Here is a 57,671-nt window from a genome sequence, read left to right as displayed (position 1 = left end):
ATGATGAGGCTGCAAATTGTGAGAGGCAGACACAAATGACTAACCAAATAGAACCAAGTAATATTGCGCATAATACTAAAACTGAATCGACTTTACGTGGTGTAGACCTCAACTTGCTAACCGTGTTTGATGCGGTGATGCAAGAGCAGAATATTACCCGTGCGGCTCATTTTTTAGGTATGTCTCAGCCAGCAGTAAGTAATGCCGTTTCACGTTTAAAAGCGACATTTAATGATGAACTTTTTATGCGTCATGGCCGTGGTATTCAGCCGACGCAACGTGCTCGTCAATTGTTTGGTCCAATCCGCCAAGCACTTCAATTAGTTCGTAATGAGTTACCTAAGCAATATTCTTTATGTAGTTGGTCAATCGGAGCTACTTACTGTGGTTCCTCGCTGGTTGGTGAATATAATTCCAAACCGTGATAACTATAAAGTATTACCGTATCCACTAGAAAATAAGAAGGTAGCAGGCTATTTAAGTTGGCATGAATCAAGTGAAAAAGATAAAGGTCATATTTGGATGCGTGATCAGTTAATGCTGATTTGTGGCGAAACATTAGCCGATATGATGTAAGCCAAAAGCGAATCTAATCGAATCAGCGCACACCACATGGTGTGCGTTTTTTTGTTTTGTGATGAGAGCTAGATCTAAAAGTGAGAAATATTATTGACTTATTTTTTATTTTAAAATGGGTAAGTAGGTAGGTTATTTGGTATTTTGTTGGTTGTTTACACTTTAAATGTGGGAGATGAAAGAAATTTGGTGCTTTTACGCTCAGCGATGGCGTAGACAGATGTGACTATATAGCGTTAAAGTGAAGCGTTCGAAGTCGTTCTTCGAATTGCACGCTGAATTGTAGTTATGACTATAAGACAGGTACATAGGCATCGTATATTCTCATCAAAATGAGGTTATGAACCCGTCATATTGAACGGGTATTTGGGTGCTATCTTAGGCTAAAAATAAGCCCTAATTATGTAACACTTACTTCGCTTTACGGTACATTTTTGTGCAAAAGTGTGAGTAAGTAAAAGGAGGCAACATGGAAATGTTATCTGGCGCGGATATGATCGTCCGCTCTCTAATTGATGAAGGAGTAGAGCATATCTACGGTTATCCAGGCGGTTCCGTTTTGGATATTTATGATGCTTTACATGAAAAAAGCGACATAGAACATGTGTTGGTTCGTCATGAGCAAGCTGCGGTTCACATGGCGGATGGTTATTCACGCGCAACAGGTAAAGTAGGGGTTGTTTTAGTCACCTCGGGGCCTGGGGCCACCAACGCGATTACCGGCATTGCCACTGCTTATATGGATTCTATACCAATGGTGGTGTTATCCGGTCAGGTACCGAATAATTTAATTGGTAACGACGCCTTCCAAGAATGTGACATGGTTGGGATCTCACGCCCAATTGTAAAGCACAGCTTCCTTGTTACTAAAGCAGCAGACATTCCTGACACCATCAAAAAGGCCTTCTATCTTGCATCAACGGGTCGCCCAGGTCCCGTCGTCGTCGATCTGCCTAAAAATGTATTAAATCCGCTTGAAACTTTCCCGTATCAATATCCGAAAGAAGTATCGATGCGCTCTTACAATCCCACCACTACCGGTCATAAAGGTCAGATTAAAAAAGGCTTGAAAACCTTGATTGAAGCCAAAAAACCAGTGCTTTATGTGGGGGGCGGGGCGATTATGGCTAATGCCAGTGAGCAACTGCTTAAATTGGCAGAAGTGCTCAATCTTCCAGTGATCAGCACGTTGATGGGGTTAGGTGCATTTCCTGCTACGCACAAAAATTCTTTGGGCATGCTTGGTATGCACGGTACTTATGAAGCCAATATGGCGATGCACAATGCTGATTTGATCTTTGGTGTTGGCGTTCGTTTTGATGATCGGACAACCAACAATGTTGAGAAATATTGTCCAAATGCCAAGATCATGCATATTGATATAGACCCTTCGTCAATCTCGAAAATCATTCAAGCGGATCTACCTATTGTTGGATCGGCGGATGAAGTACTCGACAGCATGTTGAAGCAATTATCAGAAAAAGAAATCAAGCAAGATAAAGAAGCTATCGATACTTGGTGGCAAGAACTGCAAAGTTGGAAAAATCGTAAGTGTCTTGAATTTGATCGTACAACCGATCGCATTAAGCCACAACAAGTCATTGAAACATTGTATAAACTTACTAATGGGAATGCTTATGTGGCATCGGATGTTGGACAGCACCAAATGTTTGCAGCACTTTATTACCCGTTCGATAAACCGCGTCGCTGGATCAATTCTGGTGGTTTAGGCACCATGGGCTTTGGCTTGCCAGCAGCAATGGGCGTGAAGTATGCATTACCACAAGAAGAAGTGGTTTGTGTGACAGGGGATGGTAGTATTCAAATGAATATTCAAGAGCTATCGACCTGCTTGCAATATGATATTCCAGTTAAGATTATTAATTTGAATAATCGTTTCTTAGGCATGGTAAAACAATGGCAAGATATGATTTATCAAGGTCGTCACTCCCATTCTTATATGGATTCTGTGCCTGACTTTGCCGCAATTGCAGAGGCGTATGGTCATGTAGGCATTCGTATTGATAAGCCAGAAGATCTTGAAGCTGGCTTGAAAAAAGCACTCGATATGAAAGATCGCTTGGTGTTTGTTGATATCAATGTCGATGAAACCGAACATGTATACCCAATGCAAATTAAAGGGGAAAGCATGGATAAGATGTGGTTAAGCAAGACGGAGAGAACCTAGTATGAGACATATTCTTTCATTATTATTAGAAAACCAGCCGGGTTCTTTGTCTCGTGTTGTTGGCTTATTTTCTCAGCGTGGTTATAACATTGAATCATTAACGGTATCACCAACTGATGATGAGACGTTATCTCGAATCAATATCACCACTGCCACCGATGCGTTGCAGTTGGAGCAAATAGAGAAAAACTTACATAAGCTGGTGGATGTCCTTAAAGTTCAAGAAGTGACAGAATACGATTATGTTGAACGTGAATTAATGTTGGTTAAAGTGAAAGCCAGTGGCTTTTCTCGCGCTGAAGTTCACCGTTTAGCTGATGTATTTCGCGGGCAAATTGTGGATGTAACAGCGTCGTTGTTTACCATTCAATTAGCTGGCGATAGTGCGAAATTAGATGCCTTTATCAAAGCGGTATCTGAAATGACCGATGTGATTGAAGTGGCGCGTAGTGGGGTGGTGGGTATTGCCCGTGGAGAGCGTGCTTTAAAAGCATAACGCCTGCTATTTTATTTTATACCTCATAACGAAATAACGGATAACGCAGCCTACGGGTTGCGTTTTTTATACTCCAATCTTTTATGCAGAAAAAATCTAAGACTTTAGTCTAATAAATTGGCAAAACTTCACTAAACTTATTGAATGGATATTTATCAATTTCGGTGAGTGGCTTATGTCTAATGTCGTGGTTGTGAGAGTAACGATTGCTAGTTTGTTAGTACTTGCTATCAATATTAGTGCTTTATATTTCTTATTGCTGGTGGTGTTGCTGAACACTCATCATCAAGAATTCTTTGGTTGGTAATGGCGCAGGAAAGGCCGTATCTAATGTAGGGAAGATATTGCGGTGAGTTGTACAACTAAAGGTGGATTGTGTTTTGTAGGAGTAAGGAAAGTATAAAAAAGGAGGCCAATTGGCCTCCTTTTGGTATTTCTATCGGTTCGTTTTAATTAAAGAACGTGAACAGAAGAAGTGTTAGTTGTGCCTGATGGTACTAGAGCACCAGAAACCATAACGGTTACATCGCCTTTCTCGCCGTAGCCTGTTTCTAAAGCTAGAGCCATACCTTGACGGTAAAAATCTTCAGTATCATTGATAGACTCAACAACGATTGGCGTTACACCTTTAGACAAGCAAAGCTGTGCTGCAGTCTTAGTGTTGGTCGTAACGGCAATGATTTTCGCTGTTGGGAAGTATTTACGAACTGAACGAGCAGATTTACCTGCTTCTGTTGCTACAACAATAACAGGAGCGGCTAGTTTTTCAGCGGTTTCAACTGCTGATTTACATACTGCTTCTGTGATACGTAAACGCGGACTGTCTAGGCGTGAGCTTAACTCAGCTTTCAATGCACGATCAGTACGAGCACAGATTTGCGCCATGATAGTGACGGCTTCAACAGGGTATTTACCTTTCGCAGACTCACCAGAAAGCATTACTGCATCAGTACCATCCATGATTGCGTTAGCAACATCACCCGCTTCAGCGCGAGTTGGACGTGGGTTTTTGATCATAGAATCAAGCATTTGAGTTGCAGTGATAACCACTTTACGTGCGCGGTTACACTTCTCGATCATCATTTTTTGAGCGAAGATTACTTCTTCAACTGGGATCTCAACACCTAGGTCACCACGAGCAACCATGATGCCGTCAGAAGCTTCAAGAATTTCGTCAAAGTTATCAACGCCTTCTTGGTTCTCAATTTTAGAGATGATTTGGATGTCAGCGCCCCCGTTCGCCACAAGAAGCTCACGGATTTCTTTTACATCGTCTGCTTTACGGATGAAAGATGCGGCAACGAAATCAACACCTTGCTCACAACCAAATTTAAGATCAGCTTTATCTTTTTCTGCCAGTGCTGGAAGTTTTACTGAAACACCAGGAAGGTTAACACCTTTATTTTCGCCTAGATCACCGTTGTTAAGCACTTTGCACTTAACTTCAGTTTCGGTAGTTGCAACAACAACCATCTCAATTAGGCCATCATCGACTAAGATTGTGTCACCAGCAGCAAGATCTTGAGCAAAGCCAGGGTAAGTAACCGCAACAGTATTAATGTTGCCAACAACAGAGGTATCGGTTGTGAAAGTGAATTCTTGACCAGCAACTAAAGCGACATCGTCACCATTTTCTAATTTGATAGTACGAATTTCTGGACCTTTGGTATCAAGTAGAATAGCCAGTTGTTTTCCTGTGTTCTTCATTACTTGGCGAAGATTGTTGATTCGGTTGCCATGCTCTTGGAAATCACCGTGTGAGAAGTTCAAACGCATTACATTCATACCAGCGTTTGCAAGTTCAGTTAGTTTTTCAACAGATTCAGTTTTCGGGCCAATCGTACATACGATTTTGGTCTTTTTCATGAGTAGATACTCTCCGGTAAGTAATATTATAAATTTCAATTTTTATACGTTTTAATGGCTAGCAATGATTTGCTGTTGAGCATTAAAACAGAAATTCTTTCATACAGTTTGGTACGTGTTTTACAGTGTAGTTGTTATTCCCACTCTCGCATCGCCACATGTCATTCTCTTTGCAGCGTTATTTCTTATTTTCAATCGGCGAGTCGATTGCTTTGTAATTTTGTTTCTTTAATGGGGTAAGAATTTTACCAGTCTTTGTGGGTAAGATCACGATACTTACTTGTCTTAGAACAATCTTTCGATAAAAAATATTTATTTTTTGATCTAAAAAAAATAGACAAATAAGTTTCGTTTTGGTTGAATGTGTTTCGATTCGAAATTATATTGGTTCTGTTTATGTCTAAACGAAACACTCAACAACGCCGGCACTTGATCGTTCAGCAAGTAAATGAACATGGTGAGGTCAGTGTAGATGAGTTAACAAAGCAATTTATTATTTCTGAAGTGACTATTAGAAAAGACCTTTCTGCATTAGAAGCAAGTGGATTATTACTTCGTCGCTATGGTGGAGCAATCGCTTTGCCCAAAGAGATCATTAATGAAGTTTTTTCTGAAGAAGTTTCGAAACGAAAGGTTAGTCTAGCAAAGGCGGCAGCATCGCTAATTAAAGACCACCATCGAATTATTATTGATAGTGGAAGTACAACCGCGGCATTGATTGATCAACTTAATGATAAAAGAGGGCTGGTTGTGATGACTAATTCTCTTAATGTTGCCAATGCGCTAAATGCGTTGGAAAGTGAACCGACTCTCTTGATGACTGGGGGCACTTGGGATAACCATTCGGAATCTTTCCAAGGCCAAGTGGCTGAGCAAGTCTTACGTTCATACGATTTTGATCAGTTATTTATCGGTGCTGATGGCATTGATTTACAACGTGGTACGACAACATTTAATGAATTATTAGGATTAAGCCAAGTGATGGCAACATCAGCAAGACGCGTTGTCGTGATGGTTGAATCCGACAAAATTGGTCGAAAAATTCCAAATTTAGAATTGGCATGGCAAAACATTGACGTGCTCGTTACCGATAAAAGCATCAGTACTGAACAAAAAGCGCAAATTGAACAACATAATGTGCAAATACTGATCGCTTAATACTTACAATTGAATACTTTATCGCCTTCGCTTGCTGCTGATAAAGGAATAACTAAAGGATAGGAATTATGTGTGGAATCGTCGGTGCTGTGGCACAACGAGATGTGGCTGAAATTTTGGTCGAAGGGTTACGTCGTTTAGAATACCGTGGTTACGACTCTGCCGGTGTGGCAGTGGTTGACGCTCAGTCGAACATGACGCGTGTACGCCGCCTTGGTAAGGTACAAGAACTAGCCGATGCGGTTGAAGCTACGGAAGTCTTTGGTGGTACTGGTATTGCACATACCCGTTGGGCTACGCATGGTGAACCTTCAGAAATTAATGCTCATCCTCATGTGTCAGGTGATATTTCAGTTGTGCATAACGGTATTATTGAAAACCACGAAGCGTTGCGCAGTGTGTTGCGTGAACGTGGATATGTATTTGAGTCGCAAACTGATACCGAAGTGATTGCACATTTAGTTGAATGGGAACGTCGTACCTCTGAAACGTTAGTGGACGCTTTACAAAAAGCGGTTAAGCAATTAGATGGTGCTTATGGCACAGTGGTCGTTGATCGTAAAGATCCAAGTCGTGTAGTGGTTGCGCGTTCTGGTAGCCCAATTGTGATTGGTTTTGGTGTAGGTGAAAACTTTATTGCTTCTGATCAGTTGGCATTGCTAAGTGTGACTCGCCGTTTTATGTATCTTGAAGAAGGTGATGTTGCAGAAGTGACTCGTCGCGATGTGACGGTATTTGATTCACATGGAGAACGCATTGAACGAACAATTTCCGAGTCGAATGCTGAGCATGACGCAGGGGATAAAGGTCAATATCGTCACTTTATGCAAAAAGAAATCTTTGAACAGCCAACGGCATTAATTAATACCATGGAAGCTCGTTTAACGAATAACACAGTGATCACTGAAAGTATCGGCGTGAATGCTGCTGAAATTTTATCCAAAGTAGAGCATGTACAAATTATTGCTTGTGGAACGTCTTATAATGCAGGAATGACCGCACGTTACTGGTTTGAGTCATTAGCGGGTGTGAGTTGTGATGTGGAAATTGCCTCTGAGTTCCGTTACCGCAAGTTTGTTACTCGTCCAAATAGCCTATTGATCACATTATCTCAGTCGGGTGAAACGGCAGATACCTTGGCAGCACTTCGCTTAGCGAAAGAAAAAGGTTACATGTCAGCAATGACGATTTGTAATGTAGCAGGTTCATCGCTGGTACGTGAGTCGGATTTTGCCTTTATGACACGCGCAGGCACTGAAATCGGCGTGGCTTCAACGAAAGCTTTTACGACTCAGTTAGCGGCGCTATTAATGCTGGTTACCGCTATGGGTAAGCAGCAGCAACGTATCGATAGCACAAAAGAAGCAGAAATTGTGGAAGCCTTGCATCTGCTGCCTTCTCAAATTGAAAAAGCACTCGCTTATGATAAGGAGATTGAAGCCTTAGCCGAAGATTTTGCTGATAAACATCACACGCTATTCTTAGGTCGTGGTGAGTATTACCCAATCGCACTAGAAGCATCTTTAAAGCTAAAGGAAATCTCTTATATTCACGCGGAAGCCTATGCTGCCGGTGAGCTAAAGCATGGCCCGCTAGCGTTAATTGATGCGGATATGCCAGTAGTGGTCGTTGCGCCAAATAATGACTTACTTGAAAAGCTTAAATCAAATATTGAAGAAGTTCGTGCCCGAGGCGGTTTACTGTATGTTTTTGCTGATGTTGGCGCAGGTTTTGAAGCTGACAATAGCATGAAGATCATCAACTTGCCTCATGTGAGTGAAATTACAGCGCCGATTTACTATACAATTCCAATGCAATTATTGTCGTATCATGTTGCTTTAATTAAAGGTACGGATGTCGATCAACCACGTAACCTAGCAAAAGCGGTAACGGTGGAGTAAATTTATATTTGTTATTATAAACAGTTGTATGAGTAGAATAAAGTTTCATACCAAGTATTAAAGTATCATACTAAAATGGCAGCGATCTCATCGGTACGCTGCCATTTCTAACCCGGAAATACCACTAACCAATCTAACGGCAGTTACTCTATAAAAAGCACACAGGAATTGACCCCTAATTTAAGTAACCCGAGTTTGCTTTAAACTTAGTCCTCCTTCAATAATCAGCACAATGACAGCCAACCAAATTGCTATGTATGTTAGCCATTCAGTCGGAGCTATAGTTTCTCCAAGCAAAATAGCAACCAAAACTAGCAATACAGGTTCAACGTACACAAGCAAACCAAATAGACTCAAATTAAGGTGCGGTGCAGATAGAGACTGAAATCCGAGGGCCAAGGCACTGATCAGTCCTAACCCTAAAACAAGCCATAAAAAATGGAAATCGGTACTAAGTGTTTGAGTAACATGACCACCTTGGATAATAAAGTACAGACTAAACGGTAAACTCAACATCATGTCAAACCACATTCCACCGATGTGATTGGTGTTAGTTTTATGCCTAAGCCAAAAATAGATCGGGTAACCTAAACAAACAACAAGCGTTGGCCAACTAAGTGTTTGTGATATTACGAGCTGATTTAAAATACCACATAGAGCAAATATACACGCTAGTTTTTGAAAGCGTGACATTCGATCTTTAAAGGCAAACCAACCCACTATGACCATTGTAATTGGCATAATGAAATAGCCAAGTGACACTGCCAAGCCATATCCATTTCCTGGCGCCCACATAAAAAGCCAAAGTTGAATACCGATTAACAATGCCGATATAAAGCGAGTGATAATGAAATAGCGTTCATTTAGAATACGATTGAACAAGCTTTTTACTTGCGGCCAATAGCCATTACAAAGGACAAAGATGGTCAGTAATGGAAAAGTTAAAGCGATACGCCATCCATAAATTTCTGCTCCACTTAAATCCCCTAACAGCGATGTGTAAGCAAACATTAGGGCAAAGAGGGCTGATGCAATAACATTCAGAGTAACGCCGAGAAACGTATTAGGTTGTGTGTGCATTGTTTATACCTTGGTAACTTGAAGTGGTGATATTATATTGTTTCGTTCTTGATAAAAGTGCTCATATTTCGCAGCTTAAGTGAGAAAATTTCTCACCGGATACCATTATGCCTTTAGATAAATTCGACCATGCTTTACTTAAATCTTTGCAGTGCAACTGTCAAACTCCACTGCGTGAGTTAGCTGAAGTGGTACACCTTTCTACGGCTTCTGTTCAAAGGCGAGTTCAGAAGTTAAAAGACGAAGGTTATATAAAATCCAACGTTGCTATTCTGGAACCTAATAAATTGGATCAAGTGATCACAATGGTTGTTGAAGTTCAAGCTGATAAAACTCAAGCAATAGATCTACACTTATTGAAAGAGAGTTTTTCTGGGCCGGAAATTCAGCAATGCTACTACGTGACGGGAGAAGTGGATTTTTTGTTGGTACTTTTGGTGCCAAATATGGAACGTTTTCAGGAAATCTGTGGCAGACTTTTCGACAATAATGCGAATGTAAAAAGCTTTCGGACTATGGTGGCGTTGGATCGAGTGAAAGTCACTTTAGACGTATTATGATGAATGAGTCTGAAGTACTGGTGATGACGTTTTGAATGACGAAAATGATGATACTCACCTATGTATCCAGGCAAGTTTGAGATCTTCTTTTAGGTTATTGAGCGTTTGAGTACTGACCACGGATGTAAAATTTACCGCTATCTGCTGAGAAAATGCCCCAAATTGACACGCTGTACCAAACATATGGGAGCGGAACGATGTTAATCAGAGATGTATGGTTTTCACTGATCATGGCTAGGTGTGCAATTTTGTTGAAGTGGATACATCTGATGCGAAAAATTCGATATCGCCCATGGTATTAAAGTGAAAGACCAAGTTGTTTGGCTTAAATTATCCAGAGTTCCGGTTTTATTATTGTCCAACGGCCCGATTTCATTGTTTCAGGCCGTTTTTATTTGCTTTCTAGCTGACGAAGATCTGATTATTTCAGGTATTTATCTTGCTTAATTACTTACATCGCTTTCATCGATTAATGTATTTGGCTCTTCTATTATTAGGCCGGAATTATCTGTGGCCATCGGTGAGTCATCCACGATGTTATCTGGATTGTTTTGTGTTGTGCTACTGTCATTAAGATTTGTGGCCGGTGTGCTGTTGACGCTGCTTGAGTCTGATGTTTTATTCGTAAAAGCTTTAACAACTTTATTTACACCTGCAACATGGCGAGCAATATTGGCTGCAATTTCCGCTTCTTCTGGTGGTGCGGAACCAATTAAAAAGACTTCTTTATTTTCGGTGACGACTTTGATGGTGTAATTGTCGAGTTTATCTTCCGATAAAATGGCACTTTTCACTTTGGTGGTTAACCAAACATCGTTACTAATTTGATCGAAAGAAATCAGCGGCCTAACACGAATTTGATTGTAGGTTTTCTTTACGCCTGGCAACGTTTGTACGTAGCTCTCAACGTTTTTTTTAGTCTCTTCATCCGTGGCTTGACCAATTAAGATCACCGCGCCTTCATTAACTTCTGATGTGACCCTAATTTTCCCCGAGAACTGTGGAGAATGATTTATAGCATCAACATTTGAGTTAATGCTTTTTTCTTGCCATTGCCGTTGATTCACTTTATCACTTTGAAATTGAGCACAACCATTTAATATAAATAAAAAAGTAACGAGAATTAGAATATTTTTTTTCACTGAATTACCCCTCGTGAGATGGAAATATGACTTGGTCAATTAGGTCACACAGACAATGTAAAGTAAGAAGGTGCACTTCGTGTATTCTAGGCGTTCGATGAGATGGAATTCTAATTTCCACATCCGATTCGCCTAATAGTCCGGCAAGTTCACCGCCATCTTTACCTGTAAATGCAATGATGGTCATATCTCGAGTCACGGCGGCTTCTACTGCTTTTATAATGTTATTACTATTACCGCTGGTAGTGATTGCGACTAATACATCACCAGCTTGCCCGAACGCTCGCACTTGTTTTGAGAATACTTCATCATAACTGTAATCATTAGCGATGGCGGTTAAGGTTGAATTATCAGCCGTTAATGCCATGGCAGGAAAACTGGGCCTTTCTGTCTCAAAGCGATTAACAAGGCAAGAGACAAACTGCTGAGCGTTTGCAGCCGATCCACCATTACCACAGCAAAGAATCTTATTGCCATTAAGTAGGCTACTTACCATTGCTTGAGAAGCGTGAGTTATCGCATCCGGTAAGGATTCTGCTGCAGCAATCTGGATTTGAATACTTTCTTTAAAACTGTCATTAATGCTTTCTAGCATCATTTATCCTTGAGTTATCGCGTTTTTTATCCATTCGACGTCATGACCTTGCTGGTGTATGGCGATAACATCGAATCTAAATGCAGTATTATCAATCGTATGGCCTTGTTGCTTTAACCAGACCATAGCGGTTTTTATCAATTTTTGACTTTTTTGATAAGTAACCATTTCCGCTGCATGACCATATTTTTGACTTTTTCGGTATTTGACTTCAACAAAGACGAAAGTATTCGCCTGCTTCATGATCAAGTCAATCTCACCGAATCGAGAGAGATAATTGCTACTAATAAACGTAAGGCCTTGGCGAATTAAATATTCTTTCGCCAAGGTTTCGTATTGAGAACCTATCTCTCTTTTATTCTTGAGAGTGAAAGGCTTCATGTTCAGCCCAGCTTAGTTCTCTTTGGACAACACATTGGTCATTGATGCTTAGTAAGCCTGTTTGACCTTGTGATTTATAGTTTGGAACCGCTTTCATTGTTGACAATTTATCAAGAAGGCTATAGGAGTCCATGCCGAGAGCATGAAGTCGTTTTTCGGTATTGTTGCTGTTTGGCCAGAGTGAATCGTATTCATTTGCAGCAGAATCGTTTTGGTCGAGCAGCATAGGAATGTCGCTAAATATTATGCCTTCCACATCTTGGTATTGCCTAGCTTTGCCATTGTTACTGCGGGAGTTTGAGAACAATTTTGGCGGCTTGGCATCCGGATTAATCGCGACTTCAATAAATGGTTTAAGTAATGTCAGTTCTGAACGTGTTGCGATGATGTAGACAGAATCAATATCACGGCGACTACGAGCTTCTGTTTCCATATTCATATTGGTAATTTGGCGAATTTGATTGATGCGAGTTTGGCTATCCGTTAAACCAAAAGCATCTTTAACATTCTTTTGTAGCTCTGCACGATTTCCAAAACCACTAGTGGAAACAGGAGTGTTGCTTAATTTTTCCCATTCAGTACTAAATGCTTCAGTAATACGTTGGCCAAGTTTGTCTTTAGGGGCAAGTACTAATGGGTATTTGAAACCTGTTTTAAATAAATGTTTTGCTGCTTGTGTTCCTTCTTGCTCTGGGGACAGCGTTAAATAACAAATTTGGTTCCCTTTCTCGATATTATCTGGGAAGTTCAAGGCAAGAACGGGAATGGTGTTATCGTTAATCTCTTGAAGTCTCTCGATGTTATCTTTTGTTAATGGGCCAACAATAAAATCAACATTAGAGGCTTTAAGCTGTGTATATATATCGTCCAAGCTTTGTGTCGATGTGTCATATATTGTCATCTTAAAAGTAGGATTCTTATCTTTATCGTTTGTCATGGCATGAATAAAACCATCTCGGATAAGTTTTGCTGGTTTCTCGTACTTACCATTGAGTGGTAGCAAGACGGCAATGTTCTGAGGATTTGTGATATCAAGATCCAGCAGTTTTTGCACATCTTCTGGTGTGTTTGTGACAATTGGATGACTGATATTCTGAGCAAACCATTGCTGTAGCTCTTCTTGCAGCTTGATTGGGTCATTTAATTTGGTTTTCATTGCCGTTGCAACGTATAGCCAGCCTTTTAATTCGACCTCATTTGGTTGAGGTTTTAGTTGTACGATTTCGTCGGCAGAATAGAGGCTCAGGTTTGTCCAAATATGTTGGTTGATATCAGCGGAATCTGATTGGGGTTGAAACTCTTTATATTCAATCCAGTCACGATCAGCATTGAAGTAATCTTTCATCTCTTCAAATAATTGAGCGCGCAGTTGGTGGTAATTTGCCCATTGAATATCGGCTAGTTGCCATTGATCTTGGAAGTTCAAACCTTTGAGTGAGGTTTCAGCATCCGAAGTAGCGGCGGTTATCTTTGCTCGTGCTAGTAACCATTCAGCTTGCTGCATATTAGATAATGGCAATTTTGCGAGTGTTTTCAGTAAAGCTTCCGCTTGAGGGTGATCGTTTTCAACTACAGAAGCTTTCAGTGCCATGATTAACCAGTCGGTTTTCATTGCAGGTTCGCTCTCTGCCGCCATACTGGCATAAGCTTGTGAGCTTTGTGTTGGCTGGGCTGTAATGTCAGCTTGATTCGGCTGAGATGAAAGTGAAGAACACGCTGAGACTAACAACATCAATACAATTGAAGTTAATAAGCGTGATACACTGAGGCTCTTGTGATTCATAATTTTCATGCGTTCTTATTCTTCGTTAGTAAGAGAGTCATGTGAAAGATTGTCTCTATATTAATCGCTCAAGTGATGGTAAACAAATGATAGATAACAAAACCGCTCTTTTAGAGCTTCCTGCCTTGTATATTGTTCCCACGCCTATTGGTAATTTAGGTGATATTACTCAACGATCACTCGATATACTACATCAAGTTGACCTGATCGCTGCTGAGGATACAAGGCATACAGGGAGACTGTTATCTCATTTTGGCATAGCAACTAAAACATATGCGTTACATGATCATAATGAACAGCAAAAAGCTCAGGTTCTCGTTGAAAAAGTATTATCAGGAGAATCCATCGCATTGGTTTCTGATGCTGGAACACCATTAATTAGTGATCCAGGGTATCACTTAGTGACAAAATGTCGTCAAGCGGGAGTCAAAGTTGTTCCTCTTCCTGGTGCCTGTGCGGTAATTACGGCGTTAAGTGCCTCAGGTTTGCCGTCAGATCGCTTTAGTTTTGAGGGCTTTTTCCCTGCCAAAAGTAAAGGTCGTAAAGATAAACTGCTTGAGATCATTAAAGTAGAACGAACTTGTATTTTTTATGAATCTCCCCACCGAATTACCGATTCTTTAGCAGATATGCTAGAAATTTTAGGGCCGGATCGCGAAGTGGTATTAGCGCGAGAGCTAACTAAAACCTTTGAAACCATTCATGGCGCACCATTAGGTGAGCTAATTGAATGGATTGAACAAGACTCAAATCGTAAACGTGGTGAAATGGTGCTACTTATTCATGGTTATCGTGAAGATAAAAAAGAAGATGCACTTCCTGATGATGCTTTAAGAACTTTATCTATTTTAGTTAAAGAGCTGCCACTTAAAAAAGCAGCGGCCTTAGTGGCTGAAATTCATAACCTTAAAAAGAATGCCTTGTATAAATGGGGTCTTGAACATTTAGAGTAAATGCATTTTTTATAAAGCGTGCGTTTTATAAATCAAAGGAGTCTGTGGTTGTGAATGTGGTGTATGTGTCTTGCCCGAATAGTTGTCAGTTGCATGTTTTACGCATGGGAATTGATGGTGTATTTGACGTTCTGCAAATAGTGGAAACTCCGGGCGAAGTTCAGCCCATAACGATCAGCCATGATCAGAGTTTTCTATACGCCACCGTTCGACCTGAGTTCGCTTTACTGAGCTACAAAATTGAAAGCGATGGCAAGCTTACAGAAATCGGACGCTCTTCTATGCCTGTGAGTGCATCGTCATCATGTATTGATATTACTGGGCAATATTTATTATTGAGTTCGTATGCGCAAAATGCGCTATCTGTCAGCCACATTAATTCTCATGGTATCGCGCAATCACCGCATCAAGTGCTTGAGCATTTAACGAAAGCGCATTCAGTGATGGCGGTTGCCGACCAATACCCCATTAAATCAAATTCAATTTTAGAGCAGCAAACCATTTTTTGTGCTTGTTTAGGCGATGATAAAATCAATCTTTATCGTTTTAATCATAATGGTTATTTGATTAAAGGAGCTCAGTCTAAACTCATGACCAAAATGGGGTCTGGACCAAGGCATATGACTCAGGATGCTTCCGGTAAAAATATCTACGCGATTAATGAGCTAGATGGTGATGTGTTACATTTTGTTCAAGATGAGAAGCCTCGCTGGCAATTAACACAAACACTCAGTTATATGCCCGTAGATTTTGCTGGGCCTTTTTGGGCTGCAGATATTCATATTACTAAAGATGCGCGCTTTCTTTATGTCAGTGAAAGGACATCGAGCACGCTAGCTTTATTTTCCATTGATTCGTTGTCTGGTGAATTAACGCTAATTGAACTCCTTGATACTGAGTTAGCGCCTCGTGGATTTGCGTTATCTCCGGATAATATATGGTTGGTGTGCGCCGGCCAGCATTCAAATCATGTGGCGAGTTATCAAGTGGATAATGAGTCCGGAAAGTTGACAATAGCTCATCGACACTCTGTTGGTGATGAACCGATGTGGGTAAGAATTATCACTCGATAAGCTCGAGAAGGCTTGTCTTCTAAGTCGGTTTGCGTATAATCCGCCGCGGAGTTGACTGGATAGTCGCTGCTTCGTTGATGTCCTTTTGGTAGCAATATCAGGGAGACTGTCGGAGGGGAGGAAAGTCCGGGCTTCATAGAGCAGGGTGCCAGGTAACGCCTGGGGAGCGTGAGCTTACGACAAGTGCAGCAGAGAGAAAACCGCCGATGGCTTAATTCCGATCCTTTCGGGGAAAAGATAAGCACAGGTAAGGGTGAAAGGGTGCGGTAAGAGCGCACCGTGCGTCTGGCAACAGTTCGTAGCAAGGTAAACTCCACCCGAAGCAAGACCAAATAGGCCCTCACATTGCGTTGCTCGCGTATGGGGGCGGGTAGGTTGCTCGAGCCAGTGAGCGATTGCTGGCCTAGACGAATGGCTATCACCGCTTTTTCTTTCTAGGAAGAGAGGCGGAACAGAACCCGGCTTATGATGTCAACTCCACCATTTCGAACCCATCACAGTTATACTGTGGTGGGTTTTTTATTGATCTATTTTTATATTATCGACATCAATTTTCACTTTAGTGATGGGGATTTGTTTGCCTTTTTACTTGCAATTAACTCAATCCGTTCGATTTATCATAAACTAGACAGAAATAACCGTATAAAATCCGCTGTTTTCTTGCGTTGGGCGGCTTACATGAATATCCTAAGTTCTAACATTTAATTGAGTTACTGAACCTTATGACTGACACTTTTCAACACGTCTCTGTACTCCTCAATGAATCTATTGATGGGTTGAATATTAAACCGGATGGCATTTATATCGATGGTACATTTGGCCGTGGTGGTCATAGCCGTACTATTTTATCTCAACTCGGGCCTCAAGGGCGTTTGTACAGTATCGATCGCGATCCTCAAGCAATCGCTGAAGCGGCTAAAATACAAGACTCACGTTTTACCATTATTCATGGTCCATTTTCTGGTATTGAACGTTATGCGGAACAATATGAATTAGTGGGTAAAGTTGATGGGGTGTTGTTTGATTTAGGGGTGTCGTCACCTCAATTAGATGACGGAGAGCGCGGCTTTAGTTTTATGAAAGATGGCCCACTGGATATGCGAATGGATCCAACTAGTGGGCAATCGGCAGCGCAATGGTTATCGGAAGCTGAGCTTGATGATATCACTTGGGTACTTCGCGAATTTGGTGAAGAAAAGCATGCTCGCCGTATTGCAAAAGGTATCGTTGCTTATCAACAAGAGTGCCTTGAAAATCCTGAAAAAGAGCCATTAACACGTACCGGTCAACTTGCTAAGTTGATTTCCGACGTGGCGCCTAAGAACTTTAAAGAAAAGAAACATCCTGCGACACGCAGTTTTCAAGCGATCCGAATCTATATTAATAGTGAGCTGGAAGAGATTGATTTTGCCCTCAAAGGTGCCATGAATATTTTAGCACCAGAAGGACGTTTATCGGTGATAAGCTTCCATTCCCTAGAAGACCGTATGGTAAAGCGCTTTATGCGCCGAGAAAGCCAAGGCCCACAAGTCCCGCACGGCATTCCGATGACTGAAGATCAAATCAGAGCATTAGGGTCACCGAATATGAAAACCGTAGGTAAAGCCATTAAACCTTCTCAGTCAGAAGTTGAGTTGAACACTCGTTCACGCAGTTCTGTATTACGAATTGCAGAGAAATTATGACTGAAGCGCATTCTCCTAGTTTAATTCGCAGTATTTGGAATGACTTAACCTCTATAGGTCGTCTGCCTTTATTCTTATTAGTATTGATTTTTTCTAGTTCCATCGCGGTGGTGTTAACTACTTATAATACTCGTCATCAAATAACGTTGCGTGATGAGTTATTAGAGAATAGAGAGAAGCTTGATAGCGAATGGCGAAATTTAATTTTGGAAGAGAATGCGTTAGCAGAACATACCCGTGTGCAAAAAATCGCAATTAATGATCTTGATATGAAGCGTCCAGATTCAGACAAAGAAGTGGTTGTGAATCTTAAATGAAGAAGCCAATAAATAAGAAAGTGGTTAAAAATAGGAAGCCAACCAATAAAAAGGTCGCGGCAAAAGAGACCTCAGTATTGATACCTTGGCGTTATAATCTAATCCTTGGGTTCATTGTTCTCGCTTTAGTGACCTTGGTGGCGAGAACCGCTTATATTCAGATAATAGAGCCAGATCAACTGATTCAACAAGCAGATATGCGCTCGGTTCGTGTGAAATCTATTCCTACGGCGCGTGGTATTATTTCTGATCGCAATGGCGAGCCTCTTGCGGTGAGTGTTCCTGTTCAGGCTGTCTGGGCGGATCCCGCCACCATAATTAAAGAGAATGGCCTCGATGAACTTGATCGCTGGTATGCTCTTGCCAATGTTTTGGGGCTAGATCAAAAAGGCTTGGTTCGTAAGCTTCAAAATAATAAGAAGAAACGCTTTATTTATTTACAACGCCAAGTTAGCCCTGCGATGTCTAAATATGTTCGTGAGTTAAAATTACCAGGTATTGGACTAAAAGATGAATCTCGCCGTTTTTACCCTTCTGGTGAAGTGAGCGCACATGTTATCGGCGTGACGGGCATTGATGGCCATGGTCTGGAAGGTTTAGAAAGCAGTTTTGATAATTGGTTAACTGGCGAGGCAGGTAAGCGAACGATTCGAAAAGATAGGTATGGACGAGTAGTCGAAAATATTTCCCTTAAGACACAAGAGCCTGGAAAACCTTTACAACTTACTATTGACCAACGTTTACAAGCCATTTCTTATCGAGCGATTAAACAAGCGGTAGCCGATTTTCGCGCGACATCAGGTACCGCCGTGCTGATTGATGTCAAAAGTGGTGATATTTTGGCAATGGTGAATGCGCCGTCTTATAACCCGAATAACCGTGCACAACTACAAAGCTTTAGAATGCGTAACCGAGCGATTACCGATTCTATTGAACCAGGCTCAACCATGAAGCCTTTTGTGATGCTTGCTGCTTTAAATAAAGGCGTTGTGGATGACGATACTATTATTGATACAGGCAACGGTATCATGCGGGTGGGTGGCAGCCGAGTTCGAGATTCAGCATTAGCCGGGAAAGCGGACTTAACCACAATTTTAAAAAAATCCAGTAACGTAGGTATTGCTACCATTGCGTTAAGAATGGATGTAAAAGATGTGCTTGGTATGTACAGTGGTGTTGGTTTTGGCAACGTATCGGGCATTCAATTAACCGGTGAAGTGACGGGCATTTTCCCTGATCGCCGCCGTTGGTCGCCGTTTGAAGAGGCGACCTTAGCGTTTGGTTATGGTATTTCGGTCACACCGTTACAATTGGCGCATGCTTACGCTACGTTGGGCAACTTTGGTGTCAATATGCCGTTGCACTTATTAAAGGGCAGCGAATCAGGCCGATCGTTTCGAGCTGCGGATGCCGATGCTTCTAGAAAAGTGATTAATATGCTTGAACAGGTAACCCATAAAGGTGGTACAGCAACCTCTGCACGAGTAGCTGGCTTTCGGGTGGGGGCTAAAACGGGTACGTCGCGTAAAGCAAAAGCAGGCGGTTATAGCGATCAATATGTGGCATTAACCGCGGGCATTGCACCGATCAGCAACCCTAGATTGGCCTTAGTGGTCGTGGTCAATGAGCCACAAGGTGATCAGTTTTATGGTGGCTCGGTCGCGGGTCCTGTTTTTTCTGAGATAATGAAAGGCGCGTTACAAATTTTAAATATTACACCAGATGCCACGCCTGAATCAGAGAAGGGAGAATAGCATGGCTCTCACGCTAACTCATCTACTACAGCCCTGGGCTCAAGTTGCCCTCTCTTCAGAGCAAGATGTGGTCGTGACTCAATTGCAACTAGATAGTCGTCATGTATCTGAAGGAGATATCTTTGTTGCGATTCAAGGTCATGAGACTGATGGACGTATTTTTATTGATAAAGCCATTTCGTTAGGAGCATCCGGTATCGTTGCCGATGCTGATAGCGCTCACCCCCATGGATTCGTTGAAATACGAAAGAATGTTGCGGTGATTTATATCCAAGAGATTGGCCAACAGCTTTCCGCTCTCGCTCAGCGGCTTTATCAGTATGTACCAATGAAACTGATTGGTATTACCGGTACCAATGGAAAAACCACTATTTCTCAATTAATTGCTCAATGGATTGAGTTAGTTGGTTATAAAGCTGCGGTAATGGGAACGACGGGGAATGGATTTCTTAATAATTTGCAACCTGCGGCGAATACGACAGGTAATGCTATCGAGATTCAGCAAACCTTAAGCGAATTAAACCAGCAAGGAGCAGATTACACCGCTCTGGAAGTTTCTTCTCATGGTTTGGTTCAACATAGAGTGAAAACTTTACATTTTGCCGCTGCCGCTTTCACAAATTTAAGCCGAGACCATTTGGACTACCATGGCAGCATGGAAGAGTATGCTAAGGCTAAATTAAGTTTATTTACTCAGCACGATTGCCAACACCTCATTATTAATCGTGATGACAATATTGGTGAGCAGTGGTTAGAAGCGTTGCCATATGCGATTGCGGTTTCACTTTCACCATTTGATTTAAAAGAGAATCAAAAAGCCATTTGGGCTAATCAAGTGACGTATTCAGAATCTGGGATTCAGATTGCTTTGGATGGTGCTTGGGGAAAAGCTCAATTACAAACTCCGCTCATTGGGGCTTTTAATGCCAGTAATGTGATGGTGGCATGTGCAACTTTATTAAGTCTTGGATTTAATTTGGATGATTTAGCTAAATCGGCCCCTCAATTAATGCCTGTTATCGGTAGAATGGAGTTGTTTCAATCTTCCAATGCAACCTCATTAAAAGCAAAAGTTGTTGTTGATTATGCCCATACACCAGATGCATTAGAGAAAGCTTTATTAGCGCTTCGTGTACATTGTAAAGGCAAGTTGTGGTCTATTTTTGGTTGTGGAGGGGATAGAGATCCCGGAAAGCGTCCGATGATGACGGAAATTTCTGAGCGTCTTGCGGATGAGTCGATCATTACCGATGACAATCCTCGTAGCGAAGACCCTCAGATGATTGTGCAAGATATGTTGGCAGGGGCAAATCAACCCAATAAATTACATGTGATTCATTCAAGATTTCAAGCCTGCGAATATGCGCTTCAACATGCAGCTGAACAAGATATTATTTTATTAGCGGGTAAAGGGCATGAAGATTATCAAATTATTGGTGATCAAACATTACCTTATTCTGATCGCGAAACCGCTCAAGTTTTATTAGGATTAACTTTATGATCCCTTTTTCTCTTCAACAATTAACTCAGATCACAGGTGGAACGCTTGTCGGATCGAATATTGATATTTCACTGGTGACGACCGATACAAGACTAATTGAGCCTGGCGCACTTTTTATTGCTTTAATTGGTGATCGATTTGATGCTCATGACTTCTGTCAGCAAGCACTAGAGAACGGAGCGTCAGCATTATTGGTGTCAAAAAAACTTCCCTTATCGATGAATCAAGTCGTGGTGGATGATACTCAAAAAGCTCTAGGAAAATTAGCGCAGTGGGTACATCAACAATCCAAAGCTATTACTCTGGCATTGACGGGAAGTTGTGGTAAAACCACGGTGAAAGAAATGCTTACCGCGATTTTGAAGCAAAAAGGACAAGTATTGTCCACCTCTGGCAACTTTAATAATGAAATTGGTGTGCCGTTAACTTTATTGCGTAGCCAGCTAGATGATGATTTTGCGGTGATTGAACTCGGAGCAAATCACATCGGTGAAATTGCTTATACCACTTCATTAGTTCAGCCTAGAATTACATTAGTGAATAATATCGGAGAATCACATTTAGAAGGGTTTGGCTCTATAGAAGGTGTTGCGAAAGCCAAAGGTGAGATATTTCAAGGTCTGCCTCACGATGGTATCGCTATTATCAATATGGATAGTAACGGAATGACGTTATGGCAACCAACCTTAAAGGGAAAGAAGATCGTTACCTTCTCTGTGAATGACCTTAGTGCCGATTATTCGGCGAAAGATATTCATGTGAATCATCAAGGCCAAGCCAGTTTTACTCTATTATCGCCGTTAGGGCAAAAAACAGTGTGCTTACCTATGATTGGTAAGCATAATATTAGTAATGCTCTCGCTGCCGCCGCAATGGCTGTTCAAGCCGGTGCTACCCTTAATGAGGTAATTACGGGGTTACAAGTTCCTAGCCGCGTTAAAGGGCGAGTAGAGGCGATCGATTTAACGGATAATATTCGCTTAATTGATGATAGTTATAACGCCAGTGTCCCTGCAATGAAAGCGGCGGCAGATTTACTGGCTAATTATATTGGCAAAAAATGGTTAATATTAGGCTACATGGCGGAGCTTGGAGAGGAGAGCAAATCTCTTCACCGCGAAGTGGCTGAACATGTTGCTCAATTTCATTTTGATTATGTGCTTACCTTTGGACAGGATACGGCAATTATTAGTCAACGTTATAGTGAAGTTAAGACGTCCAATGAGCAATACGCTCAACATTTTAATACTCATGAAGCTATGATCCGTTTTATTAAGCAGCATTTAGCTGATTCATTACAAGAGACACAAGCAGAAAATAAACATACTTTACTTGTTAAAGGGGCAAATAGCTCTCGCATGGGTCAAGTGGTTGCTGCTTTGAAGGAGAACTACGCATGATCATTTGGCTTGCAGAATTGTTACAGCCATACTTTTCTTTTTTTCGCCTATTTGAATATTTATCATTTAGAGCAATTTTAAGTATTTTGACCGCCTTATCGTTATCACTTTGGATGGGACCTAGGCTTATAGAGCGTTTACAACTGCTACAAATAGGTCAAGTCGTTCGTAATGATGGACCTGAATCTCATTTTAGTAAGCGTGGTACGCCAACCATGGGTGGCGTGATGATTTTAGCCGCCATTATTATCACGGTTCTATTATGGGCCGATCTCTCCAACCCTTATGTGTGGGCAGTGCTAGCCGTATTGATTGGTTATGGCATTGTTGGGTTTGTTGATGATTACCGTAAAGTGGTTCGAAAAAATACCGATGGCCTTATTGCACGCTGGAAGTATTTTTGGCAGTCAGTGATCGCTTTGGGCGTCGCTTTTGCTTTGTATGCCTTAGGCAAAGATACGTCTGCAACTCAACTAGTCGTTCCTTTCTTCAAAGACGTGATGCCTCAACTTGGTTTGATGTATATCGTGCTGACTTACTTTGTGATTGTTGGTACCAGTAATGCGGTTAACTTAACGGATGGCTTAGATGGCCTAGCCATTATGCCAACGGTACTTGTTGCGGCTGGATTTGCTGTGATTGCATGGGCAACGAGTAATGTGAATTTTTCAGATTATTTACACATTCCTTATGTCCCTTATGCCAGTGAATTGGTCGTAGTGTGCACGGCGATTGTTGGAGCTGGGCTCGGTTTTTTATGGTTTAACACTTACCCAGCACAAGTGTTTATGGGGGATGTTGGCTCATTGGCGCTTGGGGGGGCATTAGGCACGATTGCGGTATTAGTTCGCCAAGAATTTGTATTGGTGATCATGGGGGGCGTATTTGTGATGGAAACCTTGTCGGTTATTCTGCAAGTCGGCTCTTATAAGCTACGCGGTCAACGTATCTTCCGTATGGCACCTATTCATCATCACTATGAGTTAAAAGGCTGGCCTGAACCACGAGTGATTGTCCGTTTTTGGATTATTTCTATTGTATTGGTTTTGATTGGTTTGGCGACACTCAAAGTGCGTTAATTTTATTGTCCGATTAAATTTATCGTTAAAAAAGGTAAGTCTTTTATGTCACAGGCAGCATTATCGAAATGGCAAGGTATTACACAGGTCGTTGTTGTTGGTTTGGGTGTGACAGGTTTGTCGGTGGTAAAGCACCTTCAATCGTTACCTTATGATTTAACGATCAAAGTGATTGATACCCGTGCTCAACCGCCTGGTATTGATGATCTTGATGAGTCGATTGAAATACACACAGGCAGTTGGCAACTCGATTGGTTGTTACATGCGGACTTAGTGGTGACTAACCCGGGCATAGCTCTTTCAACCGTCGAAATTCAACAGGTGCTTGGCAAGGGTATTCCTGTTGTTGGTGATATAGAGTTGTTTGCTTGGGCGGTGAATGCAGCTGTTATCGCGATCACAGGATCAAACGGTAAAAGTACGGTGACTGATCTTACCGGTGTTTTGGCGAAATCGGCAGGAGTCAATGTGGCCGTGGGTGGGAATATTGGTGTGCCCGCGTTAGATTTACTTGATGAATCCATTGAGTTGTATGTATTAGAGCTATCGAGTTTTCAATTAGAAACTACATCCAGTCTTGAGCTTGACGCGGCAGCGTATTTAAATTTGTCAGAAGACCATATGGATCGATACCAAGGTATGGATGATTATGGGCAAGCTAAACAACGTATTTTTATGCATACCAAAACCGCGGTTGTTAATCGTGATGATCGCGCAACTTATCCAATCAATAACCATACTCCAATCGTTTCGTTTGGTTTTGATGAACAAGATTTTGGCGTGGTGTGGTTAGAAGCTCAAGAGTATTTGTCCAAACAAGGTCAGCCAATTTTTGCAATTGAAGATCTTAATTTGGTTGGTCGTCATAATGTATCGAACAGCTTGGTTGCCTTAGCACTGCTTGATTGTGTTGGTGTTGGGTGTGAAAAAGTGAGCTCAGCGTTAAAAACTTACACAGGCCTAACACATCGGTGTCAGTTGGTTGCGGATAATGGCGGGATCAAGTGGATCAATGATTCAAAAGCGACCAATGTTGCCAGTACATTAGCGGCATTATCAGGTTTACAAATCGATGGCCAGTTGCATTTACTGGTTGGTGGTGTTGGTAAGGGCGCTGATTTTTCGGAGTTAGCCCCAGTATTATCTAAATTAAATGTACAGCTTCATTGCTTTGGTGTGGATGGCGATGACTTCTTATCTCTTCACCCTTCAGCAAAACGCTGGGATACGATTGAACACATTTTAGAAGGGATTTATTCCCAGCTTAAAAATGGTGATGCAGTAATGCTTTCACCAGCGTGTGCAAGCTTTGACCAATTTAAAAACTTTATGGCGCGAGGCGATGAATTTACTCGCTTAGCTCATTATTACTCAGGGTTTTTATCTTGATGGCTCCCGATTTAATAAGCATCAGTAACGATTTAAAGGCGCATTGTGGTTAAAGTGAAAGTTCAAGATATGGGGAAAGGCTTTCAAGGTTGGATCAGTACACCTGCTCCTGAAGTGATTTACGATCGCCAGTTAGTTTGGTTAGCATTTGCTTTAATGCTGTCTGGATTGGTGATGGTGACATCGGCATCATTCCCAATTAGTACTCGTTTAACGGGGGGACCATTTCATTTCATGATCCGCCATGCTGTATTTTTATTTCTAGCGCTATGCTCTGCGGTTGTCGTTATACAGATCCCATTAGAACGTTGGATGAAATACAGTACACATTTACTGTTATTGTCACTGGCTTTATTACTCATTGTATTGCTGACAGGGCATTCGGTGAATGGTGCGTCTCGTTGGATACCTTTAGGTTTATTTAACCTTCAACCGGCGGAAGTGGCTAAGTTATCTCTGTTTGTCTTTATGTCTAGCTATTTAGTGCGTAAAAGTGATGAAGTTCGAGGCTCGTTTTTCGGCGGATTTATTAAACCTATCATTGTTTTTGCTTGCTTGGCCGTGTTATTGCTTGCCCAACCTGACCTAGGTACTGTGGTTGTTATGCTCGTGACTTTATTTGGCATGTTATTTATTGCAGGGGCAAAATTAACACAATTTATCTCTTTGTTATTTGTTGGTGTGGCAGCCGTGACCTTGCTGATTTTGGCTGAGCCATATCGAATGCGTCGTATGACATCCTTTTGGAACCCTTTTGAAGATCCATTTGGAAGTGGTTATCAATTAACACAATCTTTAATGGCTTTTGGTCGTGGGGATTGGTTTGGTCAGGGCTTAGGTAACTCGATTCAAAAATTAGAGTACCTGCCTGAAGCGCATACCGATTTTGTTTTTGCTGTGGTTGCTGAAGAGCTAGGTTTTGCTGGTGTTGTACTCATTCTCTTGCTGATTTTTACGTTGGTATATAAAGCATTACTTATAGGCAGAAAAGCGTTGGAATCTGGTGAGTTGTTTGGTGGATTCTTAGCCATTAGTATCAGTATCTGGTTTGCTTTTCAAACTTTGGTTAATGTTGGGGCTGCGGCCGGTATTGTTCCAACAAAAGGCTTAACTTTACCTTTGATCAGTTATGGTGGTTCAAGCTTAATTATCATGACCGTTGCGGTGGCCTTATTGCTACGAATTGATTATGAATGTCGACTGTCAGCATTAAAAAAAACAAGGTTACAGCCTCAACCGGCTTCAAATGATACCAAAAAAAAATTGGAAAATAATGAAACAGAATAAGCGATTATTAGTCATGGCTGGTGGTACGGGAGGACATGTCTTTCCTGCTATTGCGGTGGCGAAACAATTACAACAGCAAGGCTGGGAAATTCGTTGGTTAGGTACCCCTGATCGAATGGAAGCCGATTTGGTTCCCCAATATGGTATCGATATTGATTTTATTAAAGTAAAAGGCTTGCGTGGGCAAGGTTTTCTAAGGTTAATTAAAGCCCCTTTTCAAATTATCAATGCGATCGCTCAGGCAAGAAAACATATTAAAGCTTGGCAACCTGATGTCGTGCTTGGGATGGGAGGCTATGTGAGTGGCCCCGGCGGTGTAGCGGCTTGGTTATCTGGAATACCTGTCGTTTTGCACGAACAAAATGCGGTGGCAGGTTTAACGAATCAGTGGTTATCAAAAATTGCTAAACGAGTGATGCAAGCGTTTCCAGGTGCTTTTCCTCATGCAGAAGTTGTGGGTAATCCTGTTCGTCAGGATGTTGTTAATATCGCTTCTCCAACACAGCGATTTACTGAACGAACAGGTCCAATCCGAATTTTAGTGATGGGGGGAAGCCAAGGTGCCAGAGTGTTAAATACAACGTTGCCTCCTGTAATGAAATCACTAGGGAATGACTTCACGATTCGCCATCAAGCGGGTAAAGGTCAACAGCAAATGGTCGAAGGCCTATACCAAGATAATTCGGTGAGTAATTTTGAAGTGACCGAATTTATCGATGATGTCGCACAAGCTTATGCATGGGCAGATTTATTGGTGTGTCGTTCAGGAGCATTAACAGTATCTGAAGTCTCTGCCGCGGGGGTTGGTGCTATTTTTATCCCTTTTATGCATAAAGATCGTCAGCAAGCTTTAAATGCCGAACATTTAGTCCAATGTGGTGCGGCATTAATGATTGAACAGCCCGAATTAACAGAGCAAGGTTTAGTTGATCAAATAAAAAAATTGGATAGAACGGTACTACAAGAGATGGCAGAAAAAGCAAAAACTGCTGCTATTACCGATGCTGATACCCGAGTTGCAGCTGCCATTATTGCTGTCAGTCAAGATTGAGAATAAATTCATGTTAACAAAACAAAACCCGAACTTATCCGAATTACGTTCTATTGTCCCTGAAATGCGTCGAGTGAAAAGCATCCACTTTGTGGGGATTGGTGGCGCAGGCATGAGTGGGATTGCCGAAGTCTTATTGAATGAAGGGTATGAGATTAGTGGGTCAGATATGGCAGATAACGTCGTTACTGAACGCTTAAGATCTAAAGGTGCTACGATTTATTTTGGACACCAAGCCAGTAATATTGAAAAAGCAAGCGTCGTAGTAGTTTCGACCGCTATCTCTAGTGAAAATGCTGAGCTTATTGCGGCCAAAAAACTACGCATTCCTGTTGTTCGTAGAGCGGAAATGCTCGCAGAGTTAATGCGTTTTCGGCATGGTATTGCGGTTGCCGGAACTCATGGTAAAACCACGACCACGGCACTTGTGACTCAAATTTATTTTGAGGCAGGACTCGATCCAACGTTTGTAAATGGTGGCCTGGTAAAAAGTGCAGGTACTAATGCACGCTTAGGTTCAAGCCGATACTTAATTGCAGAAGCCGATGAAAGTGATGCGTCTTTTCTTCATTTGCAACCTATGGTGAGTATTGTCACCAACATTGAAGCTGACCATATGGATACTTATGGTGGCGACTTTGAAATCTTAAAACAAACCTTCATTGAGTTTTTGCATAACTTACCATTCTATGGTCAAGCGATTGTTTGTATCGATGATCCTGTTGTACGTGAATTAATTCCACGTATTAGCCGTCAAGTCATTACTTATGGTTTCTCAGAAGATGCAGATGTGAGAATTGTTAATTATCACCAAACAGGTCAACAAGGTAATTTTACCGTTATGCGTCAAGGACGAGCTGATCTTGATATTACGTTAAATATTCCGGGTAAACATAACGCATTGAATGCTTCCGCGGCGATAGCGGTTGCAACGGAAGATGATATTGCCGATCAAGCGATTATTCGAGCACTGGTTAGCACACAGGGAACAGGACGTCGTTTTGACCATCTTGGTGAATTTGATACGGGTAATGGTCATGCGATGTTAGTGGATGACTATGGACACCACCCTAGTGAAGTGGATGTGACCATTCAAGCGGCACGTTCGGGGTGGCCTGACAAACGATTGGTGATGATTTTCCAGCCACATCGTTATAGCCGGACTCGTGATCTTTATGATGACTTTGCTAATGTATTAGAAAAAGTGGATGTATTGGTTATGCTGGATGTTTATGCGGCGGGAGAGAAGCCGATAGCCGGTGCGGATGGCCGATCGTTATGTCGCACTATCCGTAGTCGTGGGAAAATTGACCCCATTTTTGTACCAGATATTAATAAATTACCCTCAACATTAGCTAATTTATTAGAAAATAATGATTTAATCTTGACGCAAGGGGCTGGTGATGTTGGTAAAGTAGCCAAAAAATTAGCCGATTTTGAACTTAATATCGTTAAGATGAAAGTCACGAGTTAGTAAAATAGATACGACTTGTGTTGGAAGTCAACGATTAGGTCAGTATAATCCTAGCTAATTGTGCATTTTTAAGATAAATATTGTGATTAGCATCGATTAATGGACATTTAATGAATATTTTAGAGTTTATCTGCTAACTATGAATATTACGGCAGAGCAGCCGCAGAAGAGGCAGCCCCTACCATCAATGCCAACTAAAGACCAATGGAGTGGTGGTTTTTTTTTGTTATTGGTTATTGTTGGTATCTCTGCGTTAATTTATTCGACGTTTTCCTGGATGACTGATGAGCAGCGGTTACCCTTATCACACTTGATGGTTGAAGGTGATTTACATCATGTAAGTCCTAAAGATGTACAAATAGCTTTAGCAAGTTTGTCTCATATAGGGACATTTATGACTCAAGATGTGAACGAGCTTCAGAAAGTGTTAAAAACGGTTCCTTGGGTCGCTCAAATATCTATTCGCAAACAATGGCCTGATCTTGTGAAGGTTTATATTGTTGAACATAAAGCCTCTGCCATTTGGAATGGTAATGCTTTATTAAACAAATCAGGTGATGTGTTTAATGGACGTCCAAATGATGTCATTGATAATATGGTCAATTTATATGGACCAGATGGTTCCAGTGAAAAAGTGTTAGATGTTTGGAAATTAAGCAGTGAAAAGCTAGCACCATTAGGTCGCACTATTACTTCAGTGGTACTTAATGAACGCCTTGCATGGCAAATTATTTTAGACAATGGTATTCGTTTAGAGCTTGGTAAAGATGCTCGTGATGACCGTTTAAATCGATTTATAAAACTATACAGTCGCCTAGGTGACAAAGCTGAGCAAGTCAGCTATATCGATCTTCGATACGATACTGGAGCTGCCATTGGGTGGATTCCAGATGATGATTCAGCACAAGAGAGAAATAAATGACGAAGACCGCAGAAGGAAACATTGTCGTTGGTCTGGATATTGGCACTGCAACGGTATCAGCATTAGTCGGCGAGGTCCTACCCGATGGACAAATTAACATTATTGGTGCTGGGACTAGCCCATCTCATGGGATGGATAAAGGCGGTGTAAACGATCTTGAATCGGTAGTGAAATCAGTGCAAAGAGCCATTGATCAAGCTGAGTTGATGGCTGAATGTCAGATCACAAGTGTTTACCTTTCTCTTTCAGGAAAACATATTGCTAGCCGAATTGAAAAAGGTATGGGCGCTATTTCTGAAGAAGAAGTATCCCAAGATGACATGGATAGAGTTATCCATACGGCAAAATCCATTAAAATTGGGGAAGAGCAGCGTATTTTGCATGTCATTCCTCAAGAGTTCACAATTGATTACCAAGAAGGGATAAAAAACCCACTTGGTTTATCTGGTGTTAGAATGGAAGTAAGCGTTCACCTAATTTCATGCCATAATGATATGGCAAAGAATATTATTAAAGCGGTTGAACGTTGTAATTTAAAAGTTGAGCAATTGATTTATTCAGGCTTAGCTTCAAGTAATGCCGTTATTACTGACGACGAGAGAGAACTGGGCGTTTGTGTCATTGACATCGGTGCCGGCACGATGGAATTATCGATTTGGACGGGTGGTGCGCTGCGTCACACAAAAGTATTCTCTTATGCAGGGAATGCCGTCACAAGTGATATCGCATTTGCATTTGGTACGCCTGTCAGCGATGCTGAAGAGATAAAAGTAAAATTTGGTTGCGCGCTGAGCGAATTAGTTAGTAAGGATGATACCGTTAATGTTCCAAGTGTTGGTGGCCGTCCTTCTCGGAGTTTGCAGCGTCAAACTTTAGCAGAAGTGATAGAACCCCGATATACTGAATTGATGGGTATGGTTAATCAAACTATTGATTCGGTTCAAGCAAAGTTGCGCGAAGATGGTATTAAGCATCATTTAGCGGCAGGTGTTGTTTTAACTGGTGGCGCGTCACAAATTGAAGGATTAGTGGAATGTGCAGAACGCGTATTCCGTAACCAAGTAAGAATTGGTAAACCCCTAGAAGTCAGAGGGTTAACTGACTACGTTAAAGAGCCATATCATTCAACGGCGGTTGGATTATTACATTACGCCAAAGACAGCCAGTTTTATGATGAGGGTGAATATCAGCACACGACGCCGAAGAAACATTCGGGAACATCGATTGCTGAATTCATTCAAAAGCTACGTAATTGGATACAAAAAGAGTTTTAACCTGAGGCGAACAGGAAGAAACGGAGAAAACACATGTTTGAACCGATGATGGAAATGTCTGACGATGCTGTAATTAAAGTCGTTGGAGTAGGTGGTGGTGGTGGTAACGCCGTAGAACACATGGTACGTGAATCCATCGAAGGGGTGGAATTCATTAGTGTGAACACGGATGCTCAAGCACTTCGTAAAGTTAGTGTGAGTAATGTTATCCAAATTGGTGGCGATATCACTAAAGGTCTAGGTGCAGGTGCTAATCCGCAAGTAGGTCGTGATTCTGCACTAGAAGATCGTGAAGCAATTAAAGCAGTTTTAGCTGGTGCTGATATGGTCTTTATTGCTGCGGGTATGGGAGGAGGCACTGGTACTGGTGCAGCCCCTGTTATTGCTGAAGTAGCAAAAGAGTTAGGTATTTTAACTGTTGCTGTTGTGACAAAGCCATTTAGCTTTGAAGGCAAAAAGCGTATGGCTTTTGCTGAGCAAGGTATTGAAGAGCTTTCGAAGCATGTTGATTCATTGATCACCATTCCTAATGAAAAGTTATTAAAAGTATTAGGCCGCGGTATCACTTTGCTTGAAGCATTCGCAAAAGCAAATGATGTATTGAAAAATGCAGTTCAAGGTATTGCAGAGCTTATTACTCGTCCTGGTATGATGAATGTCGACTTTGCTGATGTGCGCACCGTTATGTCTGAAATGGGGCATGCGATGATGGGTAGTGGCGTAGCCACTGGTGAAGATCGCGCTGAAGAAGCAGCGGAAATTGCTATCTCTAGTCCATTGCTTGAAGATATCGATCTTGCAGGAGCACGTGGTGTTTTAGTTAACATTACAGCAGGCTTGGATATGCGTTTAGAAGAGTTTGAAACCGTAGGTAATACGGTTAAAGCCTTTGCTTCTGATAATGCAACGGTCGTTATTGGTACATCACTAGACCCTGATATGACGGATGAAATTCGCGTGACAGTTGTTGCAACTGGTATCGGTAACTCTCATCAACCAGATATCACCTTGGTTAAAGGTGGTACAGTGAAGTCAACGCCAGTTAGTTCAGTACAAGCGGCAGCTCAAGCGCAACCAGCAAAACAAGATGTTGAAGCCGATACGCCTCAACCAATGTTACGCAAAACGCCTTCATCACAGACAAGTACATCGAGTGCTTCAAATAGCAACTCGAATACAGTAAAAAAACCAGATGAAAGTGACAGTGGGTACCTTGATATCCCAGCATTTTTAAGACATCAAGCTGATTGAGTTTCAAACAATTAACTTGATGTGTGTCTAAAATGTGATAGCATATCAGACCAGCCACTACCGTGGCTGTGATATCTGATGTGATTTAGAGGTAAAGTGGATGATTAGACAACGTACTTTAAAAGAAATGGTGAAAACGACTGGTGTGGGTCTCCACTCTGGCCGTAAAGTCACACTTACTCTACGTCCTGCACCCGCTAATACCGGTATCATTTATCGTCGTACGGATTTAAATCCACCAGTGGATTTTCCTTCAGATGCCAATTCAGTACGCGACACTATGTTATGTACTGCGTTAGTGAATGATGAAGGTATTCGTATTTCAACCGTTGAGCATTTAAATGCAGCGTTGGCTGGTATGGGTATCGATAATATTATTATCGAAGTCGATGCTCCTGAAATTCCAATCATGGATGGCAGTGCAAGCCCGTTTGTCTATTTATTACAATCAGCTGGCGTTGAAACCTTAAATGCTGCGAAGCGTTTTATTCGAATTAAAAAACCAGTACGTATTGAAGATGGTGATAAGTGGGCAGAACTTGTTCCTTACGACGGCTTCCGTATGGATTTTGAAATTGAATTTAATCACCCTGCGATTGATTCAGATGAGCAACATATGTTGTTTGATTTTTCATCTCAGGCATTTATTAAAGATATTTCTCGTGCTCGTACTTTTGGTTTTATGCGTGATATCGAGTATTTACAATCTCAGAACCTATGTTTAGGTGGTAGCTTTGATTGTGCTATCGTTTTAGATGAATATCGCATATTGAATGAAGAAGGCTTACGTTTTAGTAATGAATTTGTAACACATAAAGTCCTAGATGCTATTGGTGATCTCTACATGTGTGGTCACAGTATTGTTGGTGAACTCCGTGCTTACAAATCTGGACATGCATTAAATAACCAATTACTTCGTGCTGTTCTTGCTGATCAAGAAGCTTGGGAATGGGCGACTTTTGCCGAAGAAGTAGGCTCTCCAGTTGCATTTGGTGATGTTTTACCGAATACGGTCTTAGCTTAATATAATAGTTACTATTAATATTGAATGAATAAAAAACCAGACTTAAACAGTCTGGTTTTTTGTTTTTAGTGCGTAAGGAAGTTTTAGTTATTTTTTTGGTTTATTTGCCAATCGAGCAAGGCTTTCAAGGCGTAGCTTTAATTTAGGTGAAGCAAGTTCAGATAGCATCAACATAGAATGAGCCGCATCTTGGCTTAACTCATGGTATTTATATATTTTCTTTTTTTCTTTTACAGACTCTGCACGATATAAATCAGGATTCACTTTAAACTCGATCCCTACTAATTTTGAAAACCCAGCAGAGCGCAGTTCCGATAAAATTCGAATCCGTTCATAATTAAGCTTCATTTGAAGAGAGGCATTTGCCACTTCGATTAATAATTGGCTTTGTCTAACATTTGCTGCTCGGCAATAATCCAACATATTTGGAGAGATAATCGTTTTTAAAGCAGCATTGATTGCTAATATTTCACTGACGTGTTGAGTGAATTTTTTTAAGCTAGAGTCTTCAATTAAATTTTGTGTCAGCTTGGGGCGATGGTCTCGCATGGTGTAACCTCATTAGCCTAATACAATGAATCATTAATATTATTATGAGTTATTAGAAGTGAATCATGTCAAAAAACCTATTTTTAATCAAAAAAAATGAGGATGAACGCAAACTAAGGTTATTGTAGATAGAAGATGAGTGAATAATCCCATACTATACCAAGGTCACTTGTTTTTAGTCTTGAAAATGGGCTTGATTGGCACCATATGACAAGTAGACCTAATTTATCTCAGTATTCTTAGTATTGAGCTGTGAGAAACCAAAAGCAGAAGATCCGAAAGATCAGGAAGAGAGATTCATAAATAATGTTAACTAAGTTACTGACCAGTGTCATTGGCAGCCGTAATGATCGTACATTACGCCAGCTAAGAAAAATCGTAAATCAAATTAATAGTTTTGAGCCTGAATATGAGTCACTCAGTGATGAGCAACTTCAGCATAAAACCATAGAATTCCGTGAACGCTATGAGAGCGGTGAAACATTAGATAAGTTGTTACCTGAAGCATTTGCTACGGTACGTGAAGCATCAAAGCGTATCTATGGTATGCGTCACTTTGATGTGCAGCTTATTGGCGGTATGGTTCTAAATGCCGGAAAAATTGCAGAAATGCGAACTGGTGAAGGTAAGACATTAACGGCAACCTTATCGGCTTACTTGAATGCATTGGCGGGTAAAGGTGTCCATATTATTACTGTCAATGACTACCTAGCCAAGCGAGATGCGGAGACGAACCGAGAATTGTTTGAATTTTTAGGGATGACTGTTGGCATTAATGTGCCGAATATGATTCCTGTGGAGAAAAAAGCGGCTTACCAATGTGATATTTTGTATGGCACAAACAATGAATTTGGTTTTGACTATTTGCGTGACAATATGGCATTTCGTCCAGAAGATCGCGTGCAACGTGAACGCTTTTTCGCAGTTATCGATGAAGTTGACTCCATCTTAATTGATGAAGCTCGTACTCCTCTTATTATTTCAGGCCCAGCAGAAGACAGTTCAGATTTATACACCCGTATTAACACTCTTATTCCTCACCTTGAACGTCAAGAAGAGGAAGATACGGAAGAATATCGTGGTGATAAACATTACACCGTTGATGAAAAGGCCAAACAAGTACATATGACGGAAACCGGTCAGGAGTTCGTTGAAGAGTTATTAATCAAAAATGGCCTAATGGAGGAAGGGGATACCTTATACTCACCTGCCAATATTAGTCTTTTACATCATGTGAGTGCCGCATTACGTGCACATGTATTGTTTGAAAAAGATGTTGATTACATCGTGAAAGATGGCGAAATTATCATTGTTGACGAACATACGGGACGTACTATGCCTGGTCGTCGTTGGTCTGAAGGATTACACCAAGCTGTTGAAGCAAAAGAAGGTGTTCAAATTCAAAATGAAAACCAAACCCTTGCCTCTATTACTTTCCAGAATTACTTCCGTCTATATGAAAAACTATCGGGAATGACAGGGACAGCAGACACAGAAGCTTTCGAATTCCAATCTATTTATGGCCTCGATACGGTCGTTATTCCAACGAACCGACCAATGATTCGTGATGATATGCCCGATGTGGTTTATCGTACTGAAGCGGATAAGTTTACAGCCATTATTGAAGATATTAAAGATCGAGTGGCTAAAGGGCAGCCGATTCTGGTTGGTACTGTATCGATTGAAAAGTCAGAATTGCTTTCTAATGCATTAAAAGCGGCAAAAATTAAACATAATGTTTTGAATGCTAAGTTCCATGAACAAGAAGCTGAAATTGTTGCTCAAGCAGGTACACCTGGCGCGGTAACGATTGCAACCAACATGGCCGGTCGTGGTACTGATATTAAGCTCGGTGGAAGCTGGGAAAATGAAGTTGAAAAACTTGCTGAATCTCAAGGTTCTCAACCAACCGAAGAGCAAGTAGCCCAGATTAAAGCTCAATGGCAAAAGGTGCATGATGCTGTACTTGCGTCAGGTGGCTTACATATCATAGGTACAGAACGTCATGAATCTCGTCGTATCGATAACCAGTTACGTGGTCGTTCTGGTCGTCAAGGTGATGCTGGTTCATCCCGTTTCTATTTATCGATGGAAGATTCTCTTTTACGAATTTTCACTTCCGAGCGTATGGCTGGCTTAATCCAAAGCGGTATGGAAGAAGGGGAAGCGATTGAAAGTCGCATGCTTTCACGCTCCATTGAAAAGGCACAACGTAAAGTTGAAGGGCGTAACTTTGATGTTCGTAAGCAGCTACTCGATTATGATGATGTGGCCAATGATCAACGTAAAGTGGTTTATGAGCTTCGTGATGAATTGATGAGCGCTGAAGACATCAGTGAAATGCTAGAACAAAACCGGTCGGATGTATTAACGTCTGTTTTTCATCAGTATATACCGCAGCAGTCACTTGATGATATGTGGGATGTAAAAGGCCTTGAAGAGCGTTTACAAGCTGATTTTGATTTACCGCTTACGATTCAATCATGGTTAGATGCAGATGATAAATTGTATGAAGAAGTTCTTTTAGAGCGTGTTATTTCTGAAGCGAATACTCTTTATAAAGAGAAAGAAGAAGCGGTTGGCTCTGAAGTGTTACGCAACTTTGAACGTCAAGTGATGCTTCAAACTTTGGATACGTTATGGAAAGAACACCTTGCAGCGATGGATCATCTTCGTCAAGGTATTCATTTACGTGGCTATGCACAAAAAGACCCTAAACAAGAATTTAAACGTGAATCGTTTGAATTGTTTGGTGAGCTATTAGATAGTTTGAAGTTTGATGTTATTTCTACGCTCAGTCGTGTTCGTGTTCAAAAGCAAGAAGAAGTTGAGCGTATGGAAGAACAGCGTCGAGTTCAAGCAGAAGAAGCCTCTCGTCGTCAGCTGTTTCAACATGAGTCAGCCGAAGGTATCGATAGTGAGACTGCTGAAGCAGGTGCACATCAGCCTTCAGTGCGTGATGAACGTAAAGTGGGTCGTAATGAACCTTGCCCTTGTGGTTCAGGTAAAAAATATAAACAATGTCACGGTAAAATTTAGTTTATGATACCGGACATAAAAAGGCCGCAGTGATGCGGTCTTTTTGTATGGAAAATAACATTTTAAGTATTCGAGATTTTGTAAAAGGAATAGCAACATTTATGGCGCGTTTACACATTGTGGCAGGCATCATTTTAAATGAGAAAAAAGACCAAATTTTCATTACCAAGCGACCAGAGAAACTGCATAAAGGTGGTTTTTGGGAATTTCCTGGTGGCAAAGTTGAAGCAGATGAATCGGCAGAGCAAGGTTTGGTGAGAGAACTACAAGAAGAAATCGACATTACGGCTAAAAAAATCGAATTATTCGAACATTTTGATTTTGATTATACAGACAAAAGTTTAACGTTCGATTTCTTCCTTGTCTTGAGTTTCGACGGTAATCCGTATGGTAAAGAAGGGCAAGAAGGTAAGTGGGTTACCATTCGTGATTTAAAAGATTACCGCTTCCCAGAAGCAAATGAACCAGTATTAGAGAAAGTGATTAAGCATTTTACTTGCTAATGCTAATATTTCACTTGTTCATTTAGAGGTGACGTTAAAGCCTACTCTGCTGGGCTTTATTTGTTTGTTTTATCCTTCAGACCAACCATCAGAATCCGACATATCGGGCGCACCTGGGATAGCTTTTTCTTCATCGGCCCATTCACCAAAATCAATCATTTGACATTGCTTACTGCAAAAGGGGCGATAAGGGCTGACTTCTCCCCAAATAACATCGGTTTTACACGTTGGACACTTTACTATAGTGGTTTTTTTAGGCGCGAGTGTGGTCATAATAAAACTCTATTGAGAACTTAAAGTACGATGGAGAATATCCAAGTGTTTTCGACATTTTAACAGATAGCAAGTGGATTCATAGATAGAAAGTTGATTAACAGATCGCGAGTTTAAATTCGATATCTTGACTATAAGCCATTCCCGTTTCAAAGCTCATAAATTTAATCGCAAAGCGGTTTTTATGGCCTGAAATCATAGGGTAAATCCCTAAGTCTAAGGGGATATCTAAGCGTAATATGTTCGCTTCTTCGGCATCACTTTGAAAAAAACCATTACGGGCCACTTGCGGTTTATAAAGTCCAATCTCACGGATAAGCTTAAGTAATAGGGCTAAAGCATTGTGCAGAGGCTCTAGAGTATTGGTCCATATTTTTGCATCATACAAACGTTTTTCTAAAGGTAAATGAAGCCAGTAATGCAACGCTGGTAAATCAAAACAACACGTCCCCCCTGGTAAATTAAAGCGTTGTCGGATGGCACTAAGAAATCGCTCTTCTTTTAATGATTGCCCAAAGCGTTCTGCCGACATCAGGTTTCGGAAATTGTCATCAATATCGTTGAGCACATTATCGAGAATTGCTTGGTCTACACCCGGTACGTTTGCCCAGCTTTTAAACGTTAACTTCTGCTTTTCGAGATCTTTTGTGAGCTCTGATTTAATGTGGATTTGTTCAAACAAATCCATTAAGTCAAACAGTGATCGAAAGAACAGTTGATAATCGAGTGGCGCTTCAAAGCCAGCAGATTTATGCAATTGCCTCATGAGCGATTCAACTCTAAGATAAATTCGTACTTTCTCTGTTAATGGATGTTCGAACTTCAGCATAATTATTTCAAACTATTTGTGATTAATGACTAGTGTAGCTCTATTGTCACAGAAACGGTTGAGTTAATGCTAGGTACTTTTTGTGTAATTCTGTAATTTGAGATAAAAGTTGCTGCTTTCTTTGTTGATTTAATGCGGAATCGTTATTGATGACATCATCGGCGAGCGCTAAACGCTCCTCTCGCGATGCTTGTGCGGTTAAAATAGCACGAACTTGTTTTTCGGATACTTGGTCTCGTTGACAAGTTCTTTTTACTTGAGTTTCAGGCGATACATCAATAACCAATAAACGATCGATCGTTTTATGCCAGCCATTTTCAATTAACAATGGAACGACTAGCAATGCATAAGGAGAGGTGGTTTGTGAAAGCAGAAGATCAATACGTTGACGGATCAGTGGGTGCAATAGATCATTTATCCATTGCTTTTCTTCAGGTTTACTGAAAATACATTCTCTTAATTTTGTGCGATTCAATGTACCTTGTGGGGTTAAAATATCGTTACCAAAATGGGAGTGAATGGCAAGTAAACCCGGAGTGCCAGGTTCAACAACTTCTCTAGCTACAATATCTGCATCAACAATATCAATTGAAAATTCTTGCTCAAATAAATTCGCAATGGTGGTTTTTCCACTGCCTATTCCGCCTGTTAAGCCAACAATCATGCTTTTTCTCCTTACATGCTTAGCATATTGTTAAGGTACCAAGAGATTAAATCATTGCCCCAGATTAAACAAAACCATCCAGCAATGGCGAGGTATGGACCAAATGGAAATGCTTTTTCAATCCCTTTGTTTTGTAATCGAAGTTGTATCAATCCAAAGACTAAACCGACAACAGAAGAGAGTAATATGATTAAAGGTAATTGTTGCCACCCTAGCCAAGCCCCTAATGCGGCGAGTAATTTGAAATCACCATAACCCATCCCTTCTTTTCCTGTTAATAATTTAAATGCCCAAAAAATGGTCCATAAAAATAAATAGCCAGCGATGGCACCAATAACTGCATCGTATAAAGATACGGGGCTGATTTGAAATAGGGAAAGCACCAGTCCGCCCCACATCAATGGTAAGGTGAGCTGGTCGGGTAATAACATCGTATCAAGATCGATAAAGGTGGCAGAGACCAAAGTAAAAGTGAAAAACAATAAGGCAAAACCATACCAATCCGCCGGGAAAAACAGACCAATGACTACGCATAATAGGGCTGTCAGTAATTCAATTGCGGGATAACGGGCACTGATTGGATTGTCGCACTTATGACACTTTCCTTTGAGAAGAAGCCAGCTCATCACTGGAATATTGTCAATGGCACGAATTTGTGTGTTGCATTTTGGACAACGAGAGCGAGGGGTATTTAAATTAAAAGGTTTATTGAGGTTCTCGAGTTCTTTTTTAACGTCAGGATCACGTTGAAGTTGGGGAAAGCATTCAATGCAGTCTTTTTTCCATTCTCTTTCCATCATGATGGGTAAACGATGAATGACAACATTTAAAAAGCTGCCGATAAGTAAACCAAATATCCCAGCTAGAATAGGAAAAAGAGAAGGATAATAGTCAAAAATAATCATTGAATTGGTACAACCTTAAAGAACCGCAAAGTAGAGGTGTGTTTAGAATACACTAGCCATCTTAAAGATGGGAAGGTAAAGAGACACCACGAGCCCCCCGACAACAACACCAAGAAAGACAATGATAACAGGCTCAATGATTTTACCTAAATTATCGACAGTATTGTCGACTTCGAACTCATAAATTGCCGCTACTTTGTTGAGCATATCATCCAAATTGCCAGATTCTTCACCAATCATCACCATTTGCAGTACCATTTCAGGAAACGCATCGGCATTGCGCATGGCGATGTACATAGGCATTCCAGCCGCAGTATCTTTATGGACTTGCTCGATAGCGACTTGATAATGTAAGTTGCCCGAGGTTTTTGCCGTGGTTAATAAACTGGTTAAAATTGGAATGCCTGCATTAAAGCTGGTGGCAAGAGTTCGGCTGAACTTTGCAATGGCCGCTTTGGTAAACACCCCTCCAAGGACGGGCATATTCAATGCCATTCGACTGGTTTTTAAGCGAAAAGAAAACGATCGTTTACGGGCTTCTTTAATACAAAAAATCAATATAAAGATGGCTGCCATCATCATGAATAAGTAACTTTGGATAAAATGAGATAGATTAACGACCTGTTGAGTAAACCAAGGCAGTTCTGCGCCCATGCTGCTAAACATGGTTTCAAACTCTGGGATCACCATGGTGAGCATGAGTATTGATACTATTGTCGCGACCGATATAACCATCGCGGGGTATATCATGGCTTTAATCACTTTAGACCGCAGCTCTTCACTTTTTTCTCGATAGGTGGCTAAGCGTTCAAATACTTCGGCTAAGTTGCCCGTTTGCTCACCTGTCGCGACTAAGTCACAAAAGAAGTCATCAAAAAAAGGGCTGCTAGCATGCAAGGCTTTGGAAATGGGGGTTCCGGCTTCTACTTGGGTACAAATTTGAGACAAAATGGATTTCATTTCCGCTTTACGTTGACTGTCGGAAATGAGTTTGAATGATTGAACAATGGGTACGCCCGTGGTCAACATGGTGGCGAGTTGTCTGGTTAATATCGTGATGTCTTTACGTTTTACTTTATGGCTCATTTTGGCAAAAATCGACACGCTGCGACGTTTGAGTTTTTTGATTTGTACGCGCTGCTCTTTCAGCTTGTTGCGCACTTCACTCTCATTAATCGCCAATATTTGCCCTGACACTTTTTTGCCAGAGTTATTAATACCTCGCCATTGAAAGTTTTTGAGCGCCGGCGCTTTAAGTGTCGATGTGGTAGCCATGAGTGAATGGTTCCTGTGATCGTTGGAAATAATGGGTGAACGGCGTTGAGCAAATTACTGTGTGCCATGTGTTGTTAATTAGAAATACAGTACGCGTTGTAATTCCGCAAAACTGGTGACTCCTTGCTTCAAGTTGTCGATTCCTGATTGGCGCAGAGTCGACATGCCTTGCTTTACCGCAATCATTTCAATGTCGTTTGCCGATGCTTTTTTAATAACGGCATTAGCCAGCTCGGTGCTAAAAGGCATGACTTCATAAATACCGACCCGACCTGAGTAACCCCCGGTACATTCTGGGCAGCCTTGTTTAGTGGCTTGGTAAATCACCACATCATTAGGAATATTGAATTTGCTGCGCAATGCTTCTGGGAAGTTATCGGTTTTTTTACAATGTTTGCATAAACGACGGGCGAGGCGTTGGGCAATGATTAAGGTTAATGAAGAAGCTAAATTAAAGGCTTCAATCCCCATGTTAGATAAGCGCACCACGGTTTCTGATGACGAATTAGTGTGCAAGGTTGATAGTACTAAGTGCCCAGTTTGCGCTGCTTTTATGGCTATTTCGGCGGTTTCTAAATCACGAATTTCACCCACCATTACCACATCGGGATCTTGGCGTAAAAATGCCCGTAAAGCAGCCGCAAAGGTAAAACCTATTTTTGGTTTTACTTGTACCTGATTGATGCCGGTTAAGTTGATTTCAACGGGATCTTCTGCGGTGGAAATATTTTTATCCGGTGAGTTTAAGATGCGTAGCCCAGTATAAAGTGATACCGTTTTGCCGCTTCCGGTTGGACCGGTCATTAAAATCATGCCTTGCGGTTGTTGCAGGGCGTCGAGGTACAATTTCTTTTGCGCGTCACTGTAGCCGAGTTTATCAATATTGAGATTGGCGGCGCTGCTGTCGAGTAAGCGCAATACAATTTTTTCCCCCCACAATGTTGGGAGCGTTGATACTCGCATGTCGATGGCCGTTGCGGGGTTCAAGCGAATTTTTATTCGGCCATCTTGGGGGAGGCGGCGCTCGGCAATATCCAGCTTGGATAATATTTTAATCCTTGCGGCTAAACGTCGGCCTAAGTGTGGCGCTGGGCGGTTGGTTTCTATTAAGATACCATCGCAACGCAGACGAACACGGTAAATGTCTTCATACGGTTCAAAGTGAATATCAGAAGCGCCTTTGCGCACCGCATCGAGTAAAATCTGGTTAATGAATCGGCTGACTGGCGCTTCATCTTGGCTTAAATCTTCGGTTTCTTGTATTTCATCACTGCCGACTTCAACGAGGTTGGCCAGCTCATCTTGGGTAATGTCTTTGCCTTGTGCACTCTCTGAATTCACACTGCGACCGTACAAACGGCGAATGGCGCCTTCTAGCTCTTTGCAATCGGCAAGGATTAACTCAATTTGTTTGCCGGTGGCAAAGCGGAAATCATCTTCGACACTGGTGTTGGTGGGGTCGGATACCGCAATCAGTACACCGTGGTTGTCCACTTGCAATGGCAGAACTTGGTGATTGGTGATTAAGTCTCGTAAACCCAGTTGTTGGCAAACTTCGGCATAACCGTAATGTTCAAGGTGAGCTTGCGGCAGGGCAAAGAGGTGGCAAAGGTGTTGTAATAAATCTTGGCTAGTTAGAAAACCAGCGTCCACGCAAGCCACGAGGACGCTTTTGTTATCGTTAAGAACGCTGCTCACCACCATTTGCTCTTGCTCGTGAGTCAAGAGATCTGCTTGGCGTAAAATGGAGGCGAGGTTAGTGTTCATTTTAGAGGTTACTTATTACAAGATTTGGGTAATTCATCACCGTGTTTAGTTTTAGTTGCCGCATCGAATCCACAGGTCCAACCTTCATCGGTTTTAGCTAAACTGATAACTGTGCCACTAAGTGAACCTCCGGTATATGTGAAGGTTAAGGTTTTAGTTGATTGATTCAGTCCTAAGGTACCTAAGGAGTTCATATCTGTAGATGCACCTGCTTCAGAAATAGCACTTGGAAATGCTGCATTTTCTTGTTCAAACATATCAACATTGGTGAGTAATGAACGTACTGTTGATAAGCCTGTTGCAGCCTCAGCTTTAACTACATAATTTTTATAAGCAGGAATTGCAATCGCAGATAGCACACCAATGATCGCAACCACGATCATCAATTCAATTAACGTAAAGCCTTTTTGTAATTTCTTTTTACCTTGTTGGAACTGTTTCATTTTCATCTCCATGAATAAAGTAATGTTTCGCGAGGAATCATAAGAACAATGGGGATAAAGAAAAATTGCGCTTAAACACATGTTCGAGTCAGGTTGAATACTGAATGTGTTGTTACATTGCAACGATAAATCATTGCGATCAGGTTAATGAAATTGGTGTATGGTGTGTGCTTTTTGACCGTTTGTTGACGGATGTAAAATCTGGATTTACTGTGAGGTTGAATAGGGGAATGCGATGGAAATCACTAGGTTATAAGGTATTTTATGTTTTATTTTTTTGAGAAATATCCCGGAGTACTTTTCGTCGCAATCCGGGATAGAAGGCGGTTTGGGTTTATCCGATGACTCTCATCGATAAATCCATGGCGTTAATATGTTTGGTTAATGCCCCAACAGAAATGTAATCGACGCCAGTTTTAGCGTATTCATTTAGCGTTTCAAGCGTAATGTTACCGGAGTTTTCTAACGCGGCTTGGCCTGTGGTTAGGCCATTTTCTTGGCCAATTTTTTTGTTCAGCTCTACCGCTTCTATCATCATGGTTTTCGTGAAATTATCCAGCATGACAATGTCGGCACCGGCACGAATCGCACGTTCGAGCTCATTAAGGGACTCTGTTTCTACTTCTACTGGTTTACCCGGATTAAGCTGCTTGGCGGTCGCAATCGCTTGTTCAATGCCGCCGCAAGCAATGATGTGGTTTTCTTTAATTAAGTAGGCATCAAATACGCCGATGCGGTGATTAAAACCACCCCCACAAGTAACGGCATATTTGAGAGCGCTTCGCAGGCCGGGAATGGTTTTTCGTGTGTCTAATAAGCGGCAATCGGTACCAGCTAATTTTTTGACATAATCTGCGGTGAGTGAGGCGCAGCCAGAAAGGGTTTGAATAAAGTTCATCGCATTACGCTCACCAGTCAACAGTGCGCGTGATGGGCCTGAGAGCGTACAAAGCGTTTGGTTCGGTTCAACACAATCACCATCTTCGACGTGCCAGTCAATATTGACTTGTCCGCCAAGTTGTTTGAATACTTCATCGGCCCATGCTTTACCACAAAAAACACCATGTTCTCGGGTAATGATGGTTGCGGTGTTGGTGGCGTCAACTGGAATTAAACTGGCCGTAATATCAGCATTGGGATCAAGCGTGCCACCTAAGTCTTCTTTTAAAGCATCACTAACCATACGAGTGATTTCGGTTGGAAGTTGTTGCTTCAGGTATTCAAGGCGAGACTGAGAGTCGTGAGTGGTTTTCATGAGGCGAGATCCATTGAAGTTTTCGATGTAGCTATAATACTGCAAGGAAAAAAGATAATCGACAACGGAAATACAATTACCACACACTGCATGAAAATCCCTGATAGCGCTTCGTCTCTTTGCTTCACCGTGTATTTGTTTTACTCTAAACCTCTTTCCTAGCTAGTCATTACCATTTACTTCTGAAGGTTCACCTTATGGTCATTACCCCCGAGCACTGGCTTGAAAACGTCAAACACATACCATCCTCATTTTTTGATGAGCGTCCCATTGCGGACGATGGAGACGTTACCTCTATCTCTTTGCTGGTGGTGCATAACATTAGCTTGCCACCGGGTCAGTATGGTGGACCTTATGTGGAGCAGTTTTTTACGGGCAAGTTAGATCCTAATGAATATCCTTTTTTTAAGGTGATTCATCAGATGCGCGTCTCTGCGCATTGCTTTATACGTCGAGATGGCGAGATTATTCAGTTTGTTCCCTTTAACGCCAGAGCGTGGCATGCCGGGAAATCGAGTTTTTCTGGTGTGGAAAATTGCAATGATTATTCCATCGGAATTGAATTAGAAGGGACCGATTTTGATGTCTACACAGAGGCTCAATATCAGTCGTTAATGGAGATAACTCAAGTGTTGATGACGCATTACCCTGAGATAACATTACCGAGGATCACCGGCCATCAATACATCGCTCCCCAAAGAAAAACCGATCCTGGGCTTGGGTTTGATTGGCGAAAATTTAGAGCCTTAATGACATCGAACTGATAGGCGTGTAAAGCGAATTTTCGTAATAAGAAGCCTCGTAATATATCCAACCTACACTGACTCTTAATGCCATTTCACTTATGGTGAATATTATTCCACCTTGACCGATGTCACACTTTCATCAAAAAAATGATTTAAAAACGCACGACATGATTCATTTTATCTCTAACCATTAAATGGTCTTACCAATATTATTAGTGTTTTAAGTGGCTTTTGTTAATGCAGGGTTAAACGCTTATCGCATCTTGACCTAAATCAAGTTTTGACTGGACAGTGGTGTTGGGTTTAGGTAAAATTTTTGGTGATCGTGGTAATTGGTATTACCAATTTACAACCACCCATTTACAACAATGAGTGAAAAGATAAATTAATCATGGCTTATCAAAGGATTCGTCAGCCTAAACTTTCTGATGTGATTGAACAGGAAATTGAAAGGTTGATTTTAGAAGGCACGCTTTCCCCGGGGCAACAATTGCCACCAGAGCGGGAGCTAGCAAAGCAGTTTGATGTGTCTCGCCCTTCGATTCGTGAAGCGATTCAACGCTTGGAAGCCAAACGTCTTTTAACTCGTAAACAAGGTGGTGGCACGTTTGTTAGTGATTCTTTATGGACATCTTTTTCTGATCCTTTGCTAGAGTTGTTGTCGACGCATTCTGAAACGCAACTCGATTTACTTGAATCTCGTCATGCGATGGAAGGAATATCAGCCTATTTTGCGGCCCTACGAGGGACAGAAGAGGACTTTGAACGTATTTCTCAGTGCCAAAAAGAAGTCGAGAAAGCGATTGAAAATAAAGACGTGAAGCAAGAATCTAGCGCAGTGATGCAAGTCCTAATTGCTATCTCTGAAGCGGCTCACAATGTGGTGTTGTTGCATATTGTTCGTAGCCTTGCTCCGTTATTACAACAAAACGTATTACAGAATTTAGAATTACTTCATCGTCGTGATGAGGTGGTAGAAAAGGTGAGTCATCACCGCGCCAGCATTGTTCAAGCGATCCTTGAGCGTGAGCCAGAAAAGGCCCGTAAAGCATCGCATGCACACTTGGCTTACATTGAAGAGACCTTGCTGGATTTGACTCGAGAAGAGAGTCGTCGCGAGCGTTCATTGCGCCGAATTCAACAAGCCAACGAATCATAAGACCGGTTAAGCATTAGCGTGTTTTATAAAAAAATAAGCTTGCTAATACACCATAGTCTGACAAACCAACAAAAGGATAGATCGCCATGTCTGAAGTCATGAATAATGACGTTGATGCACTGGAAACTCAAGATTGGTTAGAAGCCCTTGAATCAGTGGTACGTGAAGAAGGTGTAGAACGCGCTCAATATTTATTAGAGCAAGTTCTTGATAAAGCACGTTTAGGTGGTGTTGATATGCCAACGGGCATTAACACAAACTACATAAACACCATTCCACCAACGCAAGAAGCGGCATATCCTGGTGATATCACCATTGAGCGTCGTATTCGTTCGATCATTCGTTGGAATGCCATCATGATCGTATTGCGTGCATCGAAAAAAGATTTGGATCTTGGCGGCCACATGGCGTCTTACCAATCTGCGGCTTCTTTCTACGAAGTTTGTTTCAACCATTTCTTCCGTGCTCCAAATGCAACGGATGGTGGTGATTTAGTCTATTACCAAGGTCATATTTCTCCAGGGATTTATGCACGTGCATTCGTTGAAGGTCGTTTAACTGAAGATCAGCTAAACAACTTCCGTCAAGAATCAACCGGTAACGGCTTGCCTTCTTACCCGCATCCAAAATTATTGCCTGAATTCTGGCAGTTCCCAACGGTATCTATGGGCTTAGGTCCAATGGCTGCTATCTATCAAGCTCGCTTCTTGAAGTACTTGAACGGTCGTGGTCTTAAAGATACAACCAACCAACGTGTTTACGCGTTCCTTGGTGATGGTGAGATGGATGAGCCAGAATCACGCGGTGGTATTTCTTTCGCTTCACGTGAAGGGCTTGATAACTTATGTTTCCTTATCAACTGTAACTTACAGCGCCTTGATGGCCCAGTTATGGGTAATGGTAGCATTATTCAAGAACTTGAAGGTCTGTTCAAAGGCGCAGGTTGGAATGTAATTAAAGTTATCTGGGGTAGCAATTGGGATGCTCTACTTGCGAAAGATACCACAGGTAAATTACTGCAATTGATGAACGAAACCGTTGATGGCGATTACCAAACCTTTAAATCAAAAGATGGTGCTTACGTTCGTGAACACTTCTTTGGTAAGTACCCTGAAACAGCAGCACTTGTTGCTGATATGACTGATGACGAAATCTTCGCGCTTAAGCGTGGTGGTCATGATTCATCTAAACTATTCTCTGCATTCAAATCTGCTCAAGAAACCAATGGTAAGCCAACGGTTATCCTTGCTAAAACTGTTAAAGGTTACGGTATGGGCGAAGCTGCAGAAGGTAAAAATATTGCACACGGCGTGAAGAAAATGGACATGACACATGTTCTTTATTTACGTGACCGTTTAGGTCTGCAAGACATCTTATCTGATGAGAAAGTAAAAGAACTTCCTTATCTAACTCTTGAAGAAGGTTCTGCTGAGCACACTTACTTACACGCTCGTCGTGATGCGCTACATGGTTACACACCTGTACGTTTACCTAAGTTTACTCAAGAATTTAAAGTACCTGAATTAAGTGAATTTGATTCATTGTTAGGTGAGCAAAAACGTGACATCTCAACTACGATGGCGTTTGTTCGTACTTTAAATATTCTTCTTAAAGATAAAAACATTGGTAAGAACATTGTTCCTATCATTGCCGATGAAGCGCGTACGTTCGGTATGGAAGGTCTATTCCGTCAAGTGGGTATTTATAACCACCAAGGTCAAGAATACACTCCAGAAGATCGCAGCTTAGTCTCTTACTATAAAGAAGAAACATCAGGCCAAGTTCTACAAGAAGGTATCAATGAGTTAGGTGCTATGTCTTCATGGGTTGCTGCGGCGACTTCATACAGCACCAACGATCTTCCAATGATCCCATTCTATATTTACTACTCTATGTTCGGCTTCCAACGTGTTGGCGATATGGCGTGGATGGCGGGTGACCAACAAGCTCGTGGCTTCCTATTGGGTGCTACTGCTGGTCGTACAACGCTAAATGGTGAAGGTCTACAGCACGAAGATGGTCATTCGCATATTCAAGCGAACACCATTCCAAACTGTATCTCTTATGATCCAACGTTTGCGTATGAGTTAGCGGTAATCATGCAAGATGGTATTCATCGTATGTATGGTCCTGAGCAAGAGAATGTTTACTATTACTTAACCGTGATGAACGAAAACTACCACATGCCAGCCATGCCAGAAGGCGCGGAAGAAGGCATTCGTAAAGGTATCTACAAACTAGAATCTTATACGGGTAGCAAGGCTAAAGTTCAGTTGATGAGCTCTGGTACTATCATGAACGAAGTACGTAAAGCGGCGCAAATCCTAAGTGATGACTACGGTGTTGCTTCTGATGTGTTCTCTGTGACTTCTTTCAACGAATTGACTCGTGATGGTCAAGATGCTGAGCGCTTCAACATGCTTCACCCAGAAGCAGAAGAAAAAGTGGCTTACATCTCAACGGTTCTTGGCTCTGAGCCTGCAATCGCTGCAACGGATTACATGAAAAATTACGCAGAACAAGTTCGTGCTTACATGCCATCTGAGTCTTATAAAGTACTTGGTACTGATGGCTTTGGTCGCTCAGATAGCCGCGACAACTTACGTACTCACTTTGAAGTGAATGCGGGTTATGTTGTGGTTGCAGCTCTGACTGAACTTGCAAAACGTGGCGATATTGAAAAATCAGTGATTGTTGAAGCAATTGCTAAATTCAACATCGACGCAGATAAAATCAACCCGCTATACGCATAATCCAATTGATTGCAGTGGTCTAAATGATCGCTGCAATCAATCTTTTAATAGGAAAGAATAATGACAATCGAAATTAATGTACCTGATATTGGTACCGATGAGGTTGAAGTAACAGAGATTCTTGTTAGCGTTGGCGACAAGGTTGAAGAAGAACAGTCTCTTATTACTGTTGAAGGCGATAAAGCTTCAATGGAAGTACCGGCTCCTCAAGCAGGTATCGTAAAAGAAATCAAAATTAACGTGGGCGATTCCGTATCAACGGGTTCATTTATTATGCTTTTCTCTGAAATAGAGAGCGAAGCGGAAGGCGCAGCAGCGGCTCCAGCTGCAGAAGCACCTAAAGCTGAGTCTGCACCAGTAGCCGCTCCAGCTGCAGCAGAACTAAAAGAAGTTCATGTTCCTGATATCGGTGGTGATGAAGTTGAAGTAACTGAAATCATGGTTGCTATTGGTGACAGCATCGAAGAAGAGCAATCTCTTCTTACTGTTGAAGGCGATAAAGCTTCAATGGAAGTACCAGCACCTTTCGCTGGTGTTCTAAAAGAAATTAAAATCAACGTTGGTGATACCGTTTCAACTGGTTCATTAGTCATGATTTTTGAAGTCGCGGGCTCTGGTTCTGCTCCAGCAGCACCGGCCGCTGAGCAAGCTGCTCCTGCTCAAGCCGCAGCACCTGTTGCATCTGCTTCTAAAGACGTGAACGTACCTGATATCGGCGGTGATGAAGTTGAAGTGACTGAAATTATGGTTGCTGTTGGCGATACAGTAGAAGAAGAGCAATCTCTTATTACTGTTGAAGGCGACAAAGCATCAATGGAAGTTCCTGCACCATTTGCTGGCGTAGTAAAAGAAATCAAAATCAATGCGGGCGATAAAGTATCAACTGGTTCATTGATCATGGTGTTCGAAGTGGCTGGTGCAGCACCTACACCACAAGCGGCTGCACCAGCTCAAGCTGCAGCACCTGCACCGGCTTCAACTCCAGCTCCAGCAGCGGCTCAAGCGCCTGCATCAACTGGTGATTTCCAAGAGAACAATGACTATGCTCATGCCTCTCCAGTGGTTCGTCGTTTAGCGCGTGAGTTCGGTGTTAACCTAGCGAAAGTGAAAGGGTCTGGTCGTAAGAGCCGTATCTTAAAAGAAGATGTACAAAACTTTGTAAAAGAAGCATTGAAACGTCTTGAGTCTGGCGCTGCTGCGGCATCAGGTAAAGGTGACGGCGCTGCACTAGGTCTTCTTCCTTGGCCAAAAGTGGATTTCAGCAAGTTTGGTGACACTGAAGTTCAGAAACTGTCTAAGATTAAGAAGATCTCTGGCGCGAACCTGCACCGTAACTGGGTAATGATCCCGCACGTTACACAGTGGGATAATGCTGATATCACTGCTCTAGAAGCGTTCCGTAAAGAGCAAAATGCAATCGAAGCGAAGAAAGATACTGGCATGAAGATCACACCACTTGTGTTCATCATGAAAGCCGTTGCGAAAGCATTAGAAGCTTTCCCATCGTTCAACTCTTCTCTTTCGGATGATGGCGAAAGCATCATTTTGAAGAAATATGTGAACGTAGGTATTGCGGTTGATACGCCAAATGGCCTAGTGGTTCCTGTATTCAAAGATGTAAACAAAAAAGGTATCTACGAATTATCAGAAGAACTGGCAATAATTTCTAAGAAAGCGCGTTCTGGTAAGCTGACGTCTTCGGACATGCAAGGCGGTTGTTTTACAATTTCTAGCCTTGGTGGTATCGGTGGTACAGCATTCACACCAATCGTGAATGCACCAGAAGTGGGTATCTTAGGTGTTTCTAAATCTGAGATGAAGCCAGTATGGAATGGTAAAGAATTTGAACCACGTCTACAGCTTCCGCTTTCTCTGTCTTACGATCACCGTGTGATCGATGGTGCAGAAGGTGCGCGCTTTATTACTTACCTAAATGGTTGTCTATCAGACATCCGCCGCTTGGTATTGTAATGAAATAAAATAGGGTGGCTCAGCGGCCACCTTATTTTTTGAACAAGATTTTACTGTTACGCGAATAAACTGTATTGATTTTTCACGTAATATGACTCAAGTAAAAAAGAATGTTGTCTAGCTCACAGGCTAACGTGAATCACTTTTCAGACCGTTAACAAGTCGATAAACTGACTGTAATTCTGAAATAGATAATTCACTCCCGTTTATTCATCGTCGTACAAATGGGAACCGTCAGCTTGTCAGGGATTAAATGACTATAACGAGGTCAAAATGAGCAAAGAAATTAAAGCACAAGTCGTGGTACTTGGTGCAGGTCCTGCTGGTTACTCAGCAGCATTCCGTTGTGCAGATTTAGGTTTAGAAACGGTTCTTGTTGAGCGTTATAACTCACTTGGTGGTGTTTGCTTGAATGTGGGTTGTATCCCATCAAAAGCATTGTTGCACGTATCTAAAGTTATCGAAGAAGCAAAAGCAATGGCAGCGCACGGCGTTGTGTTTGGTGAGCCTCAAACTGATATCGACAAGGTTCGTTCTTGGAAAGATAAAGTGATTACTCAGCTTACTGGCGGCTTAGCGGGTATGGCTAAAATGCGTAAAGTAACCGTGGTGAATGGCTTTGGTAAATTTACGGGTGCTAATACCCTTGAAGTGGTTGGTGAAGAAACAACAACTGTCACTTTTGATAACGCGATCATTGCGGCGGGTTCTCGCCCAATTAAACTGCCTTTCATTCCGCATGAAGACCCACGTATTTGGGATTCAACTGACGCGTTAGAATTGAAAGAAGTGCCTAAGAAAATGCTGGTTATGGGTGGCGGTATTATCGGCCTTGAGATGGGTACGGTGTATCATTCTCTAGGTTCTCAAATCGATGTAGTTGAAATGTTTGATCAAGTGATCCCTGCAGCGGATAAAGACGTTGTAAAAGTGTTCACAAAACAAATCAAAGACAAATTCAACTTAATGCTTGAAACTAAAGTAACGGCTGTTGAAGCGAAAGAAGATGGTATCTACGTTTCAATGGAAGGCAAAAAAGCGCCAGCAGAAGCTGAACGTTACGATGCGGTTCTTGTGGCGATTGGCCGTGTTCCAAATGGCAAGCTAATGGACGCTGAAAAAGCAGGTATCGAAGTTGATGAGCGTGGTTTCATCAATGTTGATAAGCAAATGCGTACTAATGTTCCTCACATTCACGCGATCGGTGACATCGTTGGTCAACCAATGTTGGCTCACAAAGGTGTGCATGAAGGTCATGTGGCAGCAGAAGTTATTTCAGGTAAGAAGCACTACTTTGATCCGAAAGTGATCCCATCGATTGCTTATACTGAGCCAGAAGTTGCTTGGGTTGGTAAAACTGAGAAAGAAGCGAAAGCAGAAGGCATCAACTATGAAACCGCTACTTTCCCTTGGGCTGCATCAGGTCGTGCAATTGCCTCTGATTGTGCTGAAGGTATGACTAAGCTTATCTTCGATAAAGAGACTCATCGTGTGATCGGTGGTGCTATTGTAGGCACTAACGGTGGTGAATTGCTGGGCGAAATCGGTCTAGCTATTGAAATGGGTTGTGATGCAGAAGATATCGCATTAACCATTCATGCTCACCCAACGTTGCATGAGTCTGTTGGTATGGCTGCTGAAATATTTGAAGGCACGATTACCGACCTTCCAAATGTAAAAGCGGTAAAGCGTAAGAAGTAATATTGATTACTCGTCGCTAGACAAAAAGCTCGAGTAACGATAAATAAAGAGCCCTACAGTTTATGATTCTGTATGGCTCTTTTTTTAAGATGAAAATTCATACGTTAAAAGTAACGCTCTACTCTTTATAAATGCACAACATATCTAAGAAACTATCTGCTAATTGAGTGAGGTACTCTTTATCTGGACGACGATTGGCTTGAACATAAATAGAGTAACAAATACCATGAAACAGTTTGGCGATATTACCGGGATTGTGATCTTTACATAACTCACCATTTTCAATCGCATTCAAAAATAGCTCACGAAAATATTTTTGATGCTGGCCATGAGTAGCAACGAATAAAGGCCATACTTCTTCACGAGTTGATGTGCTCCATTCAAACCATATTTTAATCCATTGCTCTTCTTTTAAAACAATATCAATTAAACGATTAGAAATTTCACTTAAGTTAGTCTTTACTGGTAGTGATGGATCAATGCTTTCTTGCAAAAAAGCAGAGAAGTTTTGTTCAACTTGATTTAAAACGTCATCGACTAAATCTTCACGGGTAGGGAAATAGTTGAAAGCGGTAGCAACCGATACCTGGGCAATATCAGCGATGTCGGCATGACCCCCACGACCAATTCCTCGACGCGCAAAGACTTCGATGCCGATTTCAAGTAATTGTAGTTTTCTTTTTTCTGGATTTAACCGTGTCCTTGGACGTTTTGTTACCATATCCATATTCGAATCCTAGCTTATAAAGTTTTATGTAAAGTTTTGATTATTATATTTATTATATCAATGAGTCTACCGTTGTCTGTTATGGTGTCAATCGATTAAAAAGGATGTGTTTAAGCTCTGAATGCGGTTAAAAGTTAACGAATGTGCCTTGCGATGATAGAATGACAAGCTTAAGGTTTTAAGTTTAGTCTAAATATCTAAACTTATTTTGTGGTAAATCTAAATATTGAGAAAAATATGAAACACACAATAGAAGTCATGATCTCTGAACAGGACGTACAAGATCGAGTGAAAGCGCTAGGCAAGTCGATTGCAGAGCATTATCAAGGATCTGAGAACTTGGTGATTGTTGGGCTATTGCGTGGTTCTTATGTTTTTATGGCTGATTTGTCTCGTTCGATTGAGTTAAATCATCAGATCGATTTTATGACGGCCTCCAGCTATGGCAATACCATGACGAGCTCACGTGATGTTCGAATTCTTAAAGATTTGGATGATGATATTAAGGGTAAAGATGTACTGCTCGTCGAAGATATTATCGATACCGGGAATACCTTAAGCAAGGTTCGTGATATTTTAGAAATTCGTGAGCCTAATTCGATTGAAATTTGTACGCTTCTTGATAAACCATCACGTCGTGAAGTGCATGTGGATGCAAAATGGATTGGCTTTGAAATTCCAGATGAGTTTGTTGTTGGTGTCGGAATTGACTATGCTCAGAAGTATCGTAATTTGCCTTATGTTGGCAAGGTGATCCCGCAGGAATAAAGTACTCACTCATTCTTTGATGCGATATTGCATATGAATATGGATCATTGGAATGATGTGACTAAAATGATTAAGCTTGCTTTCTGTGGCTTGAACTGAAAGACAAAAAGAGCGACTTGATAGTCGCTCTTTTTACATGTTTATCTTCAAGAAATTAACCAGGAAGGTTATCAGGGTCTTTTTCTTGTAAAATTTTTGCAAGTGAAGCTTGATGCGAAATCTCTAGGCTTTCTCGGCTATGACAGCGAACACCTAAATCGTTGAGTACACCGTCTCCGATACCGTAAACCCAACCGTGGATTTCTACTTTTTGACCACGCTCCCATGCTTGTTGAAGCACCGTTGAGTTGCCAAGGTTGTAGACTTGTTCTGCCACGTTGATTTCACAAAGCTTATTAGCCCATTGTTCTTTCGGGAACTGGCCTAGCCAATTACGATGTTTTAGGTATAAGTCGCGGATATGCAGTAACCAGTTATTGATTAATCCTAAGTTTGGATTATCAATAGCTGCCTGTACACCGCCGCAACCATAGTGGCCACACACAATAATATGCTTAACCTTTAATACATCAACGGCGTATTGAACGACCGATAAGCAATTTAAATCGGTATGAACGACTTGGTTTGCTACGTTTCGGTGGACAAACAATTCTCCAGAGTAAAGCCCGGTAAGGCGTTCTGCTGGTACTCGACTGTCTGAACAACCAATCCATAGGTATTCAGGGTGTTGCGATTCTTCTAGCTTGGTGAAAAATTCTGGGCGTTCTGATTTAATCGACTCGGCCCATGTCGAGTTATTTTGAAATAACTGTTTTATATCTGGCATGTTATGTTCCTCATTAACCTGCATTACTATACACAAGACTGATAAAAATCAAATCCGATTTGTGATCTATTTATCAACTGAAGGTAATCATTAAATTATGTATGCATTAGAAATACAAGATTTGCGCAAGACCTATTCAGGTGGCGTAGAAGCTTTGAAAGGGGTGTCTTTAAGCGTAGAAGAGGGGGATTTTTATGCTCTGCTTGGCCCTAACGGTGCTGGGAAATCGACCACTATTGGAGTGATCAGTTCTTTGGTGAATAAAACTTCCGGTAAGGTGACCGTATTCGGTTACGATATTGATTCTGATTTGGTTAAAGCGAAGCAGCAGTTAGGCTTAGTGCCTCAAGAGTTTAACTTCAACCCATTTGAAACGGTTCATCAAATTGTGATGCAGCAAGCTGGTTATTATGGCGTGGCAGGGGATTTAGCCAAACAAAGAGCGGAGAAATACCTTACTCAGTTAGATTTATGGGGGAAGCGTAATGAAAGGGCACGGAATCTTTCTGGTGGAATGAAGCGCCGTTTGATGATTGCTCGTGCGTTAATGCATGAACCTAAGTTACTCATTCTTGATGAACCGACAGCTGGCGTTGATATTGAACTTCGCCGTTCGATGTGGACCTTCTTGAAAAAAATCAATCAAGAAGGTGTAACAATTATTCTGACGACCCACTATCTAGAAGAGGCTGAAATGCTTTGTCGCAATATTGGCATCATTAACCGCGGTGAAGTGATTGAGAATACGTCGATGAAAGCTTTGTTAAATAAATTGCATGTCGAAACCTTTATCTTTGATTTGTTGGAATGTGGTACATCTCCAGAGTTACATGATGCCAAAATCGTCCACTTTTCAAATAACACGTTAGAAGTGGAAATTGATAAGACGCAAGGGTTAAACCGTGTATTTGAACAATTAACGGCTCAAGGAATTCAAGTGCTCTCGATGCGTAATAAAGCCAACAGACTAGAAGAGTTATTTGTCACCATCGTTCGTGAAGGTGAGAGTAAGCAGTCAAAAGAAGGGAACCTATAATGGCAGAGCTATATTGGACCGCTTTTAAAAGTTTGGTCACCAAAGAAATTCGTCGTTTTATGCGTATATGGATTCAAACCATTGTTCCACCTGCGATTACCATGACGTTGTATTTTATTATTTTTGGCAATTTAATTGGCTCTCGTATTGGTGAGATGAGCGGCTTCACTTACATGGAATATATCGTCCCTGGTTTGATTATGATGTCGGTTATCACAAACTCTTATTCTAATGTGGCTTCGTCTTTTTTCAGCGCCAAGTTTCAAAAGAACATTGAAGAATTATTAGTGGCTCCAGTGCCTCACCATATTATTATTTGTGGTTATGTAATGGGGGGCGTGGCGCGAGGTTTGATGGTGGGCATGATGGTTACCGCGGTTTCTTTGTTCTTTGTGGATTTACAATTGCATCATTGGCTTATTATTATTTCAACGGTCTTTTTAACCTCGGTTGTTTTCTCTCTTGGTGGTTTGATCAACGCGGTATTTGCCGATACCTTTGATGATATTTCGATCATTCCAACCTTTATATTGACGCCTCTAACGTACCTAGGAGGGGTTTTTTATTCGATCAGTTTGCTGCCGGAATTCTGGCAAGGGATATCTAAAATCAACCCAATCGTTTATATGGTGAATGCGTTTCGTTATGGCTTTTTAGGGGTGTCGGATGTCGGTATTATCACTTCATTTAGCGTGTTATTTGCGTTTATTGTGGTGTTGTATGGCATTGCTTATCGTTTAGTATCGAAAGGTATTGGTCTGCGTAGCTAATGGACTCTATTATTACTTAGCTTAAATAAAAAATCCCGCGATGGTTGATGCCATAGCGGGACTTTTCCTTACGTAGTTTCTAACTAGCTAGTAAGTACCATTGGTATTATTCTTCTTCACCATCATTTGAATTGTTGGTCAATTCAACCATGATGTTATCAATTAAACGAACTTGCCCAAGGTGCGCGGCCATTAATACAATGAGGTGTGTACTATCTTCGTTAGGAAGTTGTAATGTGCTAGCGTCGCGAATGAAAATATCATCCGGTTCCAGATCTGCTGCTCGTAATTGATCTTGTGCATCTTCAATTAACGAGGTGTAATCTTGTCGACCCCCACGTAATTGGCTGCCTACCCAACGCATGGTTCGAGCTAGTACCGGGGCACGTTGTCGCTCACTCAATGTTAGCCGAGTGTTGCGAGAACTCATGGCTAAGCCGTCTAATTCACGTACGGTAGGTACGCCTATGACGTCAATATCCATAGCAAGATCTGTGACCATTTTTTGGATCACAGCTAATTGTTGGTAGTCTTTTTCACCAAAACAAGCCA

Annotated in this window: 49 protein-coding genes, 1 other RNA gene and 2 pseudogenes (1 of these 52 only partly in view); 34 read left to right on the top strand and 18 right to left on the bottom strand. The window is 41.5% G+C overall.

The genetic code is table 11. The annotated features are described in order from the left end of the window. Positions 1–35 precede the first annotated feature (35 nt). From VCASEI_RS11285 to VCASEI_RS19780, 4 genes and pseudogenes are all read left to right on the top strand, one after another. A pseudogene (locus VCASEI_RS11285) lies at positions 36–576 on the top strand (LysR family transcriptional regulator). Between the two features lie 469 nt (positions 577–1,045). After that, entirely contained in the window at positions 1,046–2,764 is a 1,719-nt protein-coding gene (locus VCASEI_RS11280) for an acetolactate synthase 3 large subunit (protein ID WP_086961991.1), read from the top strand. A 1-nt stretch (position 2,765) separates the two neighbouring features. Beyond that, positions 2,766–3,260, top strand: a complete 495-nt coding sequence (gene ilvN, locus VCASEI_RS11275) for an acetolactate synthase small subunit (RefSeq protein ID WP_086961989.1) — start codon at positions 2,766–2,768, stop codon at positions 3,258–3,260. A gap of 175 nt (positions 3,261–3,435) precedes the next feature. Further along, a complete protein-coding gene (locus tag VCASEI_RS19780) occupies positions 3,436–3,567 on the top strand; it encodes a hypothetical protein (protein WP_086961987.1) in 132 nt (43 codons plus the stop codon). A 146-nt stretch (positions 3,568–3,713) separates the two neighbouring features. On the opposite strand, the gene pykF is transcribed toward VCASEI_RS19780, so the two are convergent. Next, positions 3,714–5,126 carry a pyruvate kinase PykF gene (gene pykF / locus VCASEI_RS11270; protein ID WP_086961985.1) on the bottom strand — a complete coding sequence of 471 codons (1,413 nt, stop codon included), beginning with the start codon at positions 5,124–5,126 and terminating at the stop codon, positions 3,714–3,716. Between the two features lie 396 nt (positions 5,127–5,522). On the opposite strand from pykF, the gene VCASEI_RS11265 reads away from it, so the two are divergent. Both VCASEI_RS11265 and glmS read left to right on the top strand, forming a co-directional pair. Next, entirely contained in the window at positions 5,523–6,284 is a 762-nt protein-coding gene (locus tag VCASEI_RS11265; protein WP_086961983.1) for a DeoR/GlpR family DNA-binding transcription regulator, read from the top strand. Positions 6,285–6,352: 68 nt separating this feature from the next. Further along, positions 6,353–8,185: a glutamine--fructose-6-phosphate transaminase (isomerizing) gene (glmS, locus tag VCASEI_RS11260; RefSeq protein ID WP_086961982.1), complete on the top strand. Its 1,833-nt coding sequence runs from the start codon at positions 6,353–6,355 to the stop codon at positions 8,183–8,185. 180 nt (positions 8,186–8,365) lie between these two features. On the opposite strand, the gene rarD is transcribed toward glmS, so the two are convergent. Further along, the gene (gene rarD / locus VCASEI_RS11255) at positions 8,366–9,265 is read right to left on the bottom strand and encodes an EamA family transporter RarD (RefSeq protein ID WP_086961980.1); all 900 of its coding nucleotides are present in this window, start codon (positions 9,263–9,265) and stop codon (positions 8,366–8,368) included. 107 nt (positions 9,266–9,372) lie between these two features. On the opposite strand from rarD, the gene VCASEI_RS11250 reads away from it, so the two are divergent. Then, on the top strand, positions 9,373–9,825 hold the full coding sequence (locus VCASEI_RS11250; RefSeq protein WP_086961979.1) for an Lrp/AsnC family transcriptional regulator: 453 nt from the start codon (positions 9,373–9,375) through the stop codon (positions 9,823–9,825). Between the two features lie 443 nt (positions 9,826–10,268). Here the strand turns inward: VCASEI_RS11250 and VCASEI_RS11245 are convergent, their stop codons facing one another. From VCASEI_RS11245 to VCASEI_RS11230, 4 genes are read right to left on the bottom strand one after another with little or no spacing between them, the layout of a single operon-like run. Beyond that, entirely contained in the window at positions 10,269–10,967 is a 699-nt protein-coding gene (locus VCASEI_RS11245) for a BON domain-containing protein (protein WP_162621049.1), read from the bottom strand. Between the two features lie 4 nt (positions 10,968–10,971). Continuing rightward, positions 10,972–11,562: a phosphoheptose isomerase gene (locus VCASEI_RS11240; RefSeq protein ID WP_086961975.1), complete on the bottom strand. Its 591-nt coding sequence runs from the start codon at positions 11,560–11,562 to the stop codon at positions 10,972–10,974. Between the two features lie 3 nt (positions 11,563–11,565). Beyond that, entirely contained in the window at positions 11,566–11,943 is a 378-nt protein-coding gene (locus VCASEI_RS11235) for a YraN family protein (protein ID WP_086961973.1), read from the bottom strand. Next, positions 11,918–13,735 (bottom strand): penicillin-binding protein activator, encoded by a 1,818-nt coding sequence (locus VCASEI_RS11230; RefSeq protein WP_086961971.1) that lies wholly within the window; start codon positions 13,733–13,735, stop codon positions 11,918–11,920. Before VCASEI_RS11230 ends, VCASEI_RS11235 begins: the two co-directional genes overlap by 26 nt. Positions 13,736–13,812: 77 nt before the next feature. Here VCASEI_RS11230 and rsmI point away from each other — a divergent pair, with 77 nt between their 5' ends. The 17 genes and pseudogenes from rsmI (at position 13,813) to lpxC (ending at position 33,160) form a co-directional block, all read left to right on the top strand. Continuing rightward, complete coding sequence (gene rsmI, locus VCASEI_RS11225; RefSeq protein WP_089110792.1) at positions 13,813–14,679, top strand: 16S rRNA (cytidine(1402)-2'-O)-methyltransferase; 867 nt, start codon at positions 13,813–13,815, stop codon at positions 14,677–14,679. A 50-nt stretch (positions 14,680–14,729) separates the two neighbouring features. Continuing rightward, positions 14,730–15,752 (top strand): beta-propeller fold lactonase family protein, encoded by a 1,023-nt coding sequence (locus VCASEI_RS11220; RefSeq protein WP_162621048.1) that lies wholly within the window; start codon positions 14,730–14,732, stop codon positions 15,750–15,752. Positions 15,753–15,799: 47 nt separating this feature from the next. Continuing rightward, an RNA gene (rnpB, locus tag VCASEI_RS11215) (RNase P RNA component class A) lies at positions 15,800–16,235 on the top strand. Between the two features lie 239 nt (positions 16,236–16,474). Beyond that, the gene (rsmH, locus tag VCASEI_RS11205) at positions 16,475–17,437 is read left to right on the top strand and encodes a 16S rRNA (cytosine(1402)-N(4))-methyltransferase RsmH (RefSeq protein ID WP_086961965.1); all 963 of its coding nucleotides are present in this window, start codon (positions 16,475–16,477) and stop codon (positions 17,435–17,437) included. Beyond that, a complete protein-coding gene (gene ftsL, locus VCASEI_RS11200; protein ID WP_086961963.1) occupies positions 17,434–17,754 on the top strand; it encodes a cell division protein FtsL in 321 nt (106 codons plus the stop codon). Before rsmH ends, ftsL begins: the two co-directional genes overlap by 4 nt. Continuing rightward, complete coding sequence (locus VCASEI_RS11195) at positions 17,751–19,508, top strand: penicillin-binding transpeptidase domain-containing protein (RefSeq protein ID WP_174208759.1); 1,758 nt, start codon at positions 17,751–17,753, stop codon at positions 19,506–19,508. Before ftsL ends, VCASEI_RS11195 begins: the two co-directional genes overlap by 4 nt. A gap of 1 nt (position 19,509) precedes the next feature. Beyond that, positions 19,510–21,009: a UDP-N-acetylmuramoyl-L-alanyl-D-glutamate--2,6-diaminopimelate ligase gene (murE, locus tag VCASEI_RS11190; protein WP_089110774.1), complete on the top strand. Its 1,500-nt coding sequence runs from the start codon at positions 19,510–19,512 to the stop codon at positions 21,007–21,009. Further along, the gene (locus VCASEI_RS11185) at positions 21,006–22,409 is read left to right on the top strand and encodes a UDP-N-acetylmuramoyl-tripeptide--D-alanyl-D-alanine ligase (RefSeq protein ID WP_086961959.1); all 1,404 of its coding nucleotides are present in this window, start codon (positions 21,006–21,008) and stop codon (positions 22,407–22,409) included. The genes murE and VCASEI_RS11185 overlap by 4 nt, the downstream gene beginning before the upstream one ends. Beyond that, positions 22,406–23,488, top strand: a complete 1,083-nt coding sequence (gene mraY / locus VCASEI_RS11180; RefSeq protein WP_086961957.1) for a phospho-N-acetylmuramoyl-pentapeptide-transferase — start codon at positions 22,406–22,408, stop codon at positions 23,486–23,488. The genes VCASEI_RS11185 and mraY overlap by 4 nt, the downstream gene beginning before the upstream one ends. Positions 23,489–23,533: 45 nt before the next feature. Continuing rightward, positions 23,534–24,877 (top strand): UDP-N-acetylmuramoyl-L-alanine--D-glutamate ligase, encoded by a 1,344-nt coding sequence (gene murD / locus VCASEI_RS11175; RefSeq protein ID WP_086961955.1) that lies wholly within the window; start codon positions 23,534–23,536, stop codon positions 24,875–24,877. Between the two features lie 69 nt (positions 24,878–24,946). After that, positions 24,947–26,164 (top strand): cell division protein FtsW, encoded by a 1,218-nt coding sequence (ftsW, locus tag VCASEI_RS11170; protein ID WP_086962130.1) that lies wholly within the window; start codon positions 24,947–24,949, stop codon positions 26,162–26,164. After that, entirely contained in the window at positions 26,151–27,215 is a 1,065-nt protein-coding gene (gene murG, locus VCASEI_RS11165) for an undecaprenyldiphospho-muramoylpentapeptide beta-N-acetylglucosaminyltransferase (RefSeq protein ID WP_086961953.1), read from the top strand. The genes ftsW and murG overlap by 14 nt, the downstream gene beginning before the upstream one ends. A 10-nt stretch (positions 27,216–27,225) precedes the next feature. Then, positions 27,226–28,689, top strand: a complete 1,464-nt coding sequence (gene murC / locus VCASEI_RS11160; protein WP_086961951.1) for a UDP-N-acetylmuramate--L-alanine ligase — start codon at positions 27,226–27,228, stop codon at positions 28,687–28,689. A gap of 139 nt (positions 28,690–28,828) precedes the next feature. Then, positions 28,829–29,611: a cell division protein FtsQ/DivIB gene (locus VCASEI_RS11155; protein WP_086961949.1), complete on the top strand. Its 783-nt coding sequence runs from the start codon at positions 28,829–28,831 to the stop codon at positions 29,609–29,611. Continuing rightward, positions 29,608–30,885: a cell division protein FtsA gene (ftsA, locus tag VCASEI_RS11150; protein ID WP_086961947.1), complete on the top strand. Its 1,278-nt coding sequence runs from the start codon at positions 29,608–29,610 to the stop codon at positions 30,883–30,885. Before VCASEI_RS11155 ends, ftsA begins: the two co-directional genes overlap by 4 nt. 33 nt (positions 30,886–30,918) lie before the next feature. Next, a pseudogene (gene ftsZ / locus VCASEI_RS11145) lies at positions 30,919–31,930 on the top strand (cell division protein FtsZ); the annotation flags it as partial. A 306-nt stretch (positions 31,931–32,236) separates the two neighbouring features. Further along, a complete protein-coding gene (gene lpxC, locus VCASEI_RS11140) occupies positions 32,237–33,160 on the top strand; it encodes a UDP-3-O-acyl-N-acetylglucosamine deacetylase (protein ID WP_086961944.1) in 924 nt (307 codons plus the stop codon). Between the two features lie 87 nt (positions 33,161–33,247). Here lpxC and VCASEI_RS11135 read toward each other — a convergent pair whose 3' ends face one another. Further along, positions 33,248–33,709, bottom strand: coding sequence for a DUF721 domain-containing protein (locus tag VCASEI_RS11135; protein ID WP_086961942.1), 462 nt, complete (start codon positions 33,707–33,709; stop codon positions 33,248–33,250). Between the two features lie 306 nt (positions 33,710–34,015). On the opposite strand from VCASEI_RS11135, the gene secA reads away from it, so the two are divergent. Further along, entirely contained in the window at positions 34,016–36,748 is a 2,733-nt protein-coding gene (gene secA, locus VCASEI_RS11130) for a preprotein translocase subunit SecA (protein WP_086961940.1), read from the top strand. A gap of 101 nt (positions 36,749–36,849) precedes the next feature. Next, positions 36,850–37,251 carry an 8-oxo-dGTP diphosphatase MutT gene (gene mutT / locus VCASEI_RS11125; protein WP_086961938.1) on the top strand — a complete coding sequence of 134 codons (402 nt, stop codon included), beginning with the start codon at positions 36,850–36,852 and terminating at the stop codon, positions 37,249–37,251. A gap of 69 nt (positions 37,252–37,320) precedes the next feature. On the opposite strand, the gene yacG is transcribed toward mutT, so the two are convergent. The 8 genes from yacG to nadC form a co-directional block, all read right to left on the bottom strand. Beyond that, positions 37,321–37,524 (bottom strand): DNA gyrase inhibitor YacG, encoded by a 204-nt coding sequence (yacG, locus tag VCASEI_RS11120; protein WP_086961936.1) that lies wholly within the window; start codon positions 37,522–37,524, stop codon positions 37,321–37,323. Positions 37,525–37,621: 97 nt separating this feature from the next. Continuing rightward, a complete protein-coding gene (gene zapD / locus VCASEI_RS11115; protein WP_086961935.1) occupies positions 37,622–38,359 on the bottom strand; it encodes a cell division protein ZapD in 738 nt (245 codons plus the stop codon). 40 nt (positions 38,360–38,399) lie between these two features. After that, a complete protein-coding gene (gene coaE, locus VCASEI_RS11110) occupies positions 38,400–39,017 on the bottom strand; it encodes a dephospho-CoA kinase (RefSeq protein WP_086961933.1) in 618 nt (205 codons plus the stop codon). Positions 39,018–39,028: 11 nt separating this feature from the next. After that, positions 39,029–39,922, bottom strand: a complete 894-nt coding sequence (locus VCASEI_RS11105; protein WP_086961931.1) for a prepilin peptidase — start codon at positions 39,920–39,922, stop codon at positions 39,029–39,031. Between the two features lie 42 nt (positions 39,923–39,964). Continuing rightward, complete coding sequence (locus tag VCASEI_RS11100; protein ID WP_089110775.1) at positions 39,965–41,197, bottom strand: type II secretion system F family protein; 1,233 nt, start codon at positions 41,195–41,197, stop codon at positions 39,965–39,967. Positions 41,198–41,275: 78 nt separating this feature from the next. Next, positions 41,276–42,964, bottom strand: coding sequence for a type IV-A pilus assembly ATPase PilB (gene pilB, locus VCASEI_RS11095; RefSeq protein WP_086961927.1), 1,689 nt, complete (start codon positions 42,962–42,964; stop codon positions 41,276–41,278). An 8-nt stretch (positions 42,965–42,972) separates the two neighbouring features. Beyond that, on the bottom strand, positions 42,973–43,407 hold the full coding sequence (locus VCASEI_RS19775; protein ID WP_086961926.1) for a pilin: 435 nt from the start codon (positions 43,405–43,407) through the stop codon (positions 42,973–42,975). Between the two features lie 334 nt (positions 43,408–43,741). After that, positions 43,742–44,662, bottom strand: coding sequence for a carboxylating nicotinate-nucleotide diphosphorylase (gene nadC / locus VCASEI_RS11085; protein WP_086961924.1), 921 nt, complete (start codon positions 44,660–44,662; stop codon positions 43,742–43,744). 197 nt (positions 44,663–44,859) lie between these two features. On the opposite strand from nadC, the gene ampD reads away from it, so the two are divergent. From ampD to lpdA, 5 genes are all read left to right on the top strand, one after another. After that, positions 44,860–45,426 (top strand): 1,6-anhydro-N-acetylmuramyl-L-alanine amidase AmpD, encoded by a 567-nt coding sequence (gene ampD, locus VCASEI_RS11080; RefSeq protein WP_086961922.1) that lies wholly within the window; start codon positions 44,860–44,862, stop codon positions 45,424–45,426. 373 nt (positions 45,427–45,799) lie between these two features. After that, on the top strand, positions 45,800–46,567 hold the full coding sequence (gene pdhR / locus VCASEI_RS11075) for a pyruvate dehydrogenase complex transcriptional repressor PdhR (protein WP_086961920.1): 768 nt from the start codon (positions 45,800–45,802) through the stop codon (positions 46,565–46,567). 86 nt (positions 46,568–46,653) lie between these two features. Next, positions 46,654–49,320, top strand: a complete 2,667-nt coding sequence (gene aceE, locus VCASEI_RS11070) for a pyruvate dehydrogenase (acetyl-transferring), homodimeric type (protein WP_086961918.1) — start codon at positions 46,654–46,656, stop codon at positions 49,318–49,320. A 60-nt stretch (positions 49,321–49,380) separates the two neighbouring features. After that, a complete protein-coding gene (aceF, locus tag VCASEI_RS11065; RefSeq protein WP_089110776.1) occupies positions 49,381–51,291 on the top strand; it encodes a pyruvate dehydrogenase complex dihydrolipoyllysine-residue acetyltransferase in 1,911 nt (636 codons plus the stop codon). 273 nt (positions 51,292–51,564) lie between these two features. Continuing rightward, positions 51,565–52,992 (top strand): dihydrolipoyl dehydrogenase, encoded by a 1,428-nt coding sequence (lpdA, locus tag VCASEI_RS11060; RefSeq protein ID WP_086961914.1) that lies wholly within the window; start codon positions 51,565–51,567, stop codon positions 52,990–52,992. Between the two features lie 118 nt (positions 52,993–53,110). Here the strand turns inward: lpdA and VCASEI_RS11055 are convergent, their stop codons facing one another. Further along, complete coding sequence (locus VCASEI_RS11055; protein WP_086961912.1) at positions 53,111–53,719, bottom strand: TetR/AcrR family transcriptional regulator; 609 nt, start codon at positions 53,717–53,719, stop codon at positions 53,111–53,113. A gap of 237 nt (positions 53,720–53,956) precedes the next feature. Here VCASEI_RS11055 and hpt point away from each other — a divergent pair, with 237 nt between their 5' ends. Continuing rightward, positions 53,957–54,487, top strand: a complete 531-nt coding sequence (hpt, locus tag VCASEI_RS11050; protein ID WP_086961910.1) for a hypoxanthine phosphoribosyltransferase — start codon at positions 53,957–53,959, stop codon at positions 54,485–54,487. 154 nt (positions 54,488–54,641) lie between these two features. Here the strand turns inward: hpt and can are convergent, their stop codons facing one another. Then, positions 54,642–55,313: a carbonate dehydratase gene (can, locus tag VCASEI_RS11045; protein ID WP_086961908.1), complete on the bottom strand. Its 672-nt coding sequence runs from the start codon at positions 55,311–55,313 to the stop codon at positions 54,642–54,644. Positions 55,314–55,410: 97 nt separating this feature from the next. Between can and VCASEI_RS11040 the strand changes: the two genes are divergently transcribed. Next, positions 55,411–56,349, top strand: coding sequence for an ABC transporter ATP-binding protein (locus tag VCASEI_RS11040; RefSeq protein WP_086961906.1), 939 nt, complete (start codon positions 55,411–55,413; stop codon positions 56,347–56,349). After that, complete coding sequence (locus tag VCASEI_RS11035; RefSeq protein ID WP_086961905.1) at positions 56,349–57,119, top strand: ABC transporter permease; 771 nt, start codon at positions 56,349–56,351, stop codon at positions 57,117–57,119. The genes VCASEI_RS11040 and VCASEI_RS11035 overlap by 1 nt, the downstream gene beginning before the upstream one ends. A gap of 106 nt (positions 57,120–57,225) precedes the next feature. Here the strand turns inward: VCASEI_RS11035 and panC are convergent, their stop codons facing one another. Then, positions 57,226–57,671 carry the 3' portion of a pantoate--beta-alanine ligase gene (gene panC / locus VCASEI_RS11030; protein WP_089110777.1) on the bottom strand. Its footprint extends 433 nt past the window's final position, so 446 of the gene's 879 nt are visible here — the last part of the coding sequence; the start codon falls outside the window, past its right edge; the stop codon is at positions 57,226–57,228.

The sequence above is a fragment of the Vibrio casei genome (genome assembly GCF_002218025.2).
Taxonomy (GTDB): Bacteria; Pseudomonadota; Gammaproteobacteria; order Enterobacterales; family Vibrionaceae; genus Vibrio; species Vibrio casei.
Note: the sequence above shows the minus strand (reverse complement) of the source record. Positions and strands in the feature narration are given on the sequence as shown.

What these genes read in the sequence shown, in the direction of transcription:
- VCASEI_RS11280 (WP_086961991.1), top strand. Translation starts at nt 1,046, where the DNA reads ATGGAAATGTTATCTGGCGCGGATATGATCGTCCGCTCTCTAATTGAT.
- ilvN (WP_086961989.1), top strand. Translation starts at nt 2,766, where the DNA reads ATGAGACATATTCTTTCATTATTATTAGAAAACCAGCCGGGTTCTTTG.
- VCASEI_RS19780 (WP_086961987.1), top strand. Translation starts at nt 3,436, where the DNA reads ATGTCTAATGTCGTGGTTGTGAGAGTAACGATTGCTAGTTTGTTAGTA.
- pykF (WP_086961985.1), bottom strand. Translation starts at nt 5,126, where the DNA reads ATGAAAAAGACCAAAATCGTATGTACGATTGGCCCGAAAACTGAATCT.
- VCASEI_RS11265 (WP_086961983.1), top strand. Translation starts at nt 5,523, where the DNA reads ATGTCTAAACGAAACACTCAACAACGCCGGCACTTGATCGTTCAGCAA.
- glmS (WP_086961982.1), top strand. Translation starts at nt 6,353, where the DNA reads ATGTGTGGAATCGTCGGTGCTGTGGCACAACGAGATGTGGCTGAAATT.
- rarD (WP_086961980.1), bottom strand. Translation starts at nt 9,265, where the DNA reads ATGCACACACAACCTAATACGTTTCTCGGCGTTACTCTGAATGTTATT.
- VCASEI_RS11250 (WP_086961979.1), top strand. Translation starts at nt 9,373, where the DNA reads ATGCCTTTAGATAAATTCGACCATGCTTTACTTAAATCTTTGCAGTGC.
- VCASEI_RS11240 (WP_086961975.1), bottom strand. Translation starts at nt 11,562, where the DNA reads ATGCTAGAAAGCATTAATGACAGTTTTAAAGAAAGTATTCAAATCCAG.
- VCASEI_RS11235 (WP_086961973.1), bottom strand. Translation starts at nt 11,943, where the DNA reads ATGAAGCCTTTCACTCTCAAGAATAAAAGAGAGATAGGTTCTCAATAC.
- VCASEI_RS11230 (WP_086961971.1), bottom strand. Translation starts at nt 13,735, where the DNA reads ATGAAAATTATGAATCACAAGAGCCTCAGTGTATCACGCTTATTAACT.
- rsmI (WP_089110792.1), top strand. Translation starts at nt 13,813, where the DNA reads ATGATAGATAACAAAACCGCTCTTTTAGAGCTTCCTGCCTTGTATATT.
- rsmH (WP_086961965.1), top strand. Translation starts at nt 16,475, where the DNA reads ATGACTGACACTTTTCAACACGTCTCTGTACTCCTCAATGAATCTATT.
- ftsL (WP_086961963.1), top strand. Translation starts at nt 17,434, where the DNA reads ATGACTGAAGCGCATTCTCCTAGTTTAATTCGCAGTATTTGGAATGAC.
- VCASEI_RS11195 (WP_174208759.1), top strand. Translation starts at nt 17,751, where the DNA reads ATGAAGAAGCCAATAAATAAGAAAGTGGTTAAAAATAGGAAGCCAACC.
- murE (WP_089110774.1), top strand. Translation starts at nt 19,510, where the DNA reads ATGGCTCTCACGCTAACTCATCTACTACAGCCCTGGGCTCAAGTTGCC.
- VCASEI_RS11185 (WP_086961959.1), top strand. Translation starts at nt 21,006, where the DNA reads ATGATCCCTTTTTCTCTTCAACAATTAACTCAGATCACAGGTGGAACG.
- mraY (WP_086961957.1), top strand. Translation starts at nt 22,406, where the DNA reads ATGATCATTTGGCTTGCAGAATTGTTACAGCCATACTTTTCTTTTTTT.
- murD (WP_086961955.1), top strand. Translation starts at nt 23,534, where the DNA reads ATGTCACAGGCAGCATTATCGAAATGGCAAGGTATTACACAGGTCGTT.
- ftsW (WP_086962130.1), top strand. Translation starts at nt 24,947, where the DNA reads ATGGGGAAAGGCTTTCAAGGTTGGATCAGTACACCTGCTCCTGAAGTG.
- murG (WP_086961953.1), top strand. Translation starts at nt 26,151, where the DNA reads ATGAAACAGAATAAGCGATTATTAGTCATGGCTGGTGGTACGGGAGGA.
- murC (WP_086961951.1), top strand. Translation starts at nt 27,226, where the DNA reads ATGTTAACAAAACAAAACCCGAACTTATCCGAATTACGTTCTATTGTC.
- VCASEI_RS11155 (WP_086961949.1), top strand. Translation starts at nt 28,829, where the DNA reads ATGAATATTACGGCAGAGCAGCCGCAGAAGAGGCAGCCCCTACCATCA.
- ftsA (WP_086961947.1), top strand. Translation starts at nt 29,608, where the DNA reads ATGACGAAGACCGCAGAAGGAAACATTGTCGTTGGTCTGGATATTGGC.
- lpxC (WP_086961944.1), top strand. Translation starts at nt 32,237, where the DNA reads ATGATTAGACAACGTACTTTAAAAGAAATGGTGAAAACGACTGGTGTG.
- VCASEI_RS11135 (WP_086961942.1), bottom strand. Translation starts at nt 33,709, where the DNA reads ATGCGAGACCATCGCCCCAAGCTGACACAAAATTTAATTGAAGACTCT.
- secA (WP_086961940.1), top strand. Translation starts at nt 34,016, where the DNA reads ATGTTAACTAAGTTACTGACCAGTGTCATTGGCAGCCGTAATGATCGT.
- mutT (WP_086961938.1), top strand. Translation starts at nt 36,850, where the DNA reads ATGGCGCGTTTACACATTGTGGCAGGCATCATTTTAAATGAGAAAAAA.
- yacG (WP_086961936.1), bottom strand. Translation starts at nt 37,524, where the DNA reads ATGACCACACTCGCGCCTAAAAAAACCACTATAGTAAAGTGTCCAACG.
- coaE (WP_086961933.1), bottom strand. Translation starts at nt 39,017, where the DNA reads ATGATTGTTGGCTTAACAGGCGGAATAGGCAGTGGAAAAACCACCATT.
- VCASEI_RS11105 (WP_086961931.1), bottom strand. Translation starts at nt 39,922, where the DNA reads ATGATTATTTTTGACTATTATCCTTCTCTTTTTCCTATTCTAGCTGGG.
- VCASEI_RS11100 (WP_089110775.1), bottom strand. Translation starts at nt 41,197, where the DNA reads ATGGCTACCACATCGACACTTAAAGCGCCGGCGCTCAAAAACTTTCAA.
- pilB (WP_086961927.1), bottom strand. Translation starts at nt 42,964, where the DNA reads ATGAACACTAACCTCGCCTCCATTTTACGCCAAGCAGATCTCTTGACT.
- VCASEI_RS19775 (WP_086961926.1), bottom strand. Translation starts at nt 43,407, where the DNA reads ATGAAACAGTTCCAACAAGGTAAAAAGAAATTACAAAAAGGCTTTACG.
- nadC (WP_086961924.1), bottom strand. Translation starts at nt 44,662, where the DNA reads ATGAAAACCACTCACGACTCTCAGTCTCGCCTTGAATACCTGAAGCAA.
- ampD (WP_086961922.1), top strand. Translation starts at nt 44,860, where the DNA reads ATGGTCATTACCCCCGAGCACTGGCTTGAAAACGTCAAACACATACCA.
- pdhR (WP_086961920.1), top strand. Translation starts at nt 45,800, where the DNA reads ATGGCTTATCAAAGGATTCGTCAGCCTAAACTTTCTGATGTGATTGAA.
- aceE (WP_086961918.1), top strand. Translation starts at nt 46,654, where the DNA reads ATGTCTGAAGTCATGAATAATGACGTTGATGCACTGGAAACTCAAGAT.
- aceF (WP_089110776.1), top strand. Translation starts at nt 49,381, where the DNA reads ATGACAATCGAAATTAATGTACCTGATATTGGTACCGATGAGGTTGAA.
- lpdA (WP_086961914.1), top strand. Translation starts at nt 51,565, where the DNA reads ATGAGCAAAGAAATTAAAGCACAAGTCGTGGTACTTGGTGCAGGTCCT.
- VCASEI_RS11055 (WP_086961912.1), bottom strand. Translation starts at nt 53,719, where the DNA reads ATGGATATGGTAACAAAACGTCCAAGGACACGGTTAAATCCAGAAAAA.
- hpt (WP_086961910.1), top strand. Translation starts at nt 53,957, where the DNA reads ATGAAACACACAATAGAAGTCATGATCTCTGAACAGGACGTACAAGAT.
- can (WP_086961908.1), bottom strand. Translation starts at nt 55,313, where the DNA reads ATGCCAGATATAAAACAGTTATTTCAAAATAACTCGACATGGGCCGAG.
- VCASEI_RS11040 (WP_086961906.1), top strand. Translation starts at nt 55,411, where the DNA reads ATGTATGCATTAGAAATACAAGATTTGCGCAAGACCTATTCAGGTGGC.
- VCASEI_RS11035 (WP_086961905.1), top strand. Translation starts at nt 56,349, where the DNA reads ATGGCAGAGCTATATTGGACCGCTTTTAAAAGTTTGGTCACCAAAGAA.